52 protein-coding genes and 1 pseudogene (2 of these 53 only partly in view) are annotated in these 57671 nt (G+C 52.2%); 39 read left to right on the forward strand and 14 right to left on the reverse strand.

The window, feature by feature from the left end; genetic code table 11:
• The 5 genes from AB1I67_RS10425 to AB1I67_RS10445 form a co-directional block, all read left to right on the forward strand.
• A protein-coding gene (locus AB1I67_RS10425) for a hypothetical protein (RefSeq protein WP_367029801.1) crosses the window boundary here: on the forward strand, positions 1-286 show its final stretch. The gene continues 599 nt to the left of window position 1, outside the view; the window shows 286 of its 885 coding nt (coding positions 600-885); the start codon falls outside the window, past its left edge; it ends in the stop codon at positions 284-286.
• 295 nt (positions 287-581) lie between these two features.
• Positions 582-2477, forward strand: a complete 1896-nt coding sequence (locus AB1I67_RS10430; RefSeq protein WP_367029802.1) for a glucose PTS transporter subunit IIA — start codon at positions 582-584, stop codon at positions 2475-2477.
• A gap of 40 nt (positions 2478-2517) precedes the next feature.
• Positions 2518-4038 carry a glycoside hydrolase family 32 protein gene (locus tag AB1I67_RS10435; RefSeq protein WP_367029803.1) on the forward strand — a complete coding sequence of 507 codons (1521 nt, stop codon included), beginning with the start codon at positions 2518-2520 and terminating at the stop codon, positions 4036-4038.
• On the forward strand, positions 3998-4963 hold the full coding sequence (locus AB1I67_RS10440; protein WP_367029804.1) for a carbohydrate kinase: 966 nt from the start codon (positions 3998-4000) through the stop codon (positions 4961-4963). The genes AB1I67_RS10435 and AB1I67_RS10440 overlap by 41 nt, the downstream gene beginning before the upstream one ends.
• Positions 4964-5211: 248 nt before the next feature.
• Positions 5212-8046 carry a translation factor GTPase family protein gene (locus AB1I67_RS10445; protein ID WP_367029805.1) on the forward strand — a complete coding sequence of 945 codons (2835 nt, stop codon included), beginning with the start codon at positions 5212-5214 and terminating at the stop codon, positions 8044-8046.
• Here the strand turns inward: AB1I67_RS10445 and AB1I67_RS10450 are convergent.
• Positions 8036-8830 carry a M55 family metallopeptidase gene (locus AB1I67_RS10450; RefSeq protein ID WP_367029806.1) on the reverse strand — a complete coding sequence of 265 codons (795 nt, stop codon included), beginning with the start codon at positions 8828-8830 and terminating at the stop codon, positions 8036-8038. The two genes, AB1I67_RS10445 and AB1I67_RS10450, sit on opposite strands and share 11 nt — an antisense overlap.
• 26 nt (positions 8831-8856) lie before the next feature.
• Complete coding sequence (locus AB1I67_RS10455; protein ID WP_367029807.1) at positions 8857-10269, reverse strand: NAD(P)/FAD-dependent oxidoreductase; 1413 nt, start codon at positions 10267-10269, stop codon at positions 8857-8859.
• Positions 10270-10589: 320 nt separating this feature from the next.
• On the opposite strand from AB1I67_RS10455, the gene AB1I67_RS10460 reads away from it, so the two are divergent.
• Together AB1I67_RS10460 and gpmI are read left to right on the forward strand one after the other, a co-directional pair.
• Positions 10590-11009 carry a type III toxin-antitoxin system ToxN/AbiQ family toxin gene (locus AB1I67_RS10460; protein ID WP_367029808.1) on the forward strand — a complete coding sequence of 140 codons (420 nt, stop codon included), beginning with the start codon at positions 10590-10592 and terminating at the stop codon, positions 11007-11009.
• Positions 11010-11101: 92 nt separating this feature from the next.
• Complete coding sequence (gene gpmI, locus AB1I67_RS10465; RefSeq protein WP_367029809.1) at positions 11102-12643, forward strand: 2,3-bisphosphoglycerate-independent phosphoglycerate mutase; 1542 nt, start codon at positions 11102-11104, stop codon at positions 12641-12643.
• 137 nt (positions 12644-12780) lie between these two features.
• On the opposite strand, the gene AB1I67_RS10470 is transcribed toward gpmI, so the two are convergent.
• Positions 12781-13041: a helix-turn-helix transcriptional regulator gene (locus tag AB1I67_RS10470; protein ID WP_367029810.1), complete on the reverse strand. Its 261-nt coding sequence runs from the start codon at positions 13039-13041 to the stop codon at positions 12781-12783.
• A gap of 104 nt (positions 13042-13145) precedes the next feature.
• Here AB1I67_RS10470 and AB1I67_RS10475 point away from each other — a divergent pair, with 104 nt between their 5' ends.
• Positions 13146-13472: a hypothetical protein gene (locus AB1I67_RS10475; protein WP_367029811.1), complete on the forward strand. Its 327-nt coding sequence runs from the start codon at positions 13146-13148 to the stop codon at positions 13470-13472.
• Positions 13473-13552: 80 nt separating this feature from the next.
• Here AB1I67_RS10475 and AB1I67_RS10480 read toward each other — a convergent pair whose 3' ends face one another.
• Positions 13553-14347, reverse strand: a complete 795-nt coding sequence (locus tag AB1I67_RS10480) for a hypothetical protein (protein WP_367029812.1) — start codon at positions 14345-14347, stop codon at positions 13553-13555.
• 96 nt (positions 14348-14443) lie between these two features.
• Positions 14444-15391 carry a LysR family transcriptional regulator gene (locus AB1I67_RS10485; RefSeq protein WP_367029813.1) on the reverse strand — a complete coding sequence of 316 codons (948 nt, stop codon included), beginning with the start codon at positions 15389-15391 and terminating at the stop codon, positions 14444-14446.
• 209 nt (positions 15392-15600) lie between these two features.
• Between AB1I67_RS10485 and AB1I67_RS10490 the strand changes: the two genes are divergently transcribed.
• The 11 genes from AB1I67_RS10490 to AB1I67_RS10540 all read left to right on the forward strand — a co-directional run bounded on the left by AB1I67_RS10490 (position 15601) and on the right by AB1I67_RS10540 (position 29661).
• Positions 15601-16419 (forward strand): alpha/beta hydrolase, encoded by an 819-nt coding sequence (locus AB1I67_RS10490; RefSeq protein WP_367029814.1) that lies wholly within the window; start codon positions 15601-15603, stop codon positions 16417-16419.
• 15 nt (positions 16420-16434) lie between these two features.
• Positions 16435-17739: a citrate:proton symporter gene (locus AB1I67_RS10495; RefSeq protein ID WP_367029815.1), complete on the forward strand. Its 1305-nt coding sequence runs from the start codon at positions 16435-16437 to the stop codon at positions 17737-17739.
• A 49-nt stretch (positions 17740-17788) separates the two neighbouring features.
• Positions 17789-18547, forward strand: coding sequence for an alpha/beta hydrolase (locus AB1I67_RS10500; protein ID WP_367029816.1), 759 nt, complete (start codon positions 17789-17791; stop codon positions 18545-18547).
• 107 nt (positions 18548-18654) lie between these two features.
• Positions 18655-19377 carry a trehalose operon repressor gene (gene treR, locus AB1I67_RS10505; RefSeq protein WP_367029817.1) on the forward strand — a complete coding sequence of 241 codons (723 nt, stop codon included), beginning with the start codon at positions 18655-18657 and terminating at the stop codon, positions 19375-19377.
• A gap of 161 nt (positions 19378-19538) precedes the next feature.
• The gene (locus AB1I67_RS10510) at positions 19539-20786 is read left to right on the forward strand and encodes a hypothetical protein (protein WP_367029818.1); all 1248 of its coding nucleotides are present in this window, start codon (positions 19539-19541) and stop codon (positions 20784-20786) included.
• Positions 20787-20834: 48 nt separating this feature from the next.
• Positions 20835-22610 (forward strand): ABC transporter ATP-binding protein, encoded by a 1776-nt coding sequence (locus AB1I67_RS10515; protein ID WP_367029819.1) that lies wholly within the window; start codon positions 20835-20837, stop codon positions 22608-22610.
• Positions 22607-23500, forward strand: a complete 894-nt coding sequence (locus AB1I67_RS10520) for a DegV family protein (protein ID WP_367029820.1) — start codon at positions 22607-22609, stop codon at positions 23498-23500. The genes AB1I67_RS10515 and AB1I67_RS10520 overlap by 4 nt, the downstream gene beginning before the upstream one ends.
• Entirely contained in the window at positions 23490-24941 is a 1452-nt protein-coding gene (locus tag AB1I67_RS10525) for a HAMP domain-containing sensor histidine kinase (RefSeq protein WP_367029821.1), read from the forward strand. The genes AB1I67_RS10520 and AB1I67_RS10525 overlap by 11 nt, the downstream gene beginning before the upstream one ends.
• Before the next feature lie 10 nt (positions 24942-24951).
• The gene (locus AB1I67_RS10530) at positions 24952-25893 is read left to right on the forward strand and encodes a GerMN domain-containing protein (protein WP_367029822.1); all 942 of its coding nucleotides are present in this window, start codon (positions 24952-24954) and stop codon (positions 25891-25893) included.
• Positions 25883-28495: a ComEC/Rec2 family competence protein gene (locus tag AB1I67_RS10535; RefSeq protein ID WP_367029823.1), complete on the forward strand. Its 2613-nt coding sequence runs from the start codon at positions 25883-25885 to the stop codon at positions 28493-28495. The genes AB1I67_RS10530 and AB1I67_RS10535 overlap by 11 nt, the downstream gene beginning before the upstream one ends.
• A 170-nt stretch (positions 28496-28665) precedes the next feature.
• Positions 28666-29661: a LysR family transcriptional regulator gene (locus tag AB1I67_RS10540; RefSeq protein ID WP_367029824.1), complete on the forward strand. Its 996-nt coding sequence runs from the start codon at positions 28666-28668 to the stop codon at positions 29659-29661.
• Positions 29662-29705: 44 nt separating this feature from the next.
• Here the strand turns inward: AB1I67_RS10540 and AB1I67_RS10545 are convergent, their stop codons facing one another.
• The 6 genes from AB1I67_RS10545 to AB1I67_RS10570 form a co-directional block, all read right to left on the reverse strand.
• Complete coding sequence (locus AB1I67_RS10545) at positions 29706-30557, reverse strand: NAD(P)-dependent oxidoreductase (protein ID WP_367029825.1); 852 nt, start codon at positions 30555-30557, stop codon at positions 29706-29708.
• Positions 30558-30582: 25 nt separating this feature from the next.
• On the reverse strand, positions 30583-31428 hold the full coding sequence (locus tag AB1I67_RS10550) for an amidohydrolase family protein (protein WP_367029826.1): 846 nt from the start codon (positions 31426-31428) through the stop codon (positions 30583-30585).
• Positions 31415-32329 carry a glycyl-radical enzyme activating protein gene (locus tag AB1I67_RS10555; protein ID WP_367029827.1) on the reverse strand — a complete coding sequence of 305 codons (915 nt, stop codon included), beginning with the start codon at positions 32327-32329 and terminating at the stop codon, positions 31415-31417. The genes AB1I67_RS10550 and AB1I67_RS10555 overlap by 14 nt, the downstream gene beginning before the upstream one ends.
• Before the next feature lie 26 nt (positions 32330-32355).
• Positions 32356-34842: a pyruvate formate lyase family protein gene (locus tag AB1I67_RS10560; protein ID WP_367029828.1), complete on the reverse strand. Its 2487-nt coding sequence runs from the start codon at positions 34840-34842 to the stop codon at positions 32356-32358.
• Positions 34843-34894: 52 nt separating this feature from the next.
• A complete protein-coding gene (locus tag AB1I67_RS10565) occupies positions 34895-36295 on the reverse strand; it encodes an anion permease (protein ID WP_367029829.1) in 1401 nt (466 codons plus the stop codon).
• A gap of 76 nt (positions 36296-36371) precedes the next feature.
• Complete coding sequence (locus tag AB1I67_RS10570; protein ID WP_367029830.1) at positions 36372-37499, reverse strand: iron-containing alcohol dehydrogenase; 1128 nt, start codon at positions 37497-37499, stop codon at positions 36372-36374.
• 329 nt (positions 37500-37828) lie between these two features.
• Between AB1I67_RS10570 and holA the strand changes: the two genes are divergently transcribed.
• Positions 37829-38800, forward strand: coding sequence for a DNA polymerase III subunit delta (gene holA, locus AB1I67_RS10575; RefSeq protein ID WP_367029831.1), 972 nt, complete (start codon positions 37829-37831; stop codon positions 38798-38800).
• Positions 38801-38805: 5 nt separating this feature from the next.
• On the opposite strand, the gene AB1I67_RS10580 is transcribed toward holA, so the two are convergent.
• Complete coding sequence (locus AB1I67_RS10580; RefSeq protein WP_367029832.1) at positions 38806-39078, reverse strand: helix-turn-helix transcriptional regulator; 273 nt, start codon at positions 39076-39078, stop codon at positions 38806-38808.
• A 206-nt stretch (positions 39079-39284) separates the two neighbouring features.
• On the opposite strand from AB1I67_RS10580, the gene AB1I67_RS10585 reads away from it, so the two are divergent.
• Both AB1I67_RS10585 and AB1I67_RS10590 read left to right on the forward strand, forming a co-directional pair.
• A complete protein-coding gene (locus AB1I67_RS10585; protein ID WP_367029833.1) occupies positions 39285-39650 on the forward strand; it encodes a demethoxyubiquinone hydroxylase family protein in 366 nt (121 codons plus the stop codon).
• A gap of 35 nt (positions 39651-39685) precedes the next feature.
• A complete protein-coding gene (locus AB1I67_RS10590; protein WP_367029834.1) occupies positions 39686-40498 on the forward strand; it encodes a family 1 encapsulin nanocompartment shell protein in 813 nt (270 codons plus the stop codon).
• Between the two features lie 89 nt (positions 40499-40587).
• On the opposite strand, the pseudogene rpsT reads toward AB1I67_RS10590, so the two are convergent.
• Positions 40588-40850, reverse strand: a pseudogene (gene rpsT, locus AB1I67_RS10595) (30S ribosomal protein S20).
• Positions 40851-41003: 153 nt separating this feature from the next.
• Here rpsT and AB1I67_RS10600 point away from each other — a divergent pair.
• From AB1I67_RS10600 to thiI, 7 genes are all read left to right on the forward strand, one after another.
• Entirely contained in the window at positions 41004-41252 is a 249-nt protein-coding gene (locus AB1I67_RS10600; protein WP_367029835.1) for a hypothetical protein, read from the forward strand.
• Between the two features lie 111 nt (positions 41253-41363).
• Entirely contained in the window at positions 41364-42452 is a 1089-nt protein-coding gene (gene gpr / locus AB1I67_RS10605; RefSeq protein ID WP_367029836.1) for a GPR endopeptidase, read from the forward strand.
• Between the two features lie 525 nt (positions 42453-42977).
• Positions 42978-43751 (forward strand): TSUP family transporter, encoded by a 774-nt coding sequence (locus AB1I67_RS10610; protein ID WP_367029837.1) that lies wholly within the window; start codon positions 42978-42980, stop codon positions 43749-43751.
• A gap of 92 nt (positions 43752-43843) precedes the next feature.
• Positions 43844-44800, forward strand: coding sequence for a 50S ribosomal protein L11 methyltransferase (prmA, locus tag AB1I67_RS10615; protein WP_367029838.1), 957 nt, complete (start codon positions 43844-43846; stop codon positions 44798-44800).
• A 10-nt stretch (positions 44801-44810) separates the two neighbouring features.
• Positions 44811-45548 (forward strand): 16S rRNA (uracil(1498)-N(3))-methyltransferase, encoded by a 738-nt coding sequence (locus AB1I67_RS10620; RefSeq protein ID WP_367029839.1) that lies wholly within the window; start codon positions 44811-44813, stop codon positions 45546-45548.
• Between the two features lie 39 nt (positions 45549-45587).
• Positions 45588-46742: a cysteine desulfurase family protein gene (locus AB1I67_RS10625; protein ID WP_367029840.1), complete on the forward strand. Its 1155-nt coding sequence runs from the start codon at positions 45588-45590 to the stop codon at positions 46740-46742.
• 100 nt (positions 46743-46842) lie between these two features.
• On the forward strand, positions 46843-48024 hold the full coding sequence (thiI, locus tag AB1I67_RS10630; protein ID WP_367029841.1) for a tRNA uracil 4-sulfurtransferase ThiI: 1182 nt from the start codon (positions 46843-46845) through the stop codon (positions 48022-48024).
• Positions 48025-48099: 75 nt separating this feature from the next.
• Here thiI and AB1I67_RS10635 read toward each other — a convergent pair whose 3' ends face one another.
• Positions 48100-48333, reverse strand: a complete 234-nt coding sequence (locus AB1I67_RS10635; protein WP_367029842.1) for an HPr family phosphocarrier protein — start codon at positions 48331-48333, stop codon at positions 48100-48102.
• A 162-nt stretch (positions 48334-48495) separates the two neighbouring features.
• On the opposite strand from AB1I67_RS10635, the gene mtaB reads away from it, so the two are divergent.
• The 10 genes from mtaB to AB1I67_RS10685 form a co-directional block, all read left to right on the forward strand.
• Positions 48496-49854 carry a tRNA (N(6)-L-threonylcarbamoyladenosine(37)-C(2))-methylthiotransferase MtaB gene (gene mtaB / locus AB1I67_RS10640; protein ID WP_367029843.1) on the forward strand — a complete coding sequence of 453 codons (1359 nt, stop codon included), beginning with the start codon at positions 48496-48498 and terminating at the stop codon, positions 49852-49854.
• 105 nt (positions 49855-49959) lie between these two features.
• Positions 49960-50220, forward strand: coding sequence for an IreB family regulatory phosphoprotein (locus AB1I67_RS10645; RefSeq protein ID WP_367029844.1), 261 nt, complete (start codon positions 49960-49962; stop codon positions 50218-50220).
• Positions 50221-50332: 112 nt separating this feature from the next.
• A complete protein-coding gene (ruvX, locus tag AB1I67_RS10650) occupies positions 50333-50755 on the forward strand; it encodes a Holliday junction resolvase RuvX (protein WP_367029845.1) in 423 nt (140 codons plus the stop codon).
• A 4-nt stretch (positions 50756-50759) separates the two neighbouring features.
• Positions 50760-51035, forward strand: coding sequence for a DUF1292 domain-containing protein (locus tag AB1I67_RS10655; protein ID WP_367029846.1), 276 nt, complete (start codon positions 50760-50762; stop codon positions 51033-51035).
• A 344-nt stretch (positions 51036-51379) separates the two neighbouring features.
• Positions 51380-53017: a ribonuclease J gene (locus AB1I67_RS10660; RefSeq protein ID WP_367032605.1), complete on the forward strand. Its 1638-nt coding sequence runs from the start codon at positions 51380-51382 to the stop codon at positions 53015-53017.
• Positions 53018-53262: 245 nt separating this feature from the next.
• Complete coding sequence (locus tag AB1I67_RS10665; protein WP_367029847.1) at positions 53263-53922, forward strand: hypothetical protein; 660 nt, start codon at positions 53263-53265, stop codon at positions 53920-53922.
• A complete protein-coding gene (locus AB1I67_RS10670) occupies positions 53919-54560 on the forward strand; it encodes an O-methyltransferase (protein ID WP_367029848.1) in 642 nt (213 codons plus the stop codon). The genes AB1I67_RS10665 and AB1I67_RS10670 overlap by 4 nt, the downstream gene beginning before the upstream one ends.
• A gap of 47 nt (positions 54561-54607) precedes the next feature.
• Positions 54608-55837 (forward strand): U32 family peptidase, encoded by a 1230-nt coding sequence (locus AB1I67_RS10675; RefSeq protein WP_367029849.1) that lies wholly within the window; start codon positions 54608-54610, stop codon positions 55835-55837.
• A gap of 566 nt (positions 55838-56403) precedes the next feature.
• The gene (locus AB1I67_RS10680; protein ID WP_367029850.1) at positions 56404-57258 is read left to right on the forward strand and encodes a YdcF family protein; all 855 of its coding nucleotides are present in this window, start codon (positions 56404-56406) and stop codon (positions 57256-57258) included.
• Between the two features lie 81 nt (positions 57259-57339).
• Positions 57340-57671: the 5' portion of an insulinase family protein gene (locus tag AB1I67_RS10685; RefSeq protein WP_367029851.1), read on the forward strand. Its footprint extends 2605 nt past the window's final position; only the first 332 of its 2937 coding nucleotides appear in the window; its start codon is at positions 57340-57342; the stop codon falls past the right edge of the window.

Consider the following 57671-nt stretch of genomic DNA (forward strand, 5'->3'; position numbering starts at 1 on the left):
GCTGGCACAGTATGATGGAAATGTCACGGTGGAGGACTGCCGGAGCATGTCAATGTCGGAGATCAACCATCAGATCGACGCTCACGAGCATGGCTGTGCGGCGAGGGAAGATGAGGTAAACGGCAGCGGGCCGGCCAATATGGACGATACCGGAGCGGATGCCGGGACTGGTCCGGAGGAAACTGCAAAGGGCCGTGGCTGCGCAGTGCATGGGGGCAGGAGCGATGAACCTGAAAATGACAGGGGCGGCACGAGCGGGAACCATCATGGCAGAGGCTGGCACTGATCATAAAATAAACGGAGTGATAACCGGAAAGAAAGCGGAGAGATGTTGATGCAGACATCTTTTCCGCTTTCTGTGTTTTTGTCTAATTTGTATAAAAAAGAAAAGGAAAATTGGATAGAATGGCAATTTACATAGTGAGTAAAAAACGTTATTATTAAACCATAAGATATGAGAACGATCCCATAAAAGAAAATATATATTATATAAATACTATGTAGTATATTGAGTATTTAAATGATATCGTTCTCGCATGAATGCAAACTTATTATAACGAACAATTGAAGGGAGAAGAAGCATGGATTACAAAAAAGCAGCCAGCGAAGTCTACCGTTACATTGGCGGCGGGGACAATCTGATCTCCGCGGCACACTGCGCTACACGTCTGCGGCTGGTCATTGCAGACAATGACAGGTGTGACCGGGATGCGGTGGAGAATATTGAGGGTGTCAGCGGCGTGTTCTTCGCATCGGGGCAGCTCCAGATCATTTTTGGCACCGGGACGGTAAACAAGGTTTATGACGAGTTTATCAAGCTTGCAGGGATCTCGGAAGCTTCCAGGGATGAGGTAAAGCAGGCGGCGGCAGCCAAACAGAATGTATTCAAACGGGCGATCAAGACTCTGGGAGATGTGTTTGTGCCGATCATCCCGGCGATCGTAGCCAGCGGTCTTCTGATGGGGCTTTTGGAGGGGCTTGCCAATGTATTCCCGGCCATGACCCAGTCCGGGACTTACACTATCATCCATCTGTTTTCCAACGCGGCGTTCGTTTTCCTTCCGATCCTGATCGCGGTCAGCGCCGCGAAGGTATTTGGCGGCAATATTTTCCTGGGCGCAGTGATCGGTATGATCATGATCCACACCGATCTTGTCAATGCCTGGAGCGTAGCTTCTTTAGAGTCGATTCCGTCTGCGTCCGTATGGTTTGGATTGTATGATGTGAATCTGGTGGGCTACCAGGGACATGTGATCCCGGTGGTGATCGCTGTCTGGCTGATGTCTTCTCTTGAGAAGAAGCTGCACAAGATCGTCCCGGAGATCATCGATCTGTTCGTCACCCCGCTGGTGACGGTGCTGGTGACCGGTTATCTGACCCTGACGGTCATCGGTCCTGTATTTTCCTTCCTGGAGAACATGGTATTTGACGGCGCCCTGTATCTGGTGAGCCTGCCCTTCGGTATCGGAGCAGCGGTGGCTGGCGCGGTCTATGCGCCCACAGTAGTAGCCGGAGTGCATCACATGTACAATGCGCTGGAGGCCGGTCTTTTAAGCGCTGGAGGCCTGAATGTGTGGATGCCGATCGCGACGGCTGCCAATGTGGGGCAGGGTGCGGCGGCGCTGGCGGTGGCGCTCAGGACAAAGAACCAGAAGACCCGCTCCATGGCTCTTCCGGCTTCCCTGTCGGCCTTCCTGGGGATCACGGAACCGGCTATCTTTGGTGTAAATATCCGGTTTATGAGCGCGTTTGCTGCCGGCTGTATCGGCGGTTTTGCCGGCGGCCTGGTGGCGGGGATCATGAAGGTAGGAGCAACTGCTTACGGTATTACGGGCGTATTTGGATTCCTGATCACGACACAGAACAGCTTTGCTTATCTGATGGTGATCGTGGTATCTGTGGTTGTGGCCTTCAGCCTGTCATGGATCTTCTATAAGGGGGATGGCGACAAAAGGAAGGGCAGCAGTAAAGAGAGCAGTTCTAAGAGGATGGAAGTGGAGGCTGACACTGTGGAGGCGGCTTCCAGGGCAGAGATTTACTGTCCGCTGGAGGGTGAGATCATTCCGGCAGCCCAGGTTAAGGATGAGACCTTTGCCCAGGAGATCATAGGAAAGACTGTGGCGGTCGTACCGGAGCGCGGCAGGATCACAGCGCCTTTTGACGGAGAAGTGAGCATGGTGTTTGAGACCGGGCATGCTGTCGGCTTAAAGGGACCGGCAGATACAGAGCTTCTGATCCATGTAGGCATCAACACGGTGGACTTAAAAGGCAAGTATTTTAAGATCCATACAGAGACCGGGAAGAAGGTAAAGAAGGGTGATCTGCTGCTGGAGTTTGATATCGACGGAATCCGGGACAGCGGCTATGACGCGACTACCATGGTGATCCTGGCCAATACCCCGGCGTACAGCCAGGTGTGGTGCGCATCAGAAGGACATGGGGACAGCGCGGTGAACGTGATGACTGTGGTGAAATAAACTGTTAAAAAACAATCTGGAAACAATCAGGGAGACTGCTATGAAAAAAGACTGTTACCGTATGGGATTTCATCTGATGCCTCCGAAGGGCTGGCTCAACGACCCGAATGGGCTGTGCCAGTTTGGGGGAGAGTACCACGTGTTCTTTCAATATGATCCGGACTGGCCCCAGGATGGGCAGAAGTGCTGGGGGCATTATGCCAGCGCGGATCTGGTGAACTGGAGGTTTGCCGGGACCGCACTTCGGCCGGACCGGGATTTTGACCGGAGCGGCGCATACTCCGGCTCGGCTGTGGTCATAAACAAACCGTCTGCACAGATTCCGGGCGGGCAGCAGAAGCTGCGGCTCTATTATACGGGCAATGTAAAGCTGGAGGGTGACTACGATTATATTGATTCCGGCAGAGAGGCCAATGTGGTCTGCACGGAAAGCACGGACGGGATCCATTTTTCCGAAAAGCAGCTTTTGATGACGGATGCAGACTATCCGTCAGACTATACCTGCCACGTACGGGACCCAAAAGTATTTGTGGAGCATGGTATGTATTACATGGTCCTGGGCGGAAGGAAGCGCGGTACGGCGGCAGAAGCCGCTGCCGGCAGCCAGCCGCTGACACGAAAGGATTTCGGCGCAGTCCTGCTGTATCAATCCGGAGACGGGATACACTGGGAGCTTAAGCGGGAGCTGACGACACCGGAGCCATTCGGTTATATGTGGGAGTGTCCGGATCTGTTTTCCATAGGGGATCTGACCTGCCTTTCCTTCTGCCCTCAGGGGCTTTTGGCGGAGCCATACCGTTTTCAGAATACGGACCAGTCCGGTTATGTGTGGCTGGACGGGGAGACAGTGGACGCAAAAGACTTTACGGAATGGGATATGGGGTTTGAATTCTATGCCCCGCAGACTTTTGAAGATGAAAACGGAAGGCGGCTTCTGATCGGTTGGACCGGACTCCCCGATACGCCATATGACAATCCGACTGTGGAGAATGACTGGCTGCATTGCCTGACGATCCCGAGAGAGCTGACGGTGGAGGCGGGGAAGATCCTTCAGAATCCGGCCTCAGAGCTTCAGGTGCTGAAAGAGGATGGACAGAGCTTTTCCGGGGACGCCGTATCTGTGGAGACAAAAGATTTTTCTTTTTGGCTGCAGATCGAGCAGATGGAGACGGAGCGCTTTCAGATATCGATGGAAGACCATTTATTTTTGAAATATGAAAATAAAGTGTTTACATGGGAGTTCCCGGATGGTAAAACAGAAGCAGAGGACTGGGGCCGGGGACGGCGCGTCCGGAGAATGGAGCTGGAGAAGCTGACGGATATCCGGGTATTGTGCGACCATTCTGTGTTGGAGCTGTTTGTCAATGGGGGTGAACGTGTGATGTGCGGCCGATTCTATCCGGAGGTATCCGGGGAATTGGCCGGAGGGGAGCCTGAAGGCATCAGCAGTGTCCGGATCCAGGGCTGCGGCGCCCGGGCAGTCACACATTTCTGGCATATGAAAGCGATGGAGGTAAGGGATGATGAAACGGTTATTGGCGATTGGAGAGGCACTGATTGATTTTATACCGGAGGAGACAGGGAAAGCGTTAAAGGATGTGTGCGGCTTTCGCCCCGCGGTGGGAGGAGCGCCGGCCAATGTCTGCGGCGCTTATGTGAAGCTGGGCGGGGAAGCGGCTCTGGTGACGCAGCTGGGCGATGACCCGTTTGGCGATAAGATTGTGGAGGAGTTTGTTTCCTGCGGGATTGGGTGCGGCTATATCCGAAGGACAAAGGAGGCCAACACATCTCTGGCGTTTGTTGCATTAAAAGAGGATGGGAACCGGGAGTTTTCCTTCTACCGGAAGCCGGGGGCTGATATGCTGCTCAAGCCGGAGCAGGTGGATGCGGCGTGGTTTGACAATGCCTATGGACTGCATTTTTGTTCCGTGTCCCTGGGGAATTATCCCATGAAGGAGGCTCACAACAAAGCCATCCAGTGCGCGCTGGACAAAGGGCTTTTAGTCAGCTTTGACCCGAATCTGCGCCCGCAGCTGTGGGACGATCTGGACGGGCTGAAACAGGCTGTGCGGGCCTTTGCGCCCCTCTCCCATATCCTGAAGATCTCCGATGAAGAGCTGGAATTCATCACTGGGCTGAGTGATATAAAGCAGGCGCTGCCGAAGCTGTTGATCGGCAACACCCGTCTTGTGATCTACACGAAGGGAGCGGGCGGCGCGGAATGCTATACCGCTTCCGCCAGGGCGGTATCGGAGGGACGGAAGGTACAGGCGGTGGACACTACCGGAGCCGGGGACGGCTTTATCGGAGCGTTTCTTCACTGTCTGGCAGCAGACGGCGTGGGGGCGGGAGACTTAGGCCTTTTGACGCCGGATCAGATGACAAAGTATCTGGAGTTTGCAAACCGGTTCTGTGCAAAGAGCGTGATGAAGCATGGGGCGATCGCCTCTTATCCGACTATGGAGGAGATGAGCGAAGAGACTTAACCGCTCTGGAAACCTGTGCAGATCTGAGGAATAACACGAGGCTGGTTTTAGTGGCCCGAATCAAGCAGATACACGGACCGGCGGAAGATCCCATGCAGATGAATAGCCGGATATAGATCATACGAATAAAGATTTGTCGACGAAGTACCCCTTTCTGTGATATGATAATGACTGTATCATGAACAGAAAGGGGTACTTCTATGGGAGATACGTCCGAAAATTTGGTTATTAGAAAAGAAATTAGATCAATGAAAAAGATATCAAAACAGATCTGCCTGGGCATTTTAGCGCATGTAGACGCAGGAAAAACAACGCTTTCAGAGAGCATCCTGTACTTAACCGGCAGCATCAGGAAGCTGGGAAGGGTGGATAACCGGGATGCATACTTGGACAACTATGAGCTGGAGCGCGCCCGTGGGATCACCATATTCTCCAAACAGGCGGTGTTTGAGCTTCCGGATACCAGAGTGACGCTTTTGGACACGCCGGGACATGTGGATTTTTCTGCGGAGATGGAGCGGACGCTGCAGGTGCTGGACTATGCGGTGCTGGTAGTCAGCGGTGCGGACGGAGTCCAGGGACATACGGAAACCCTGTGGCAGCTTTTGAAACGTTATCAGGTACCGGTATTTTTATTTATCAACAAAATGGATCAGAACGGCACAGACCGCGAGGCGCTGATGGAGGATATCAGAAAGCGTCTGGATGAGAACTGCCTGGATTTTGGCGTGATGCATGGCGGCGGAATTTCTGATACCATGCAGGCAGGGGCAGATATCTCATTGGACTGGTGGGAAAATCTGGCTATGTGCGACGACAGGGCGCTGGAGCTTTATCTGGAAAATGGTTCTGTGGAAGATGCGGATATCCGCAGGATGATCGGGGAACGGAAAGTCTTTCCCTGTTACTTTGGCTCTGCGTTAAAGCTCCAGGGTGTGGAGGAGCTGCTTGAGGGGATCGGCCGTTTTACATGCGGCAGGACCGGGCAGGAGGCTTTTGGCGCAAAGGTATTTAAGATCTCAAGGGATGACCAGGGGAACCGGCTGACCCATATGAAGATCACAGGCGGAAGCCTGAAGGTAAAGGACATGCTCCCCGGAAAAGAGGAGGAAAAGATCAATCAGATCCGCGTGTATTCCGGGGCGAAATATGAGACGGTAAATGAGGCCGGACAGGGCATGGTATGTGCGGTGACAGGACCGGCGACCACCTATCCGGGCCAGGGGATCGGCGCGGAGGCCCAGTCGGAGCAGCCGCTTCTGGAGCCGGTGCTGACCTACCGTCTGGAGCTTCCCGAGGGCTGTGATGTTCATGGGATGCTGAAAAACCTGCGGTTGCTGGAGGAGGAAGAGCCGCAGCTTCACATTGTCTGGGACGAGACCCTGGGAGAGATCCAGGCCCAGGTTATGGGAGAGGTGCAGATTGAGGTTTTAAAGAGCCTGATCCGGGAGCGGTTTGGCGCTGCGGTGGAGTTTGGCACGGGAAATATTGTATACAAAGAAACAATCTTAAAACCCGCAGAGGGAGTGGGGCATTTTGAACCGCTGCGCCATTATGCAGAGGTACACCTTCTCATGGAACCGGCGGAGCCTGGCAGCGGATTGCAGTTTGACGCCCGGTGCAGCGAAGACGTGCTGGACCGGAACTGGCAGCGCCTGATCCTGACCCATCTGGAGGAGAAACGTCACCGCGGCGTGCTGACAGGGGCGGAGATCACGGATATGCGTATAACGCTGATCGCGGGACGGGCGCACTTAAAACACACCGAGGGCGGGGATTTCAGACAGGCCACCTACCGGGCGGTTCGCCAGGGGCTTAGGGAAGCGGGCTGCCGTCTGCTGGAGCCGTTCTATACCTTCCGGCTGGAGGTGCCTGCGGAGAATGTGGGGCGCGCCATGGCGGATCTGGAACGGATGCAGGGCAGATTCGATCCTCCGGAGGCGGACGGGGAACGTATGGTGCTGCGGGGCAGCGCTCCGGTGGCCAGCATGCGGGATTATCAGATGGAGGTCATTTCCTATACGAAAGGGCGGGGGCGGCTTAATTGCTCTTTGAAAGGCTATTATCCATGCCACAATGAGGAGGAGATCGTTTCCGCGGCCGGGTACGACCCGGAGGCGGATCTGGACAACCCCACAGGTTCAGTGTTCTGTTCTCATGGTGCGGGATTCGTGGTGCCGTGGGATGAGGTGAAGGGCCATATGCATGTGGAAAGTCCGCTTGCAGCCGGGTCCTGGAATGGAGAGGATGACGCGGCGCTTACAGGAACTGCCCTTGCGGACGACAGTGGCGGGACTTCCTCCATGCGGTCGGGGAGGACGGAAAACGGCATGTCCGGCGGTCTTCCTTTTGGGGCGGACGAGAAGGAGCTGGAGGCGATCTTTACCCGCACTTATGGAGAACAGAAGCGGCGGCTGCCGGGAGAGAGCGGACCGCGGAAGGTGACGTATCAGTCCGACAGAAAGGGCGGTTCCGGCAGCAGGGGGGCTGCGTCAACAGTACAGGGAGGTTCAAGTCTTGGAACGCCCGGTTATCTGAAGACCCAGACTGTGGGCGCCGATGAATATCTGTTGGTGGATGGCTACAATATCCTGTATGCATGGGATGATCTGCGGGAACTGATGCAGGTGACGGTGGATGGAGCGCGTCACCGCCTGATGGATATTCTCTGCAATTACCAGGCTTACAGAAAATGCATCCTGATCGTGGTCTTTGACGCTTATAAGGTGGTGGGCGGCATCGGCAGCGCCCAGGATTACCACAATATCCATGTGGTCTATACGAAGGAGGCGGAGACCGCGGACCAGTACATTGAAAAATTTGCACATCAGATGGGACGAAAATACCGGGTCACCGTGGCGACTTCTGATGGCCTGGAACAGCTTATCATCCGCGGACAGGGATGTCTTTTAATGTCTGCGAAGGACCTGCGGGAAGATGTGGAACGGGTGGGACGCCAGATCGAGGAAGACAAAGGACGCCTCCCCAAACCCGGAAAGAATTATCTGTTCCGGGATGTGGAGGCGGATATGGCAGAATACCTGGAGAAAATACGTCTGGGCGAACAGGCTTCTATAAAATAAACATCCGTGCCCGCAGCAGGTCGTCCATGGTACTGCTGGTATAAGATACGGTATAGGCATCCAGCTGCACCACACCGGGGTAGTAGGATGCCCGTTTTGCTTTAAAGTGGTCCTTAAAACAGATCTCCATGGTAATGGTCCCGGGTACGTCCAGATGGCATTTGCTGCGGTTCCTCAAGCCCTGCTCTGCGCATTCGCGGATCAGCTTTTGGGCGCGGATGGGGGCGAGATTGATGGTGGCGCTGCCCATCCCTTCTTTTACAGCTGCGGTGGTGATCTCAGGATCAAAGCCTCTGACGTGTTCGCAGAGCATCTTATCTCCGCTTAAGAATACGGACGGGACGCCCAAGTCTGCGGCGGCGTAGGCGTGGATCAGAAATTCAGACGCCAGTACGCCGTTATATTTCACCCAGTTGTTGCCGCGGTTCATAGTGTGGCTCAAAGGACTGCCGTCCAGTCCGGCGGGAGAGTGGTACCCTACGTACATCACCGCGTCAAAGGAGGAATCCAGCCCTCCCAGCATGGAGATCGGCTCGCAGGTCCAGTCGCTTATGATCTTTACTTCCTCCGGAAACAGGGATATGTCCATATTCCGCCCGCTGTCGTGGGCGTCTTTCACATAGATTTCCGTAGCGCCGGCGGCCAGGGCGCCTTCGCAGGCGGCAACCGCTTCCAGCGTCATCTCCCGGGCCAGAGGGGCATGTTCAAAATGCCCCAGGTTGGTAGAGGCCCAGGAGGTAGAACCGGAAATACCTTCAAAATCCACACTGATATATACTTTCATGTCAAATGATCCTTTCTTATATATGTCTATGCCTGCATTTCATGTTTAGCAAGGATGCTGCGCGCTACGCTGATTCCGTTGGCGGACGCCTGCTGAAGCCCGCGGGTGACAGACGCCCCGTCGCCAACCGCCCGGAGGCCGTCTATGCTGGTTTCAAAATCGGAGTTTACGACGACCTTGTTGGAGTAGAATTTTACTTCTACGCCGTAAAGAAGAGTCTCGTCGCTTGCGATGCCGGGCGTGACCTTATCAAGGGCCAGCAGCATTTCCCTGATATCCACCATGATGCGGTGCGGGAACACCAGGGATAAGTCGCCTGGTACGGCGTCTTTCAGCGTGGGGATCAGGTTGTTGCGGCAGAGACGTTCCTCGGTGGTGCGTCGTCCGCGTTCAAAATCCCCGAAGGTCTGGACCATGATCTTGCCGTCGCAGAGCATGTTGGACAGCTGGGCCACGTGCTTGCCGTATTCGATCGGTGTCTTAAACGGTTTTGTAAAGTTTTTGGACACCAGCAGGGCAAAGTTGGTGTTGTTGGTCTTGTAATCTTTGGATTTGTAGGCGTGTCCGTTGACCACCGCCAGCCCGTTCTCATAGTATTCGGTTGCCACCTCCCCGGAAGGGTTGGTACAGAACGTCCGCACCTTGTCGTCGAAGGTGGGAGTGTAGTAGACCAGCTTTGCCTCATAAAGGTTCTCGTTGAGGAATTTCATCACCTCATCGCGGACCTCTACCCGGACTCCGATATCTACGGTGCCCACCTGGGTCTCGATCCCATGATCCTGGCAGATGTGGGAGAACCAGTCGGAGCCCTCCCGCCCGATGGCGGAAACCACCTCCGGCGCACAGTACACCTCGTCCTTGTTCGTGACAACGCCTGTTACGCGTCCGTCATCGATCAGGATATCCCTGACCATGGTGTTAAACTCGATCTGGACCCCGCGCTCCAGAAGATGCTCCTGAAGGCGGGTGTAGATCTTGTAGCCTTCCTCAGTACCCAAGTGGCGGATGGGGCATTCGATGAGCTTTAGGTTGGCGCCGATGGCTTTGCGGCGGATGGCCTCGATCTCCTTCTGCTTGTCGACGCCGTAGACATTCTGATCGGCTCCGAACTGTAAATAGATGTTGTCGGATTCTTTTAAAAGCTCCACTGTCTTATCGTAGCCCAGAATCTCCGGCAGGTTGCCGCCCACATCGGGAGAGAGCGAGAGCTTTCCGTCAGAAAATGCGCCTGCTCCTGCAAAGCCGGTGGTGATGGAGCAGGGCTTGCATCCAACGCAGACCCTGGTAGTGCGCTTGGGACAGTTTCGTTTCTCGATCGGGCGTCCTTTTTCGATCATCAGGATGTTCATTTCAGGGCGCTTATGGATCAACTCATAGGCGCAGAAAATGCCGGATGGGCCGGCACCGATGATGATGACATCATATTCCTTTTTATTCACGTTTATTTTATCCTTTTTGGGCGTTATTTGAACCGGTAACGATCCATGCCCTCTATTATGAAATATTAGCATAAACAGGGCGGGGATGCAAGGAAACTATGAGGCGGGAGAGCGGCAAATTTTATAATAACCGCAGAAAAAAATTTGATTTTTTAGTTTGGATTAGATATAATGAAAACACAGACAGAGATGCCTGTACCATGGTTAGAGCGTCCATATAAAATGTTCGTTTAAAAGCGGTAGATTGTCCAGTTAAAACAATCGGTTAATCATAGTGGGTGGAGCAATCCACCCGCTTTTCATTTTGGAGGCATTATGGATTGGTACATTGTGGACGATATGATTCCCGTGTGGGTTATGTGGATTATGGAGAACGATTGAAGCTTCATGTGGGAATTATTCTTAATATCGGCAGTTTTCGTTATTATGTTCCTATTTCTTCTGCGAAACCCAAACACAAGAAGATGTTAAATAGTCTGGATTTTCAAAAACTTCAAGACAGATCCAACGGATATCTCTATGCAGTACTGAATATCAACAACATGATTCCAGTTCCTGATCAGTGTGTTACCCAGCTAAAATATAATCAGGTAGAATGTTTCCGCTCTTTTTCCAGTGATAAAGAGAAGACGGACTACATTTATCTGCTTCAAAAAGAAAAAGCCATAATTGATGAGATGCAGGATATTGACGATATAAGTTTCCAGTCTTGCAAAACTGTTCGAAATAAAGTACAATAATTTTGAATCGTCAATTTTTAAACAAAATATGACGAGAGACAGTATATCAATGGACCGGGAGACTGGTCGTTAAATAAAAAGGAGATTTCATCATGAGCAAGAAACCAGTTGTATTAATGATTCTCGATGGATATGGACTCAACGACAATTGCGAGGCAAATGCAGTCTGTGAGGGCAGGACTCCGGTTATGGATCAGCTTATGAGCCAGTGCCCGTTTGTAAAAGGACAGGCCAGCGGTCTGGCGGTAGGGCTTCCGGAGGGCCAGATGGGCAACTCTGAGGTCGGACATCTGAACATGGGCGCAGGCCGCATTGTATACCAGGAGCTGACCCGCATCACCAAATCCATAAAAGACGGTGATTTCTTCACGAATCCGGCATTTTTGGAGGCGGTGGAGAACTGCAGGAAGAACGACTCCGCCCTGCATTTGTTTGGTCTGGTTTCCGATGGCGGCGTTCACAGCCATCTCACCCATATCTTTGGGCTTCTGGAGCTGGCTAAGAGGAATGGTCTGGAGAAAGTATATGTTCACTGCTTCCTGGACGGCCGTGACACCCCGCCGACCTCCGGCAAGGAATATGTTGCACAGCTGGAAGCGAAGATGGCGGAGCTGGGAGTAGGCAAGGTGGCAACCGTATCAGGCCGTTATTATGCGATGGACCGTGACAAGAACTGGGACCGCGTAAAGCTTGCCTATGACGCCATGACGAAGAGCGAGGGCACCCGCAGCGACAGCGCCACCGGCGCGATCCAGGCGTCCTATGATGAGGGAAAGACCGATGAGTTTGTGGCTCCGACCGTTATCACCGAAAACGGCGCTCCGGTAGCGGCGATCCAGAACGACGATTCCATTATCTTCTACAATTTCCGCCCGGACCGTGCCAGAGAGATGACCCGCGCATTCTGCGATGACCAGTTCGACGGTTTTGACCGCGGTGACCGTGTGAAGACGACCTATGTGTGCTTTACCGATTACGATGAGACCATCGGCAACAAGCTGGTTGCATTTGTGAAGGAGAGCATTACCAATACCTTCGGGGAATTCCTTGCAGCACACGATATGAAGCAGGCCAGGATCGCTGAGACGGAGAAGTACGCACACGTGACCTTCTTCTTCAACGGCGGCATAGAGGAGCCGAACAAGGGCGAGGACCGTTTCCTGATCCCGTCCCCGAAGGAGGTTCCGACCTATGACTTAAAGCCTGAGATGAGCGCGCCGGCAGTCTGCGACAAGCTGGTTGAGTGCATCAAGTCCGGCGAATACGATGTGATCATCATCAACTTTGCAAATCCGGATATGGTGGGTCATACCGGTGTTGAGGCCGCGGCGATCAAGGCGATCGAGACCGTGGACGCATGTGTTGGGAAGGCTGTGGATGCGATTAAGGAAGTGGACGGCGTGATGTTTATCTGTGCGGACCACGGCAACGCGGAGCAGCTGGTGGATTATCAGACCGGCGAGCCGTTTACTGCTCATACCACCAATCCGGTTCCGTTTATCCTGGTGAATGCAGACCCGTCCGTTAAGCTGAGAGAGGGCGGATGCCTGGCAGATATCGCTCCGACTTTGATCGAGCTGATGGGAATGGAGCAGCCGAAGGAGATGAGTGGGGAGTCTTTGATCGTAAAATAAGACGTTTCCAAAAGTTGATATAACAAGGCCGGGGCCATGTGCCTATCGGACAGCACTAAATATGTGTTGGCTGATGGATACATGACCCCGGCTTTACTATGTCTTTTACTATGTCTGTGACCGGCGCTGTGTGAGGCTTAGTCGAGATGGGACTGGAATTCGTTCTTAAGGCCGTGGAAAAAGGCATTGAAATCTGACTTGAAAATTAACGAAAGTGCAACCAGTTCGCTGACTCGGATATTCATGCGGTTCGTTTCTAATTTTGCATAGGTGCTTTTGGAAATGTCGAGTCCCATGAGGTGCAGTTTTGCGACGACCTCGTCTTGTGTAAGGTGGGTTTCGCGCCGCAGTTGTTGGATGTTTTGCCCAATATCCATATCGGGACGCAGCTTTTGCATAATGGTTACCTCCTGGAGTTTCGTAATAACGAAATATATTGTTGATTTTAAAACGCACAGGTTTTATAATGTTTCGTAATAACGAAATTTACAGGAGAGTATGAATGGAGAAAGCAGATATTGAGAGACGACTTTTTTGTTATATGTGCGGAACCGAATTGGCAGAGAAAATGACTGTGGATAGAGGACTGACATATGAGGAGTTTGATCAGGTTGTTTATATTCTTATGCAGCTTAAATTTTATGGTTTGTTGCTTGATGTATGGAATGAGTATTATGATCACTTTAAGTTAGAAATAGAGAATCTGAATGAATTAATAGATCAATCAGAAGAGGAGCATATAAAATACACATTGTGGCTAAAAGAGTTTTGCGACCATGCACCATCACGGAAAATGAAAAAAATCTTGAAGGAAATATTTGAGTTGTAGTAAAAGAACGGTTCTAACAAAAACAGGCACTGCCGTGTGAAACTGTATCACTTGGCAGTGCCTGTTTCGTATACCCCTGTTCACTCCTCATACACCTTCCCATAAATCTCCTCCGCCAGCGCGTCCACATATGCCTGGTCGGTGATATCGTGATTGGTGATGATCAGATCCTGGATCAGCTCAAATCGTTTCAGGCTCAGTTCTTCCGGGCTTAAGTCGCCGGATTCGCCGAGGATCTGCCGGTCTAACTGCTCTCCGTTGTGATTGGCAGTAAACCAGTCGATGAGCTGTCTGGTCGTCTGCTCCTCATCGGCGATCTGGCCTTTTACTTTTTTGGCAGACCGGGATGAGGTGACGGCTACAAACAGGGAGCCGAGGCCAAGAAGAGTCATCACGCTGCGGCTGATGATGCCGGAAAGTCCGGCCATGGGCAGACGTATGATGTTTGACCAGCACAGCAGGGAGAAGACGAGCAGGGCGCCGCCTACCAGGAAAAATGCGTAGGCAGAGGACTTTAAATCATCATACTGCTGGGATTTCTTCACATACACCTGGATGTGCTCCCTGACTTTGCCGGAATTCTGCTGTCTGAGTGCATCGTTCAGACCAGGGGTGTCGCCGTAGGGGGCTGCCGGGGTCAGTTCTCCGTGTTCTGTGTCAGACAGATACGCCTCCTCATCTGCCCCATCTGTCTCATCCATGAGCGCGGCCTGCATGGCCTCATACTCGGCGCGTTGCTGTGCCAGTCTTTCTTCCCGTTCCTTTGCTTTCATGGCGTCAGCCACTTCCTTTGATTCTACCAGCGGTCCGCCGCAGTCTGAGCAGGTTGTGATCCCCTCTATGAATTCCATATCACATTTTGGACAATAAGGCATCGCTTTTTCCCCCTGAATATTGTTTTTGATTCCGGAAAGATTCCCGGTATTTTTACATTATATGACACATTTGGTATTTCGTCCACCATAAGAAGCCTAAAATTCCAGTCCCGCAGCGACGGTGTTTTGCGGTCCAAATTCCCGGCGCAGGAGATTTAGGAAATCCTGGTCTGCCTTTGTGAGGCGGTAATCCTGCCGGTAGCCAACAACGAATTCTGCGGTGTGCGGCTCGTTGCCGACAGAGAGATAAGCCGGCGGTTTTGTATAATTTCGGAAACAGGCTTCGCTGATGTCAAAACAGAAGGTGAAGCCCAGCCCTCCGCTGGCAAGGGAAAGGCAGGTCTCCAAGTTTCTCAGCTCGGTGATCTCGGGCTGGATACCGGCCTCCCGCAGAAGCTGGCGGCTGATCTGCCCGATGCGCCACTGGAGCGGGTCGTTCAAGAAAAAGATCTCGTGCTCCAGATGCTTTAGGTCCAGCCAGGGATGTTTAAAGCCGCTTTTTATTTCTGCAAGTTCTGTGTAAGGACTGGAACCGGCAAGGCACAGGACAACCTCCTCCGTGTTAATGTGGAAATATTTGAATTCCGGATTGCGCACAGGGAGGGCGTAAATGGCAAGATCCGTAGTACCGTCCCTTAGATTCTGCTCCACATCACTGACGCTCCGCTCTTTGATATCAATATGGTAGCCTGGGTAAAGCTTCTTGAACAGGGGAAGGATACGGGGAAGGACATAGTAGCCGCGAGTGGTTGTGGTGGTGAGGCTGATCCGGCCGTTTTCATGGCTGGCAATCTGGCTGATCGTGCGGTCCAGCCGTGCCTGCAGCGCAAAGATCGCCTGTCCGGTTTCTAAAAATTTTTCGCCGGCGTAGGTGGGATACATCTGCTTGTTGATCCGGGCAAAGAGCGGCGTTTCCAGCTGGGCCTCCAGCTTCTGCAGGAATTTGGTCAGGGAAGGCTGGGAGATATACAGCGCTTCCGCGGCCCGGGAAATGGTCTTGTAATCAGCAATTGCCTGAACATAGGCATAATCTCTAAAGTCCATGGCGTCCTCCTTGTTTTCCTATAACTATGTGGTCAATCCATAAAGCTGCCATAAATTATACTGCAAAAATTACTATATGTATAGTTTGAAAGCATGAAAAATATAGAATTTATATATTTTACATATAGTTGTTAAAATGATAGACTAAAAACAACCAATTGGGAAATGGAAATACAACAAATTACACCAAAAAAGAGGATGGGAAAAGCATGACCAGCGGATATTTGAGGACCAGTGATAAAGCTTATATTTATTATGAAGACCGTGGCCAGGGGGACGATACGATCCTGTTAGTGCCCGGACATATGTGTACAACCAGGTTCTACGCAAAAAATGCAGATGCGCTTGCGCAGAATCACCGGGTTGTCACATTTGACAGCAGAGGATTCGGCAATTCCTCAAAGCCTCTCCATGGGAATGATGTGGAGCGGCATGCAGATGATATCAGGGAGCTGATCGATTTTTTAGATCTGCAGCAGGTTGTGCTCATAGGATGGTCGCTTTCCGGCAGCGTTGTGGTGACCTACGCGGATAAATATAAAGAATACCGGCTGAAAGCGCTGGGTATCCTGGATGCATGTTTGTTCCCGTTTTCACCGGAGCCGTGGAATTCCTACAATTCCAGGGACTACAACATGGACGACTGGAACCGCAAGTACCGTCTGTGGTACGCAGACCCGCAGCAGTACATAGAGAATTTCGTGGACCGCGTAAAGACAGGGCTTACAAAAGAAGAGATCGCCATGGTGAGAGAAGAGATTGGGAAAACCCCGCCGTGGATCGGGTTTGCGCTGCATTCTGACTGGTGCCACAGCGACTGTGCGCGGCTTCTGTCCCATCTGAAGCTGCCGGTGATCATTTTCAGCGGTGAATCCAAAGGTCACAGCGCAACCATGGGAGAGTATTATGAGACGCAGGTTGCAGGTTACTGCGAGCACCATCGTTTCACGGAAGGCGGGCATATGCTGTTTTTCGTGGAATATGAGAGATTCAACAGGCTGTTAGAAGACTTTATCAGGAAGATTTAAAAGGAGGGTATTTGTATGCTTTATGCAATGGTTGGGTATGCGGTGATTGTGATCATGATGTTTATGATCCTCAAGAAAAAAGCGACGCCTGCGTTCTGTTTTTCCATACTGCCGGTGATCGGAGCGGCGGTTTGCGGATTTGGATTTACGGAGATCATGGAGTTTATCAATACGGGAATGGGAAGTGTGTGGAAGACTGCCATACTATTTATCTTTTCCGTCTGTTATTTCAGCGTTATGAATGACGCGGGCCTGTTTGACCCGTTGGTACAGGGCCTTGTGAAAAAGGCGGGAAACAATATCACGATGATCATGCTGGCTACCAGCCTGATCGCGGTCGTGGCACATATGGACGGCGCCTGTGCGTCCACCTATCTGATCACGATCCCGGTCATGCTTCCGATCTTCAAGAAAATGAAGCTGAACCCGCTTATGCTGCTTTTGCTGGTAGGTCTCTCCACCGGCGTCATGAACCTGGTTCCCTGGGGAGGACCGACGATCCGCGCGGCCACAGCCATCGGCATGGACGCGACAGAATTGTGGATCAGCATGATCCCCATGCAGATATTTGGCCTGCTTGCAAGTCTGGGCGCGGCAGTGATCTGTGGACGTGTTGAGACAAAACGCCTGAAAAAAGCGGGGATCGATCTGTCTGCTCTTGACATTTCAGGAGAAACCTCTGTGGCGGAGACAGACAGCGAGTTAAAGCGGCCCAAACTTTTCTGGGTAAATTTAATCCTGACAGTGGGCGTGATCGGGGCACTGATCAAGAGCGGAGTTACCCCCTATCTGATCTTCCTCTTCGGCACGATGATCGCGCTGGCGGTCAACTATCCGGACATGAAGGTCCAGGGACAGCTTCTGAAGAAATATGCTCCCAGCTGCATCGATCTGACCGTTACCCTGATGGCAGCCGGCGTATTTTTGGGAATCTTCGCAAACAGCGGGATCATTACCAGCATGGCGCAGGTATTGATCAGCATCCTGCCGGGCTTCATGACCAAATACCTGTATATCATCATGGGTATCCTTGGCGGGCCGCTGGGCATCATCATGGGACCAGACCCGTACTACTATGCGGTGATGCCTCTTGTGATCGAGACTGTTGCACCGTACGGGATCACGGCGGCCCAGGTGGCACATGCAATGCTGATCGGCGAAAATGTAGTATTGTCCGTAAGCCCGTGTGTTCCGGCTAACTATCTTGCATTCGGCATGAGCGGGATCGAGCTGAACGAGCATCTGAAGTTCTCCTTTAAGTGGGAGTGGCTTGTCAGCATCCTGATGTTGGTATTTGCTGTGATATACGGCATTGTATAAAACATTGCTGCGGTGTGATTTGCGGCAGAAAGGGTAGTGTGCAGCTGATATGTTAAGGATATATAGAGAACAGGGACAGCAATTGCCGGAAAAGCAGATGCCCGCAGTGCTGTGTATTGCAGGAAATCTGTGCAGTCCTGAGGTATTTGACCGGATCACTGTCCCGGAAGGGGTGCAGAAGCTGTATCTGGATTATCTGCAGAGCCCGGGGCCATGGGACATGGACAGCCTGGGGCAGCAGCTTCTGGACACAGTCCGGGAGCTGGAGCTGGGGCCGGTGGTGCTGGCGGGATACTCGGCGGGCGGCGTGCTTGCCATCTCCGCAGCCTGTAAAGGACCAGATCAGATCGCAGGGCTTCTGCTGTCCAACACAGGGCCCTGCAGCCAGGGGCATGGCAATCCGGGCTTTGCGGATGAATTGCGGGAACATTTCGATGATGAGGGGTATATCCGCGGCTTCCTTGCAAGCTGTTTTTACAGAAGTGCGGATGCAGAGCTGATGGACCGGCTTTGGGATTATACAAGGGCCGCAGACCGTGACGCCGCTTATGAGGTGTCAAAAACCCTGCGTGAGGTGGATTACCGGGAACCTTTAAAGCAGTTTAAAAACCCCGTCATGATCGTCCACGGAATCCTGGACACCCGCAGAGGGAAAGACAGCGTGCTGATGATGCAGGAGTCTTTGCAGCAGGCAGAGGCTGCATATCTCCAGACCGGCCACACGCCCATGGCGGAGGACCCGGCGGGATATCAGGAAGCATTGGATCATCTGCTTGGGCAGATTCCCGGTTTTTCAGATCATATATAAAGTGCGTTGATTTAAATAAAATATAAAATGTTGTAAAATTCTCCTTGTAAAATCAGCCAGATCAGGTATAATAGTTGTATAAACAAGTTGAAAATGAGGCTCGAACTATGGCAATGAGAAAATACGACAAGATTTATCAGGATCTGAAACAGAAAATAGAGGATGAGGTTTACGGATTTCAGGAGCTGCTTCCCTCAGAGCACATGCTGATCGAGGATTATGATTGTTCCAGAAACACGATCCGGAGGGCCATCAGCCAGCTGGGAACAGAAGGGTATGTCCAGAGCATCCATGGAAAGGGCGTTGTCGTCATCTACCAGAAGGAGAACCAGGCGGAGTTTGTGCTGGGAGGGATCGAGAGCTTAAAGGAGGCTGCCGCCAGAAACCATATGGAGTTCAAGACAAAAGTGATCTGTTTTGCTGAACTTACTGTGGATGAAAAGATGAATAAAAAGATCATGTTTCCGGTAGGGACGGAGATCTACTATATCCAGCGTGTCCGATACGTGGAGGGGGAGGCTCTGATCATCGACCACAACTATATGCGGCGGGATGTGGCGGTGGGGCTGACTCCCGAGATTGCACAGCAGTCTATTTATGAATATCTGGAGCAGGAACTGGGCGTGACGATCACGACCACCAAACGAAAGATGACGGTGGAGCGGATCACCCAGCTGGATGAGACGTATCTGAACATGAAGGGGTACAACTGCGTGGCAGTGGTCAGCAGCCATACCTTTAATGCGGCGGGAGTGATGTTTGAGTATACCCAGTCCCGCCACCGGCCGGACTGCTTTGCGTTTTATGACCAGGCGCAGCGGGTGCGCTAGTTTTGGGAAAAGAGATTATCATCAAAAGAGATCAGGCTGTCGGCCTGGTCTTTTTTTGCGCCCGGAATCCCTTACAATATGATAATCTTCCCAAATACCACTTCCCTTTCTCTAAGAAATAAGCTAAAATAGAGCAAGGTATATTTCAGGAAGGAAAAACTATGGGTATTACAATTTCGTTTTCCATGCGCCCTCGGAAGAACTGGATCGCCGGACAGGGCTGGAGCGCAGAGAAACTTCAGAAGTTCGCGGCGCAGCTTGCCGGTGAGCTGGGGTACCAGTATGAAGCTGCCGGTGAATATGCCATCTATCAGTTCTGCCCGGAGGGCTTCCTCTGGATGGGCTATAAGGCGGGGAGGATCCTGGGCGAATGCCAGACCAACATTGCGGGACCTGGTTTCCACGCGGCGGTGATCCATTTCCTTGAGCTGTTTGCTGCGCGCGGGGAGTTGGGGCTTTATGTGGAGGATGCCACCGGATACTATGAAGAACGGGATTTTTTGAAGATGCGGAGGAACTACTTTTACCAGTGGTTCACCGACCTTATGGGACAGGTGCTGGAGAAGAAGGATGATACGGGAGAGCAGCTGGTGTGCTGGCCTGCCGACTATTATCTGCCGGAGGAGCACAAGGACATGATAACGACCCATATCCGGCGGTTTGCCATCTCGGAGATTGCGGGGATGATGCGCTCGGGTATGAGCATGGCATTTGCAAAGGACTTCTTTATCTGGAATGAGGAGGAAAAGGACGCTTATTATTACCGCAACAGCGCGCTGGTGATGCTGAATCAGGAGTGCTATTTCATGCCGTCGTACCGGAGCCGGGAGGACGAGGATATCAATCACAGGATCATCAGCCTTTTAGAAAAGGCGCTTTCCATGAAGCCGGACATTCCGTTCCCCAAGAAGGAGTATCTGGAGCTGTGCGTCCTCGCCGGGCAGGAACCGGTGGACGTAAGTGGCGTGACCGAATATGCCAAAGAGATTGAGATCGGGTGCAGAAAAGGCCTGCTCTTCCGCACGATCGGGTGCATGCGGTTCGCGGTCCCGGGGAATTACCTCTATGACCCCAATTCCAGAGGCAATTCAGAGCGCTATTACAGCGGGATGCAGAAGGACGGCCGTGAATTCTATATCTGCGCCGTGAACACACCGGAGGATGCGACGTTTAAAGACGCGCCGTTTCAAAAGGATACGGTGCAGGAGGTGCAGGAGTTTGAGTCGGGTGATACGAAGGGGAAGATCGCCATCTACCGTCCGGTGGAACGGGACGGAAAGACCGTCCGCTCCGTGGCTGCCCAGGTGATCTACAAGAACCAGATGACCATTGTCAGCATCAATTATGAGAATCCCCAGGACCAGGAATGGGCGGTGGATCTGATCAAAAAAGTGCGGACGGTTGGTTGACGTCCGTAAAGACAAGAGAAAACACAGCAAAAGAGGAGTTTTTGAACTATGAAAACATCGGAGTTGATGAAGCGGTTTGCTCCATATTATAAAAGATACTGGAAGACTATGGTATTTGATCTGTTCTGCGCGTCGCTGACCACCATCTGCGAACTGCTGCTGCCCATGATCCTGAGGTATATCACCAATCAGGGGATCCAGGATTTGACGTCGATCACCGTGGGTATGATCCTGCGGATCGGCGGGGTGTATTTCCTGCTGCGGATTGTGGATGGGCTGGCGGCGTTTTATATGGCGTACACCGGACATGTGATGGGCGCCAGGATCGAGACGGATATGAGGCAGGATGCGTTTGAGCACCTGCAGAAGCTGTCTGACAGCTATTTTAACAACACGAAGGTCGGGCAGATCATGGCCCGGATCACCAGTGACCTGTTTGACGTGACGGAGTTTGCCCATCACTGCCCGGAGGAGTTTTTTATCGCGGGCATCAAGACGCTGATCTCCTTTATGGTGCTGGCAGGCATCAACCTGCCGCTGACCGTGCTGATCTTTGTGTTCATCCCCATTATGGTTGTGTCCTGCACCTATTTCAATCTGAGGGTGAAGCAGGCATTTAAAAAGCAGCGTTACCAGATCGGCGAGCTGAACGCCAAGATCGAGGATAACCTGCTGGGCAACCGGGTTGTGCGGGCATTTGCCAATCAGGATATTGAGATTGAGAAATTCCGTGAGGACAATCAGGCATTTCTGGATATCAAACGGGAAACCTACAAATATATGGCGGCGTTCCAGGACACCATACGCATGTTTGACGGACTGATGTATACGGTGGTGATCCTGGCCGGCGGCATTTTTATGGTAAAGGGTATTATTGATCCGGGCGATCTGGTGGCGTACACGATGTATGTGACAACGCTTCTCGCCACGATCCGCAGGATCATTGAATTTGCAGAGCAGTTCCAGCGTGGTATGACCGGGATCGAGCGGTTTGTGGAGATCATGGATTCTACGGTGGAGATCCTGGATGAGCCGGGAGCGGAGCCGATGGACAAGGTGCGGGGCGGCATCCAGTTTGAGAAAGTCAGCTTCGAGTATCCGGACGACCACAATCCGGTGCTGGATGAGATCAGCCTGGATATCCGTCCCGGGGAAAAGATCGCGCTGGTCGGCCCGTCCGGCGGAGGAAAGACCACACTGTGCAATCTGATCCCGCGGTTCTATGACACGACCCGGGGAAAGATCCTGATCGACGGCAGGGAGTTAAAAGGGATCACGCTCCAGAGCCTGCGTTCCAATATCGGTATCGTGCAGCAGGACGTTTATCTGTTCTCCGGCACGGTCTATGACAATATCGCTTATGGAAGGCCTGAGGCTTCCCGCGAGGAAGTGATGGAGGCGGCAAGGATGGCGGGCGCCCATGAATTCATATCGGAGATGAAGGACGGATATGACACTTATGTGGGAGAGCGCGGCGTAAAGCTGTCCGGCGGGCAGAAGCAGCGCATCAGCATTGCGCGGGTATTTTTAAAGAATCCTCCGATCCTGATCCTGGATGAGGCGACCTCGGCCCTGGACAATGAGAGCGAGCATATCGTTTCCCAGTCCCTGGAGCGTCTGGCTGAGGGCAGGACCACGGTGACGATCGCGCACCGGCTGACTACCATACAGAACGCGGACAGGATCCTGGTGCTGTCGGATGGCCGGATTGCAGAGGAAGGCAGCCACAAAAAGCTGTTGGAGGAAAAAGGGATCTATTATCAACTATATATGTCAGTGCAGGATAAGCCGGAGGGCGGACTGCCGGAAGGAGTAACCATATGAGAGTAGCGGTAGTGACGGACAGCAATAGCGGGATCACCCAGGCGGAGGCAATAGAGCTGGGGCTGAATGTGATTCCCATGCCATTTATGATAGACGGACAGACTTATGAGGAGGGAGTGAGCCTGACCCATGAGGAGTTCTATGAAAGGCAGGCGGAGGATGCGGATATCTCCACTTCCCAGCCGTCCCCGGAAACGGTCATGAAGCTGTGGGATGATCTTTTAAAGGAGTATGACCAGATCGTGCATATCCCCATGTCCAGCGCTTTGAGCGGCTCCTGCCAGACTGCGCTGATGCTGGCTGAGGACTATGAGGGAAAGGTATTTGTAGTGAATAACCAGCGGATCTCCGTGACCCAGCGCCAGTCCGCGTTAGACGCCATGGAGCTGGCGGCGGCAGGCTTTACGGGAGAGCAGATCCGGGAAGTGCTGGAGCGGACGAAACTGGATTCCAGCATCTATGTCACGGTGGACACACTGAAATATTTAAAGAAGGGCGGGCGTATCACACCGGCAGCGGCGGCTCTGGGAACCTTGCTCAAGATCAAACCGGTGCTCCAGATCCAGGGTGAGAAGCTGGATTCCTTTTCCAAAGCCAGGACCATGAAGCAGGCGAAGAGCACCATGCTCTCCGCTGTGATCCATGATCTGGAGACCCGGTTTCATGACCCGGATGCAGAGTACACCTGGCTGGAGGTTGCCCATAGCTGCAATCAGGAGGCGGCGGAGGAGTTCGCCCGGGAGATCGCGGAGCAGTTCCCTAAGAATATTGGGATCCACGTTGCTCCTCTGTCTTTGAGCATTGCCTGCCATATCGGGCCGGGTGCGCTGGCTATGGCCTGTACAAAGAGGCTGGATGTAAAAGCGGAGCAGAAGGCTTATGAAGCATGAGACAAACGGCTTAAGGTTCCCGTGGAAGCAGAAATTCACCATCAGCTTAAAGGTGCCGATTGTGGTTCTTTTAGTGGTGTTCGGCCTGATCCCCATGATCCTCAGCACCCAGACCATACTCACCTCCATGAAGCAGAATCAGATTGACGCCAGGATGATCGAGGTCCAGAACCAGTGCCAGATCTTAAGCAGCAAGATGACCCGTACCGGGTATCTGGACGGGGAGGAAAAGGGGGATCTGTCCAGTGAGATCGAGACCATGGCGGATGTCTATAACGGGCGGATCGTGGTGGTCAACCGGGACTTCAGGGTGGTCCAGGATACCTTCCACATTGCGGAGAACCGGATCCATATTGCGGAGGAGGTCATCCGCTGTTTTCAGGGAGAGAACAGCAGCAGATATAATAAAGACAAGCATTTCTTCGCTCAGGCGATACCGATCTACGACAGGACGGAAGCGAAAGGCATCGACGGCGTGCTGATCATCACTGCGTCGACAGAGACCATTCTGGGTCTTGCGGATACGGTGGGAGATAAGGCGCTGTTGTTTGAGATCATCGTGTTTCTGATCCTGGTGATCGCGGCCTTTCTGGCGGCGGTTTTGATTGTGCGTCCTTTTAAAGAATTCCAGACCAAGTTAAACCATGTGGCTCAGGGCGCGCTGGATACAGATATCAGTGCGGATACATACCGGGAGACCCGTTCTATCTCCCGGGCGGTCTCCCAGACCATGTCCAAGCTAAAAGAGGTAGACCAGTCCCGCCAGGAATTTGTATCGAACGTGTCCCATGAGCTGAAGACTCCGATCACTTCCATCCGGGTGCTGGCGGATTCCCTGATGGGTATGGGAGAGGTGCCGGTGGAGCTGTACCGGGAGTTTATGGAGGACATTTCGGATGAGATCGACCGGGAGAGCAAGATCATTGATGATCTTTTATCCCTGGTCAAGATGGATAAGTCTGAGGCAGAGCTCAACATCGCCCAGGTGAATGTGAACAGTCTGGTGGAGCAGGTATTAAAACGTCTGCGGCCCATTGCCAACAAGCGGAAGGTGGAGCTGATCTTCGAGAGTATCCGGGAGGTGGCGGCTGATGTGGATGAGATGAAGCTGTCCCTGGCCGTAACGAACCTTGTAGAGAATGCCATCAAGTACAATATGGAGGAGGGCTGGGTCCGGGTAACCCTGGATGCAGACCACAAATTCTTCTATCTAAAGGTGGCGGATTCCGGCATCGGGATTCCGGAGGAGCTGCAGGACCGCATTTTTGATCGGTTCTTCCGGGTAGATAAGGCGCGTTCACGGGAGACCGGAGGCAGCGGCCTGGGGCTTGCGATCACGAGAAATGTGGTGCTGATGCACAAGGGAGCCATTAAACTGAGCAGCAGGGAAGGCGAGGGCAGCACGTTTACCCTCAGGATCCCGTTGAACTATATTGCATAGCAGGAGGCATATGATGAGACGATTATGGAAATGGTCGGTCCTTCTTGCGGCGCTTCTGCTGGCTATGGGGCTGGCCGGGTGCGGGAAGAAAGAGATCCCTCCCCAGGAAGGGGAGAAGATATATCAGGTATACTATTTAAATCCTGCCATGACGAAGCTGGTGGCGCGGGAGTACCGGACAAAAACGACGGATCAGGAGCTTTTGATCCAGGAATTGATGGACAGTATCATGAATGTCCCTGCGGACTTAGATGTGCAGGGGGCGTTGTCTGAAAAGGTGGTGTATCAGGGCTGCCGGCCGGAGGATATGGTGCTGTACCTGTTTTTTGACAACAACTATACCAGCATGAAGCCGTATCGGGAGATCCTGTGCAGAGCGGCCCTGACCAGGACGCTGACCCAGGTGGATGGGATTGATTATATCAATATCTACTCGGGGGACCAGCCGCTTTTAGATACCAGCGGGATGCCGGTGGGAATGCTGTCGGCGACAGATTTTGTGGACAGCCTTTCGGATGTAAACGCTTATGAGCGGACAGAGCTGACTCTGTATTTTACTGATGAGACGGGGGAGAAGCTCTTTCCTGAAAAACGTGAAGTCATCCACAATGTAAACACTTCCGTGGAGAAGGTTATTTTAGAGGAGCTTATCAGCGGTCCGGAGCGCCCGGAATTAAGTCCGACCCTGGATCCTGGGACCAGGCTTTTAAACGTATCAGTCAATGAAAATGTGTGCTATTTAAATTTTGACACATCCTTTATCAACAATCCGCTGGAGGTGCGGGATTATATCCCTATTTACTCTATTGTGAATTCCTTATCGGAGCTGTCCTCGGTCAACCGGGTACAGTTCACAGTGAATGGGGTGCAGGATGTGAAGTTCCGGGATTCGATCTCTTTAAACACTCTGTTTGAGCGGAATCTGGATCATATAGGAGGGAATGACAATTAAAAGACCACTGCTGTTACTGACAGGAGGATTCGTACTTGGAGAGGTATTGATCCTGCAGAAAAGCGTGGTGATGGAACTGTTGACGGCGGCAGCGCTGGCGGCGGTCTGCTGTGTTCTGGTCAGGTCCGCTGCGGCGGCATGGACGGGAAGACGGCAGGTATTTCTATTGCAACAGAATCGTTTACAGCGGAAACGCTGGAAGGGCAGGAGCTTGTGGTTGTGGCTTCTGCCCCTTTTTATATGCGCCGGTGCGCTGAGGGCGCAGTATGTGAGGGGACAATGTGAAAAAGAGATCCTTATGGATCTGGGCGATAAGACGGTGGAAATCTGCGGGAAAGTGTCAGAGGCGTCTGAAAAGGGGGAGTGGGTCGTCCTGACCCTGGAGAATGGAGAGGTGAGGACTGTTCCTGGCGGGGAGCCAAACGGGATGCTGGACCGCATTTTAGTGTACGTGGAGGCGGCGGACGTGGAGGAAAGCTCTTATCCCTGTATCGGAAGCCAGGTCAGGGTGCGGGGGGAATGCTCGGAGTTTGAGCCATCCCACAACCCGGGGGAGTTTGATTACCGGATGTATTACCGCTCCTTGAAGCTGAATTACCGGATGTTTGCATTCACATTTGAGCTTATGGACGGGGATTTTGGAGGGCTTTGGGACAGATACCGGGATGGGCTGCGCAGGTTCTCACTGTGGGCGTCCAAACGTTTGGAGATTCTTGTGGGTGAGGAGGATGCCGGGGTATTCCGGGCGGTGCTTTTGGGAGACAAGTCCGGTCTTTCAGAAAATATCCGGGACATGTATCAGAAAAATGGGATCGCCCATCTGCTGGCGGTCAGCGGCCTGCACCTGTCTTTGGTCAGTATGGCTGCTTACGGGCTGTGCCGCAGGCTGGGGGCCAGGTATGGAACGGCGGGCATAGCGGGCGGCTTCGTGCTATTGAGCTTTGCGCTTATGACAGGGGCATCCCCTTCGGTTGTGCGGGCGCTGATCATGGCGCTCTGCGGCTTTCTGGCGGCATATCTGGGCAGGACCTATGATCTGATGTCCGCGCTCGCTCTGTCTGCTCTGTGGCTTCTTTGGGACAGTCCCTATCTGCTGTTTCAGGCGGGGGTGCAGCTTTCCTTTGGTGCGGTCACCGGCATCGGCTGGCTGGCGGTCTGTCTGCAGAAAATATGCAGGAGCGGGAAGAGGACGGAGCAGGCGTTTTTACTCAGCGTCAGTATGCAGCTTGCGACATTGCCCCTGATCCTGTTCCATTTCTTCCAGTATCCGCTGTACGGTATCTTTTTGAATCTTCTGGTAGTCCCTCTGATGGGGATCGTGCTGGCTTCCGGCGCGGCAGGGATCGCGCTGGGGATTCTGAGCCTGTCAGCTGGCAGATTTGCAGCTGGGAGCGGGTGTGTGGTGCTGGGCTGGTATGAATGGTGCTGCAGCATATTTGAGAGGTTTCCGGGGAGCAGTGTGGTGTTGGGAAGGCCGGAGCTTTGGCAGATTGGGGCGTATTATGGGATATTGGCGTCTGCGGTGTGGATGGCAGGGAGAAGCAGTGCTGTGTTCGGCGGAGAGGCGGGGAACCGTGTTAAGTGCGGCGCTGAGATAGGAATCGGAGACGGTGGAGGAAGTGGAGAAAGTGCGGGCAGTGCAGAGAGCGGATGCGAGGCAGGGGGTGGAGCTGCCACAGGGGCTTTTTGTGTCGTGGTTTTACTTGTCGTGGTGCTGCTCCCGCTTCCAGTACGTGGTCTGGAAGTGACATTTCTGGATGTTTCACAGGGGGACGGTATCTGCCTGCGGACCGGCTGGTCGGCAAAGACTTTGGGAGACGGTCAGGCGCTTCCCGGACTGGCAGGGATGCGGCCGGCGGTGATTATGGTGGACGGCGGCAGCACGGACGAGAAAAATCTTGGAGAAGCCAGGCTGGAGCCGTTTTTAAAGAGCCGTGGAATCCGGACGGTGGATTACTGGATGGTGAGCCATGGAGATCAGGATCATATAAGCGGACTGGTATGGATGATGGAGGAATCCGGTGATATTGCGGTCCGGAATCTGGTCCTGCCTGCCGCTGGATATGGAGATAAAGTATATGACCGGCTCGCAGCGCTGGCAGAGAGACGGGGCGCTGCGGTGTCGTGGATGGAGCAGGATGACAGCTTTTCACTCGGACAGCTTAAAGTCACCTGCATTTATCCGGAGGAAACGAAGGAAGCTCCGCTGCCGGGATCGGTTGACCGGAATGAGCATTCTCTTGTGCTGCGTACGGATTATGGCGGCTTTCACATGCTTTTGACCGGCGATATGAGCGGGGACGGAGAAAAAAGGCTGATGCAGAAGTTAAAGGCCGGGACAGTGGGGGATATCCAGGTGTTGAAGGTTGCCCATCATGGTTCGAGATTTTCCAGTACGGAAGAGTGGCTGGCAGAGATACGGCCGGTATGGGCGGAGGTTTCCTATGGGGAAGACAACCGGTATGGTCATCCGCATAGAGAGACTATGGAACGGTTTGAAGAGCAGGATATTACGGTGTTCCAAACGGCGGAAAGCGGTGCTGTGATCCTGCGGACAGACGGGGAGGAGATAGCTTGGCAAGTCTGGATTCCGAAACGCTGACCGGTGTGAAAAAGAACCGAAAAGAAACCGGAAGAGAAGACGAAAAAAAGAGAAATAAGAAATCCGCATATAAACTTGCGAACCTTATGGTAGAATGGTATAATTTTTTAGTACCAAAACAGGCATCAAAACACTTCATAGAAAAAGAAAGGCAAAGGAACAGACCTGACATGAGACTGGAATATTTAGAGTATTTTGCCAGAGTAGCCCAATATAAGTCCATAAACAAGGCCGCTAAGGAGTTGTTTATCACCCAGCCGGCCCTGACCTCGGCGCTTCAGTCTCTGGAGGAGGAACTGGGCTTCAAGCTGTTTTCCAGGTCCTATCACGGTGTTTTATTGACCCCTAACGGCCAGAAAGTGCTTGAGGATGCGAAAAAGATCCTGTCCATATGCGGAAAATGGAAGGAACTGGCTAGTGCTCCGAACGGTATGTTCGGTCAGGTACATATCGTGGCCAACCCCGCGGCTTACAGTGGGATGGTCATGCCGATCGTCCTGGATTTACAGACCGCATACCCGGAGATCGATATATTTCCCTATGAGGCCAAAAATCAGAACATCCCGGACTATTTGCTCAACAACACGGCCTCTATTGGAATTTTGTCCGTGCTGGCGGAAGAGGAAAAAGGGCTTTTAAAGCTGGCGAAAAGAAACAACTGGCAGTGTGAGAAGCTGTATGAGGATCACTGCTGTGTATTTATCAGCACCCAAAATCCTTTGGCGCAGCGGGATTATCTGCTGTTAAAGGACTTATCCTCCCTGGTCTTAGCCATGTATCCGGAGCAGGATGACACCATAGCGTCCCCGGTGTTCAGCAAATACTTTGCCAAGGAGCAGTATTTCAGGCTCAGCAATCTGGGACTGATCATGCAGATGATCACAGAGGACCGGGCCGCCGGAGTATTCCCGAACCTGATGATGTCCAATTATAAATGTGTCATGGACGAGGCGGTAAAGGCAATGCCGGTCTGCGATTTTGTCCAGCCCCTGACCTACTATGTCATCTGTCACAAGCAGGAGCTTTTATCAGAAGCCTGTGAGAAAACCATGGAGCTGGTTAAGGAATACTGCCGATCGATCACCAGCCAGCTGAAAGAGAATAAAAATGCCGTATGTGCCTGCCAAAACGTCTCTTTAAAGACGAATAACGGAAAAGAAGCATAAAAAACGCCCGTGGTTTCTTCCTGTATGAAACCACGGGCATGATTTTATGCTTCTACCTTTGCGATGGCGGCGCAGTCCTCTTCATCATAAGGAGCAGCGTTTTTATACAATTCATAAGCACGTCTGGAGAGCGGAAGGGGCAGATCTCCCGCCATGTCCAGGGCAATGGCCATATCCTTGCGGAGCAGCTTTAAAGCAAAGGTGGGTTCAAAATCTTCCTTTACCATCTTCATGAAATTCCTGGTAAACTGGGTGGAGCCTCCGGCCCCGTCGCTCATGACCTCCATAAACAGGTCGTAATCTAAGTCTCTGGTTTTGGAGAGACGGCAGATCTCCCCTACGGCGGCAAGGGTGACAGCGCCCAACAGATTGCCGGCTGCCTTTACCCATTTCCCGTTGCCCACCGGGCCCAGATTATAGATCTTTTTTCCCATGGCCTCTAATACCGGGCGCACTGCTTCAAACGCTTCCGGATCTCCCGTACCCATGATGGTCAGGGTGCCACTTACCGCGCCGATCTTTGCCCCTGTCACCGGAGCGTCAATGACCTTTACGCCTTTCTCTTCATACGCCTTCTGAACTTCAATGACCGTTTCGGGAGCGCAGGACGTCATTTCAATGATGATGGAACGATCGGGGATGGCGTTTCGGATTTCCGGGTTTAAGTAGATCTCCTTTACCGCCGCGTCAGCCGGAACGATGCTGATGATCACATCCGCATCCCTCACCATGTCTGCCTGGGTATCCACAAGGACGGCCCCCAGTTTCTGCAGCTCCTCAGGCGCCTCTCTAAGCCCCTGGAAGACGGATACCTTTACATTGTAGCCTGCCTTTAACAGATTTTTAGCCATTGGAAGGCCCATATTTCCCAGTCCAAAAAATGCAATATTTTTCATAACAGTTCCTTTCTCTGATCTTAGATCAGGCTTCTCCCAACACCTTCAGCCCGTTTTTCCACATCACATGCTCTCTGGCGTCCTCTGTAAAGGGCAGCTCCTCATAGAGCTTCATGGCTGTCTTATAATGGACAAAGGGGTGGGCGCTGGCAAAGAGGATTTTATCCCTTAAAATGGTATTGGCGGCCTCGATGTAATAGTTCCCCATGGGATGGGTCTCGCATTCGGAGATGTCTACATAGACATTTGAGTTGCGGAAGGCCACTCCGATCATTTCATTGACCCATGGATACCCGCCGTGGCTCATGATGATGCGAAGCTCCGGGAAATCCCTGGCAACCATGTCCACATAGATGGGGTTGGAGGAATCTGCGGTTACACGGGGGGATTTGGGGCTTAAGCCAGAGGTGATCACAACCGGGACCTGAAGCTCACAGCACTTTGCATAAATGGGATAATATCTTGGGTCGTTGGCTGGTATCTGAGCGTACAAGGGGTCGATGGCGGCGCCCCGAAAGCCCTGGTTTTCCACTAAGTCACGCAGCATATATACGGCCTCCATGCCTTTGTGGGGGTCAACTCCGGCAAAACCTGTAAAAAGGTCCGGATATTTCTGGATAAAGGGAAGGATCTCCTGGTGGTTCGGTTTGAAGTCATAAGTGGTCTCGGCATCCCGGCCCACAATGACTGCTTTTATGATCCCCTCCTGTCTGATCTCCTCTGCGATCTCATCAAGACTGCGGGCTGAGTTTACGAAGGCGTCAAAATCCAAACCGGCTTCCGTCAGTCCCTTTCTGAAGATGGGGCTTTTAGCCAACCCCTCCATGGTTTCTCTTGTATGGGGGCGGAAACGAAAATCAACTGTTTTCATTGTGAATTCCTCCTGTATCATATGATACCAGACGTTTCAATTCCTCGAAATGCTGGTCGTCCATGTCCTTTTGGGACATTTCATAGGTCCGGCCTATGGTCTCGTATTTTGAGACGCCGAACCGGTGGTATTTTAACAGCTCATAGCTGGCGTTGGGAAAACAGCTGACCAGCTCCTTTATGGGAAGCAGGTCAGAGGCCGTGTCGTTGACGCCTGGAATCACCGGAGTCCTGGCCTGCACCGGCTTATCCGGGAATTCCATACAGAGCCGTCTGAAGTTTTCCAGTATGACCTGATTGTCCACGCCGGTGTATTTGAGATGCCTGGTTTCATCCCACAGCTTTAGATCATACAGGACATAGTCTGTCAGGCTGAAGATCTCTTTTGCGGTTTCCCATGCTGCATAGCCCGTGGTTTCGATGGCGGTGTGGATATGGCGCTTTTTTGCTTCCAGTAAAAGTGCCTTTGTAAATTCCGGCTGCATCAGGGGTTCGCCCCCGCTTACAGTCAGTCCGCCGCCGGAGCGGCTGTAAAAGGCAGCGTCCTTTTCTACCTCGTCCAACAGTTCCTTTACATCCCACATCTTCCCATAGGTGGTCAGAGCCTGGGACGGACAGGCAGCGGCGCATTTTTGGCACTGGCTGCACCGGCTGTGATTGATCACAACCGGGCCGGAACCAGGGTAGAACACCGCCTGTTTTTCACAGACCTTTTGACAGAGCAGGCACTCTGCACCGATGCAGCTGTCGGGCTTGTATCCCAGCTGGGGCAGACGGTCCTGGGATTCCGGGTTGGAGCACCAGGTGCAGTGAAGCGGACATCCCTTTAAAAACACAATGGTTCTGATACCAGGGCCATCGTGGACAGAATATCGCTGCAGGTTAAATACGCAGCCGTTCATAGAGCGTCTCCTTTCCGGGTTTTGCCTTAAACCGAGGTGTGCTGGGTGCGTTCAATGATGTCATCCTGCAGGTCGGAGGACAGGTCTGTGAAATAAGCGCTGTAGCCTGCCACTCTTACAATGAGGTTTCTATATTTCTCCGGCTCCTTTTTGGCAGCTACCAGAGTTTCACGGTTGACTACGTTGAACTGCACGAACCACAGCTTTAAATCGCACCAGGCCCGTATTAGATCGGTGAGCTTCTGGGTGCCCTCGTCGCCAACCAGGCAGGAAGGGGTAAACTTTAGGTTGATCAGGCGGGAACCTCTTTCCCGGTAGGTGCTGTTCTTGGAAAAGTAGTTGGATAAAAGTACAGCCGTGGGACCGTTTAAGTCGCTGCCGTGGGAGGCGGAAGCGCCGTCTGACAACGGAAAACCGGCTACCCGTCCGTTTGGCGTGGCGCCCACCACTTTTCCGAAGGGAACATGGGAGGTCACAGGCACCATACGGGGATCCATATGGATTCCCAGCTCTTTGCTGTGATCCCTGGTATACTGCATATAAACCCGGTCAATGTCCCTGGCGATCTCATCCACATAAGGATCGTTGTTTCCGTATTTGGGGGCGTGGATCAACTGCTGGCGGATCACCTCTCTGCCTTCAAAGTTGGCCTTTAACGCGTCGATCAGTTCCTCCATCGTTATGAGCCGGTCCTCATAAACCAGCTTTTTGATTGCGGCCAGAGAATCAGCGGCGGTGCCGTAAGCGATAATATCTAAAAATCCGATATCCACTCCGCCGGGAATTTCCCTGCTGTGAAGATCCCGGCAGCTTTCCATGCATAAATTATGTAAAACAGAGTTTAAGGGACATGCAAAATGCCGGGGCCTCAAGTTGATAATGTTGTATTCCTGGATAAAGGCGTTTTTTAATAAATAAGTCAGCTGCTTTTCATAGGCATCCCAAAACTCTTCGTAGGATCTGAAGTTCCTGGGATCTCCTGTTTCCAGGCCCATAAGCTCATCCTCTGTTTTGTAGGTCCTGCCATTGTAGAGGACCATTTCCAGCACAGAAGCCAGGTTGATATAAGGGTGGGCGCCTGTAAAGGTGTCCCGGTTCGGCATACGGACCTCGGCGCAGCCGGAGGCTGCATAATCATAAGCATCCTCGAGGGGAGCGCCCTGTGCCACAAGATTTAAGATGATCTCTTCATCATTAAACAGCTTGGGATATCCGGACCCCTCCTTGATCGTAAGAGAAACCTCCTTTACAAACCGCTCCGGCGAGCAGGCGTGGATCCTGGCTGCCAGATCCGGATAGTTCAGAGGGAATTCCCGTTTGGAGCGGAGGAACAGGTAGGTCAGCTCATTGGTGGCGTCCCTGCCGTCCCTTGTCTGGCCGCCGATGGTCACGGCTTCCCAGTGGGCATAGCCCTCCTGGAACGCGCCTCCGGTGGGGCTGAAGCAAAGATCGGTGAACTGCGCCATCATGACCCACAGGCATTCCAGGGTTTCCATGGCTGATTCTTCAGTCAGGATGCCGGCTTCTAAATCCGCTTTGTAGTAAGGGTATAAATACTGGTCCATGCGGCCGTTGGAGACAATGGCTCCGGTTTTCTGCTCCAGCCGGGAGAACATCTGCACAAACCACTGGGCCTGGACAGCTTCTTTAAAATTCCTGGCAGGATATTCCGGTACATGGCGGCAGCGCTCAGCAATCTCCAAAAGCTCTGCTTTTCTTACAGGATCCTTTTCGGTTTCTGCCATTTTTTCTGCCAGATCCGCATGGCGGTTGGCCCAGATCACGATGGCGTCGCACACCAGGACCATGGCCTCCAGAAATGGCTTTTTCTCCATGGTGTCCAGGACATTGAGAGGGTCTAAGCCTTCCAGCTTTTCCAGGGCTTCCTTCTTCAGTGAAGAAAAGCCCCGGCGGATGGCCTTTTCATAATCGGGCACCCATTGGATGGAGGAGCGGTAGGAGGCGGTCTCGTCCAGGATATGACGGGACTCCACAGGGTTTTTCGGGTTATAGGTCAGGTCCCGGGTGGCTTTTGGCAGGGCCTTATATAAATCATCCCAAAAAGCCTTGTCCCTCCAGTAAGGGCAGATCTCCTCCACAATGACGCGCATCTCCTCATCGCTTAGATCAAATCCGGATTCCACACGGTTTGCTAAGTCATGGATCACCACATCCATCATGTTCCCGTCCAGTTCCGGATAGATGAGTCCATAACGTCCGGGTTTTCCGCCCCGTCCCACGATCAGGGTGTCCTCATCGATGTAAACCGTGATATTCATGGCAATGTGTTTCAGCGCCTTTGCCCAGCGCAGCGTCATAAGCTGGCCTTCGGTTTCCTTCATGGATTCTGTGAAATATTTTCCGCGTTCAATGTCAATCTGGGGTTTTGTTCCGGCAAAACGGTCCAGTATCCGGTAGACCCTCTCTCTCCCGGCGCGGTTATCGGTGCTTCCCGCCTGCTCCTTTAAAATATGCTGCTCGTGAGGCGAATAAATAGTACAACAATCTGACATGATCAAAACTCCTTTCTGTTGTTATAGCGTTGTTTTTGTTTCTTTTGTTTTATCAGCCCATGAGACCCAGCATGGACCAGTAGGGGCAGGCGATCAAAAGGATCCAGACGGCGGTCAGGAGAAGCTTTACCCCAAATACCTTTAAAAAGCATTCCATCTTTGTGTTGCCGAAGGCAAAAGCGGCGGCAATGATCACGGCCTCATAGGGCAGAAGCACGCTGTAGCAGCCGCGGCTGAAGGCATACAGCATGGGAAGTGGACTCATGCCCATATCCAGCGCGATCTGGGACAGAGGAACCGAGAACGCGGCCATCAGGGCCATGGGCGTCATGACAAAGTTGAAAACAGCAACAAAGAAGAAGGTAAAAAGTACAAAGAAAGTGTTGCTGCGTCCCACTAAGAGAGGCATAGCCGCATCTGAGATCATCTGGGCCACTCCAACCTGGGCCGCCACGCCGCCGATACTCATACAGCCTACCACGAACATGATCATGGGGAAGTTCACACCCTTGATATCTTCTTTTTCACCCACCTGTAAGCCCGGCATAAAGAGCGCCAGAGGAGCAAAGAGAAAGCCCCACATCATATCCAGCTTGTGCCACTGAGCGGTAAATAAGTAGAGCACAAATACGATCAGTACGGCAATGACCCGTTTTTCCTGTTTTGTTAATTGCCCCAGCTCTTTTTGACGTTCCATAAAATAAGCTTTTCCGTTGATCGCCGTCTCCGGTTTACAGAGCTTGGTGATCATAAAGCCCATAAGAAACGGAAATGGAACGAATACCAGACAGTGTTTAAAATAAGTAAAGTAATCCATAGTCATGGGGGTTGCGGCACTTGCAATGCCGATGAGCACACCCAGGTCCGGAGGACAGAACACAAAGGTCCACGCCTCAATAAAACCAACGATGGCTGCCAGCATGATGCCCGAGGAAGCCCGGCTCTTTCCCAGGTTTAAGGCCTCGCAGATCCCATACGCCAGAACACAGACCGCCATGCTGGTGAAAACGCCGGGAACCACGATGTTGATAATAATCCCAAGGATGATCAGGCCGTAGATGATGCCGTTGTAAGTTCCCCCTGTTTTGATCATGCAGAAGCAGGCGATCCGTTCGATGATCCTGGTCCTGTTCTGAATGATGTTGATCAGCAGCAGGCAGCCGTAAACCATCCAGGGGATATTCTGGGTAAAGGGCTTGAACACCACGTCCATGGTGGACAGTCCTGACAGAATGTAAAAGCTCATCATCAGCAGCGAACCGATGGCATAATCAAAAGGCTCCAAAACAAACGTGAGGATTCCGAACACCGTGATGACGAAGAACAATTTGATCGGATGGGTGAATACTTCCCCTGTGGGAAGCAGGTAGATCAAAATAGGCACTCCGATTATGGCAAGCCATTTGATCCATGTTTTTGTATCAGTTTTGCTGAAACCAGTATTTGTACTCATGATGTAACCCTCCTTAGTGTAAAAATCCGTAAAGCAGCTCCTTTTCTTATAAGCCCTATAATAAAGAGATATAAGCCTACAGACGGTTTAATATATCACGAACCCCTTCTTCTGTGACGGGGCGTGGATTGGTAAGGCAGCTTGGTTCGTCCAGGATGGCGGGAACCAGGGTGTCGAAGTCTTTTTCTGTGACGCCGCAGTCAGAAAGCTTCGGAATATGGATCGAAGCAGCCAGGTCTTTTAAAGCATCTACCACATCTTTTGCAGTTAAATCAGTATTGGAAAGTCCCATGGCTCTTCCCATATCCACCACTCTGTGGGGAATTACCGCCGCGTTGTATTCCACCGCATAAGGCAGGGCAATGGCATTGCCGTCTCCATGGGCAACCCCGAAATAAGCTCCTAAGGGATGGGCGATGGCGTGGGCAATACCCAGGATCGCGCTGTTAAAGGCAAAGCCGGCCAGGGTGCTCCCAAGCATCAGATCAGACCGCGCTCCGGCATTTCCAGGTTCCCTGACACAGACTGGAAGGCTTTTGTAGATCAGCTCGATGGCTTTCAAGGCATTCATATCCGTGGCAGGAGAGGCCAGGGTTGACATATAGGCTTCCATGGCGTGGGTGAGGGCGTCCATTCCGGTTGCCGCAGTTATTTTGGACGGCAGGCCCAGGGTTAGATCCGGATCAGCGATAGCCAGGCTGGCGCCTACATTCTGTCCGGCAATGACCATTTTTCTCTTCTGGACAGGGTCTGTGACTACGGATACAGAGGTGACCTCGCTTCCGGTTCCGGAGGTGGTGGGAATGGCGATCAGGGGTAGCCCCGGCTTTAGCACCCTGTCAGGCCCTTCATAATCCGTGATGCTGCCCTCATTGCTCATCAGGATATTCACAGCCTTGGCGGTATCCATGGAGCTTCCGCCTCCTACGGCTACAATGCACCCGCAGCCGCTGGCTTTCGCTCTTTCAGCCGCAGTCTCTACGACCGCCACAGTGGGATTGGGAAGCACTTCATTGAAAATCTCATAGGCAATACCTGCTGCGGTAAGCTCTGTCTCTGTTTTTGCTACGATTCCGGCCTTCTCCACACCTTGATCGCATACGATGAATACTTTACCGACATTAAATTTTGTGACTGCTTTTCCAAGCTCCTTTAAAGAACCGGCCCCGAAAATCAGTTCACACGGAATAGAATAGTGAAACATGATAAACCCCCTTCTGATGACTTTGTTTAATATTTAACGTTCCAGCCTGAGTATAGGCAATGGGAGGATAGAAGTCAATGTGGTGTTTTTTGAGGGAAAGGGCAGGGATATCAGAAAGTTCTATAAGAAAAAAAGATCGGCATGAATCATTTCCCAGTTGAATCTACTGCTCAAATTTAAAAATGCAGTCCTCCATGTTATAAGTATTTTCTATGGGGTTCCACAGCGGCATTGACAGCAGTGAAGTAAAAACAGTGGTTTTTTCACCGAAAATCCTGTATAATATGAAATTAATTAAGTACTAAAATGAGAATGACAGAGGATTGACCATGCAGACATTAAACCAGGATATCAAGGACCGCACTTTTAAGCCCATGTATTTGTTGTACGGGGAGGAAGCTTTTTTGCGGAACAGCTACAAGAATAAGCTGAGGGAAGCCATCATCGGCGATGACACGATGAACTTTGCTTATTTTGAAGGAAAGGGACTGGACGTGGACGAGCTGATCCGCCTGGCGGATACCATGCCGTTTTTTGCGGAACGCCGCCTGATCATTGTGGAGGACAGCGGTTTTTTTAAAACGGCGTCTGAGCCTCTGGTCCGTTATCTGCCTGACATGCCGGATACTACCTGCCTGCTGTTTGTGGAGTCGGAGGTGGATAAGCGCAGTAAGCTTTTTAAGAAAGTAAAGGAACTTGGTTATGCCGCGGAGATGACCCGCCAGAACGCGGCGCAGCTGTCCCGCTGGGCCGGTGGGATACTGGCAAAAGAAGGGCGGAAGATCACTTCCCGGACGATGGAGCTTTTCCTCAGCATGACAGGGGACGATATGGAGAATATCCGGATGGAACTGGAAAAGCTGATCAGCTACACCATGGGCAGGGATGTGATCACGGATGAGGATGTGAGGGCGATCTGCACGGTCCAGGTGACCAACCGGATCTTTGACATGGTTTCTGCTATCGTGACGCGCCAGACGAGAAAGGCAATGGACCTGTATGAAGATCTGCTTGCTCTAAAAGAGCCTCCCATGAGGATACTGTTTCTGATCGCCCGCCAGTTCAACCAGCTTTTACAGGTCAAGGAGCTGATGGGAAAAGGACTGGATAAGGGGACGATCGCCTCGAAGCTGAAAATGCAGCCGTTTGTTGTAGGAAAGGTGATGCCGCAGGCGAGACAGTTCTCCCGCGAGGAGATATTATCCTATGTAAATACCTGTGTGGAAGCGGAAGAAGCCGTGAAAAGCGGAAAGCTCCAGGACCGTCTTGCGGTGGAGCTTTTGATCACGAAAGAGTATTAAGATGATTATTCCTCGATCTTTTTATCAGGAGGATTGAGCGCTACTGACGGGTCGATTCCCAGTCCGGGCGATGGCTCTGAATCCAGTTTGAATTCTATGACGTCTTCGATACGACAGTTTAAGATCGTGCACAGCACATCGATCGTATGGGTGGAAACGTAAGAATTGTTCTTCAAACGGTTGAGCTGTCCGGCGCTGAAACCATAGTATTTAATTAAGCGGTATTGTGTGATGCCCTTGCGCTCCATGGTCTCCCATAGCCGGTCAAATGTTACCATAATTTTCACCTCTAAGTCTGTTAACCTGAATCTATTAAAACAATATTGTCCATTAATGTATATTATCCATAAATGGTCATCAGATACAGAAAGCGTGTAATTTTGTAAGAATAAAATGATAATAATTACTATTTTTATTTATTGACAAATACATGGTGGGATGGTAGAATTGTATTAACAAAAAAAGTAGAAAAGGAGAATACAATATGCCAAGTTTTGCTAATCCCTTTCAGGGAAACGTAGACCGTAAACTTTCCAATGCAGAGCTTTTGCAGGCGCTCCGCCTGGACATTGCAGGAGAACTGGAAGCCATTTTTCTTTATGATGCGCACTATCTTGCAACGGATGATCCGGTTGCCAAGAGCGTGCTGGCGGATATCCGGGATGAGGAGAAGGTACATATGGGAGAGCTGATCACCCTGATGCGCTATCTGGACCCGAAGGAGGCGGAGCTGTTCTTAGAAGGAGAAGGTGAAGTCAACGAGATGCTGGAGACTCTGGGGATCGTGAAGAAAGACGAGCCGTCACCGGCGCCGGCTTCCGGCCCTACAGTGGGAAGCCTTATAGAGTAGAGTGGCTGTATAGAACAGCAGAAAGGAGATATGATATGGATTATTTAGCACGGGAAGGCGCACCGATCTCTGCTGACATGTGGGAGAAGATTGATGCCGCCGTGATTGACAATGCGAAGAAACACCTGGTATGCCGCAGGTTCTTAAGCCTGTACGGACCCCTTGGCGCAGGAACCTATGCAGTAGCAGTGGACAGTGCAGACAAGGATGAGGAGTTCCAGAACGGGCTTGGACGGATCACCGGACGCCGTATGGCGGAGCTGCCGCAGCTTTATCAGGATTTTGCACTTTTGTGGAGGGATATTGAGGATTCTGAAAAGCAGGGATATCCCCTTGATTTATCCGCAGCAGCAGCGGCTGCACAGCGCAGCGCCAAGCAGGAGGACGACCTGATCCTGTTTGGCAGCAAGGAGCTGGGCGCGGAAGGGCTGTTCAATGCGTCCGGCGCGTTCAAGATCAAACGCAGCGACTGGAGCGAGGGAGAGGGTGCCTATAAGGATGTGGCACATGGCATTTCCTACCTTTCCAGCAACAGTATGCTGGGACGCTATGCACTGGTCTTAAGTCCGGAGCTGTACCTGGAACTGGAACGCCTTCAGCCGAATGTGGGCCTGCTTGAGTTGGACCGCATCGCGAAGCTGGTGGGCGGCAGAGTATACCCGGCAGGTTCTTACGGTGCAGGCAAAGCCGCCCTGGTATGCGCGGAGCCTCAGTACATGGATCTGGCTGTAGGTGCAGATCTGTCGGTCGGTTATCTGGAGCAGAAGGACTTTAACCATTATTTCCGGATCATGGAGACGGCGGCTTTGAGGATCAAGCAGCCGAAGGCGATCGTGGTGTTTGAATAATATTATGGCATGACAAAAAGCTCCGGTTCCCCACACCTGGGAACCGGAGCTTTTATCGCTTTATTTAAGTGTTATTCCAGCCTTATGATTTATGCCATTCCGTTTACTGCTTTGGACAGACGGGATACTTTTCTGGAAGAAGTATTCTTGTGATACACTCCCTTGGTCGTAGCCTTGTCAATCTCGGAAATAGCGGCAACTAAGCTAGCCTGGGCAGCAGCCTTGTCCCTGCAGCTACAGCAGCCTCTACTTTCTTGCAAGCAGTCTTCACTTTGGATCTGATTGCTTTGTTTCTAGCAGCTTTGGTCTCATTTACTAAAATTCTTTTTTTAGCAGATTTAATATTTGCCAATCTGGGCACCTCCAATTATAAATTTTATTCATAGTCTTTGGTTTGCATCAAAGTCTGGACACGGACAGTTTAATGTAAACATACTTTTGTATTCTACCCAATCCGGCATAAAATGTCAATACATATTTTGGTGTTTTTTGCGGAAAACTTTAGGTGAGGTGTTATCGTTCAGCGCGGGGGACGGTGGTGGACAGGGAGAATGCGGAGGAAGGAATGGCTGCGGGGGCGCTCTCGCTTCGTGGAGCGCATAGCGGTACTAAAGCGCCTGAAGGACGGCGCTTAAGTGCCGATGGGCTCCAAGACCCCCGCAGCCATTCCTTCCTCCGCATTCTCCCCGGCAACTTTGCTGGGCTGAACGATAACGGCTGGCGGGAGCTGGTGGTGCGGAGGCGTGAGGCGTAGCATTGTCGGATGCTGGTGGCGCGGTAACGTTTGATTGGTTTGGGCAGGTGTGAGGGATATGGATTAACACCAAATAAACAGATGGAGCGGGAAAGGATAGCGTGAGGAATTATGAGAAATGTGAATGAAAAAGGAAACGGGAAAGAGACAGTAGTGGCGCAGGGAGGGTCGGAAAACCGGGTGCGGGATTATGTGATTGAGAAGGAGAAACCGAATTTTGAGGTTAGGACTGATCTGGCGCTGGAGGAGAGGGAGAGCTTTCCGGGGGATGGGGGGGAGATCTCGGGAGTGTCGCTCCGGGAATGGCATGAGGAGGAATCCTGCGTGAAACTGACGGAGGTTAAAATCCTCGATGAACGGGGAGCGAAGGCTATGGGAAAACCTATGGGGACTTATCTGACCCTGGAGGCGGACCAGCTGGCGGAGAAGGACGAAGGGTATCATGAAGAAGTATCGGGGGAGCTGGCGAAACAGATCGTGAAGCTGATCCGGCAGTTGTCCCGCAGCGCATGCCGCGAGGAGGGGCCGGTCAGTGCGAATCCGAAAGATTTAAAGATCCTGGCGGTGGGATTGGGGAATCTTTATGTGACGCCGGACGCTCTGGGACCGAAGGTTGTCGGCAATCTTCAGGTGACGCGCCATCTGGACGGACAGTATGGCGACGGATTCCTGAAAGGGCGGAAACTTCCAACACTCAGTGCGATCGTACCGGGTGTGATGGCCCAGACCGGTATGGAGACTGCGGAGATCCTACAGGGGATCATCAGTGAGACAAAGCCGGATATGCTGATCGTCATTGATGCTCTGGCGGCGCGGAGCATCAGAAGGCTGGGAACCACGATCCAGCTGACAGATACCGGTATCCACCCTGGTTCCGGTGTGGGTAACCACCGTCACAGTCTGACCATGGACAGCCTGGGCATCCCGGTGTTGGCGATCGGCGTCCCTACGGTAGTAGGAGCCGCCGCCATCGTTCACGACACGGTCAATACCATGATCCAGACCCTGGCAAGCAGCATGTCCACCAAAGGAATGGGCGACTTCATCCAGGACATGTCCCCGGATGAACAGTACGACTTAATCCGTGAACTGCTGGAGCCGGAGTTCGGAAGCCTCTATGTGACGCCCCCGAATATAGACGAACTGATTGAACAGCTCAGCTACACGATCTCCGAAGGAATCCACATTGCGCTGTTTTGATTTTCAGTCCCAGTACATCGGGAAACCATCAAGACTTAAGCCACAGCACTCTGCAGCACCCCTTCCCCTTTAGGCCCCTTAATTCCTTAACTCAGCCTGTTTACTCAAGGACTGCTGCAAGAGGGCCGATACGATCCAGCCCAGCCCCGGGAGCGCCGCCCCACTTTCCGGTCTCAGGCCCCCATACGACTATGCAGGGTATTAGAGAATGTTAGCGCGCAGGATTTTTCGTTCTGAGGGAAAGAGCCGCTTGTCTGAGCGAAGCGAGTTGCGGTCTTTCCCGAAGGCATTTAGAAAAATTCTGCGCACTTACAGTCTCTTATGCCCGAATCTGGAGTCTGGGGGCCTGAGACCGGAAAGTGGGGCGGCGCTCCCGGGGCTGGGCGAACCCTGGGCGAACCCTGGGCGAACCCTGAACGGCATACAATAAGTGGAAAAACCTTCTGAAACAGTTGTAAACCCCATGGTTCTGTGTTATGATATCATGTGGTTTTGTGTCGAAATAACAGGAATGGAAAATACAAAATGCTGCAATATCTGATAGTATGCCCGCTGGTATTCCTGGCGGGCTTCGTGGATGCGATCGCCGGAGGAGGGGGACTGATCTCCCTTCCGGCCTATATTATTGCCGGGGTTCCGGCACATTTTGCCCTGGGTACGAACAAACTGGCTTCCTCCATGGGGACGACGATTTCCACTGGACGTTATCTGAAAAATGGTTATATAAAAGGAAAGCAGATGATCCGGATCGCGGTTTTAAGCTGTATCGCTTCCCTGGCCGGATCTTCCATCGGCTCCAGCCTTTCTTTGCTGGTCAGTGAGAAGGTACTGGAGGGGCTGATGATCGTGGTCCTGCCGGTTGTGGCATATTATGTGATGCGCAACAAGAACCTGGGCAGTGTGGCGGTGAAGGAGCCGCTGCCGGATAAGGCCATGCTTGTGGTTGCTGTGCTGGCGGCGTTTTTCGTGGGCGGTTATGATGGATTTTACGGACCGGGGACCGGGACATTTTTGATTCTGATCCTGACCGGAGCTGCGTGCATGGATGTGCGCAGGGCGTCTGCCCTGACGAAGGTGATCAACCTGTCGTCCAATGTGGCGGCGCTGGTCACGTTTCTTGTAAATGGAACGGTGCTTTACGGATTGGGGCTGGTTGCAGGGGTGTTCTGTATTGCGGGACATTATATTGGGTCTGGCCTGGTCGTGCATAATGGACAGAAGATCGTGCGCCCGGTGATCCTGGTGGTGCTGGCGATCCTGTTTATCAAGATCATTGCCAATATTGCTGCGGGAGTCTGACCTGGTGTGAATGCGCAGCGCAGAGAGAGGTAATTAGTTACATAGATGTAGATACATAGATGCAGATACATAGTTAAAGGAGAGGATTTCGTATGAAGTGGACTAAATTTACGCTAAAGACAACAACGGAGGCCGTAGACTTGATCAGCAGCATGCTGGACGAGTTTGGGATTGAGGGGATCGAGATTGAGGATAATATCCCTCTGTCTGATGCAGATACCAAGGGGATGTTCATCGATATCCTGCCGGAGCTGCCGCCGGATGACGGCACGGCGTTAGTCAGCTTTTATCTGGAGGATTTGACCAATCTGGAGCGCATTTTGCGTGATATTGAGGAAGGGCTGGATGACTTAAGCCAGTTTGTGGATGTGGGAGAGCGCACCATAGCCATTTCCGAGACGGAGGATAAGGACTGGATCAACAACTGGAAGCAGTATTTCAAACCGTTCACGGTGGATGATATCCTGATCAAACCCACCTGGGAGGATGTGCCGGAAGGACATGAGGACAAGCTGCTGATCCAGATCGATCCGGGCACGGCTTTTGGCACCGGGCAGCATGAGACTACCCAGCTCTGCATCCGTCAGCTCCGCAAATATGTGAATGACCAGTCGGTTATCCTGGACGTGGGGACTGGCAGCGGGATTCTGGGGATCGCGGCGCTGAAGCTGGGGGCGAAGCAGGTCTTCGGCACGGATCTGGATGAAAATGCGATCGTGGCAGTAAGGGAGAATCTGGAGGCCAATGATATTTCACCTGACCGTTTTCAGGTTGTACAGGGCAATATCATCGATGATAAAGAGATTCAGGACCAGGCCGGCTATGAGTGTTACGATATCGTTGCAGCCAATATCCTGGCGCCGGTCATTATCATGCTGCAGGGGGAGATCGCAAAGCATTTAAAGCATGGCGGTATTTTTATCACCTCCGGGATCATCAACATGAAGGAGCAGGATGTGAGAGAGGCCATGGAGTTCAACGAGGAACTGGAGATCATTGAGACCACATACCAGGGCGAGTGGGTATCCATCACCGCCCGGAGAAAATAAGGAGCGGCAAGTGTACCATTTTTTTGTGACGCCGGCGCAGATCGCGGACGGCTATGCGGTGATAACCGGACAGGATGTAAACCACATCCGCAATGTCCTCCGGATGAAGCCGGGGGAAGAGATCGCGGTGCGGGACGGGATTTCCAGAAATTATATCTGTGAACTGGAAACGATCGGTGCGGAGGAGATCCGTGCACGGATCCTGGCGGCAGAGGAGGATTCCAGTGAGCTTCCTGCAAAGCTTGTGCTGTTCCAGGGACTGCCAAAGAGCGATAAGATGGAGCTGATTATCCAGAAAGCGGTGGAGCTTGGCGCATATCAGATCGTTCCGGTGGCAACGCGGCGCGCGGTGGTGAAGCTGGACAAGAAAAAAGAGGATGCCAAAGTCAAACGCTGGAATGCCATCGCCGAGAGCGCGGCAAAGCAGTGCGGGCGTATGCGGATCCCGGAGGTTACCGGGGTGATGAGCCTGAAGGAAGCGTTTGCCTGTGCAGCCGGATTTGACAGGAATATCATCCCTTACGAGTTAGCGGAGGGAATGGCAGAGACGAGAGCCATTCTGGATCAGATACGTCCCGGGATGCAGGTGGGGATCTTTATCGGTCCGGAGGGCGGATTTGATGTGGCGGAGATCGAGGAGGCCATGGAGGCAGGTGTTTGTCCCATCACTCTGGGCAGGCGGATCCTGCGGACGGAGACGGCGGGCATGACGGTGCTGTCCATCCTTATGTTTCAATTGGAGGCGTAAGGGGCAGGCGGACCGCCGGTTTAAGAAAGAGGAGAGAGCATGGAAGCATATTTTGATAATTCCGCCAGCACAAAGGTGCTGGACAGCGTTAAGGACATTGTAGTGAAGACTATGACGGAGGATTACGGCAATGCGGCGGCCAAACACCGGAAGGGCGTGGAAGCGGAGCGCTATATCAGGGAGGCCCGGTCCGTGATCGCCGGGACCCTTAAGGCGGCGGAGAAGGAGATATTGTTCACCTCCGGCGGCTCCGAGTCCAACAACATGGCCCTCATCGGCACGGCGCTCGCGAACCAGAGGGCAGGGAAGCATATTATCAGCACAGCCGTGGAACATCCGTCTGTGTACAATCCGCTGACTTATCTGGAGGAACTGGGATTTGAGATCACCTTTCTTCCTGTGGACCGGGACGGACATATCAGCCTGAAGGAGCTTGAAGATTCCATACGTCCGGATACGATCCTGGTGTCGGTTATGTATGTGAACAATGAAGTGGGGGCGGTGGAGCCGATCGAGGAGATATCCAGGATCATCAGGACTAAGAACCCCAACACCCTGTTTCATGTGGATGCCATCCAGGCCTACGGCAAGTTTGTCATCCGACCGAAGAAACAGGGTATCGACCTTCTTTCGGTCAGCGGACATAAGATCCATGCGCCGAAGGGCGTAGGGTTTCTCTACATCCGCGCTGGAGTGAAGATAAAGCCTTTGATCTACGGCGGCGGCCAGCAAAATGGTATGCGTTCCGGGACAGAGAATGTTCCCGGGGTCGCTGGTCTTGGCGTGGCTGCAAAGGAGGCGTACACGGATCACGAGGAGAAGATCCGCCGTATGACAGAGCTTAAGGATTACATGACGGACCGTCTGGGCGAACTGGAAGGCACCGTAGTCAACAGCAAAAAGGGAGCGGAGAGCGCGCCGCAGATCGTCAGCGTCAGCTTCGAGGGCGTCCGCAGCGAGGTGCTTTTGCATGCTCTGGAGGACAAAGGAATCTATGTCTCCTCCGGCTCTGCCTGTTCCTCCCATCATCCGGGGATCAGCGGGACCTTAAAGGGCATCGGCCTGCCTCAGAAGCTGCTGGATGCGACCATAAGGATCAGCTTCGGCGCGTTCAGTACGAAGGAGGAAGTGGACTACTGCATCGACGTGCTGAAGGAAGTGCTTCCAGTGTTGCGCAGGTACCAAAGGAGCTGAGCGGCTGCGGATTCGGGTGAATATGCCGCAGATACAGGCGGACGTGTTGTGAATGCAGACGAATACGCCGTGGATAAGGAAGATCGAGAGAGGATAAGCTATGATATTTCAGTCATTTTTAATAAAATACGCCGAGATCGGCACGAAGGGCAAGAACCGCTATCTGTTTGAGGACGCTTTGATCAAGCAGATCAAAAACGCCTTAAAGAAGGTGGATGGTTCCTTTATCGCCTCCAAGGAGACGGGGCGCATCTATGTGCAGGCGCTCACAGATTATGATTACGACGAGGTTATCGAGGCCTTGCAGCGGGTGTTCGGGATTGCCTGGATCTGCCCGATGCTGCAGATTGAGGAAAAAGATTTTGATCATTTAAAAAAGGTCGTTGTGGATTACATCGACCAGGCATACCCGGATAAGCATTTCACCTTCAAGGTGGACAGCCGCAGAGCGGATAAGAACTATCCGGTCCGCTCCGAGCAGATGAACTGTGACCTGGGAGAGGCAATCTTAAATGCATATCCGGAGACGAAGGTAAACGTGCATAAGCCGGATGTACTGCTGCGGGTGGAGGTCCGCAAGGTGGTCAACATCTATTCCCTGATGATCCCTGGACCGGGCGGCATGCCGGTGGGGACCAACGGGAAGGCCATGCTGCTGTTATCCGGCGGAATTGACAGCCCTGTGGCTGGTTACATGATCGCCAAGCGGGGCGTTAAGATTGACGCGGTGTATTTCCATGCGCCGCCCTATACCAGCGACCGGGCGAAGCAGAAAGTCGTCGATCTGGCGAAGCTGGTGGCAAGGTATTCCGGCCCGATTCCGCTGCATATCGTCAATTTTACGGATATCCAGCTCTATATTTACGAAAAATGCCCTCATGAGGAGCTGACCATCATTATGCGGCGGTATATGATGAAGATTGCGGAAGAGATCGCGAAGAATAATGAGGCGATGGCGCTGATCACCGGCGAGAGCATCGGCCAGGTGGCGTCCCAGACGGTCCAGTCCTTAGCGGCGACCAATGAAGTCTGTACGATGCCGGTATTCCGCCCGCTGATCGGGTTTGACAAGCAGGAGATCGTGGACATATCCGAGAAGATCGGGACCTTTGAGACCTCGATCCAGCCTTACGAGGACTGCTGCACGATCTTTGTGGCGAAGCACCCTGTCACGAAGCCGAACATCAATGTGATCCATAAGTCGGAGATGAATCTGAGGGAACAGATTGACGAGATGGTGAAGACAGCCATTGACACAGCCGAAATGGTATGGTGTGACTGAGAAGGCACTTCCCTGTGAATTAAAAAAAGGATGCTTCTTTGCCGGAAGCATCCTTTGAAACCTGATATGAAACTATTATTTGATGATGTACGGGGACAGCGTCTCCAGGATCTCGTCAATGCTGGCCTCGGCATGGATGTTCAAGTCGATCGGCTTGGACAGATCCAGGCTGAAGATACCCATGATGGACTTTGCATCGATCACGTATCTGCCGGACACCAGGTCAAAATCAATATCAAATTTAGTCAAATCGTTTACAAAAGATTTCACTTTATCAATGGAATTTAAACAAATGCGAACTGTTTTCATGTAAGAAACCTCCTTAATGGCTGCTTGTAATTTTATGTGGGCGCCGGAGTCCATACTCCCCCCGCCTTATAACAATACTACCTAGATATGGCTGAAAAGTCAATAGGGAGTTTACATGAAATGGATGTAAAAAAATTGTAATATTATGCAAGGAGATAGAATATGAGGACAGCAGCGTTACATAATCTGGGCTGCAAGGTGAATTCCTATGAAACTGAGGCGATGCAGCAGCTTTTAGAGGAGGCGGGCTATGTTATCGTGCCGTTTTCACAGAAGGCGGATGTCTATATCATAAATACCTGTTCCGTGACCAACATGGCGGATAAGAAGTCCCGCCAGATGCTGCACCGGGCCAAAAAACAGAATCCGGACGCTGTGGTGGTGGCTGCGGGCTGCTATGTGCAGGCGGCAGCGGAGGAATTGAAAAAAGACCTGTCTGTGGATGTGATCATTGGGAACAATAAGAAACAGGACCTGGTACCGATCCTGGAATCATATTTTCAGGAATTGGATGGAAGAGGGGCAGGCGGAGGCTCTGCGGTAGACGGAAGACCGGCGGAAGACCGGGATCACGTGATTGACATCAGCAAAACCCATGAATATGAAAGCTTAAGTATCCGGAAGATATCCGATCATACCCGGGCTTTTTTGAAGGTGCAGGACGGATGCAACCAGTTCTGCAGCTACTGCATCATCCCCTATACCCGCGGGAGGGTGCGCAGCCGCAGGCCGGAGGATGTGGAGGCGGAGGTCAGGACGCTGGTGGCGGGAGGCTACCAGGAGGTCGTGCTGACCGGCATTCATCTAAGCTCTTACGGCGTGGATTTCCCTGTGGATCAGGCGGAGGATCTGCTGGGGCTGATCAAAAGGCTTCATGCTGTGGAGGGGCTGAAACGCATCCGCCTCGGTTCTTTAGAGCCGCGGATCATAACCGCGGAATTTGCCGGGGAGCTGGCGGCCATGGAAAAGATCTGCCCTCATTTCCATCTGTCCCTGCAGAGCGGATGTGATGCGACTTTAAAACGGATGAACCGTCATTACGATACCAGGGATTATGAAGAGCGCTGCAAGATCCTGCGGCGGGCGTTTGACAATCCGGCGATCACCACGGATGTGATCGTGGGATTCCCGGGGGAGACGGAGGAAGAGTTTGAGCAGACCAGGGAATTTCTGGAGCGGATCCGGTTCTATGAGATGCATATTTTTAAGTATTCCAGGCGTGCGGGAACCAGGGCTGACAGTATGCCGGACCAGGTACCGGAGAGTGTCAAATCCATCCGGAGTGACGTTCTGCTGGAGCTTGAGAAGCAAATGTCGGAAGATTACCGCAGAAGCCTTGTAGGTAAGGATAAAACGGTGCTTCTGGAAGAAAAAATAACTCTGGACGGGACCGATTATATGATCGGCCACACGAAAGAATATGTAAAAGCAGTGGTGCCATACAGGGATGGTCTTAAGAATACCATAGCAGAGGGGACTCTTGCGGGAATGGCGACAGATGAGATCCTTTATTTGTCGTGAATTTTATGAAAATATAAATTATAGAATATCTTAAGAAAGATTTTCCTTGCCGAAATGGACAAAGTAGTATAGAATAGAGAAGAATAGTTAAAGGACGTGAGGAACATGGGCGAAATTCATAACACACAGTTTTTTCAGGCAGTACAGGAGAATAAGATGGATGTTAGCCAGGTTTTAGAGCAGGTTTATGTGGCTCTGACTGAGAAGGGATATAATCCGGTGAATCAGATTGTGGGATATATTATGTCGGGGGATCCGACCTACATTACCAGCCACAAGAGCGCCAGGAGTTTGATCATGAAAGTAGAGCGTGACGAGATCCTGGAGGAGCTGATGTCCGTGTATATTGATGCGAAGCTTAAGTGACGGGCGTATTGTGCCTGTATCTGTGTATAAGGAACCAAAGAAGACTGCCAGCCGTTCCGTACTGAAAGGCTGGCAGTCTTTTCGGGCATCCTTCTGATCTGGAGAGACGGTTATGAGAATTTTAGGACTTGATTACGGCTCAAAGACCGTAGGTGTGGCAGTCTGTGACCCCCTCGGGATTACTGCCCAGGGAGTGGAGACCATCACCCGCAGGGATGAGGACAAGCTGCGGAAAACACTTGCGAGGATTGAAGCGCTGATTGCAGAATATCAGATTGAAACCATTGTTTTGGGTTATCCTAAGAATATGGATGACTCTATTGGCGAACGTGCAAAAAAGACTGAAGAATTTCGCGATATGCTGGTGCGCAGGACGGGCCTGCCGGTGGTTTTGTGGGATGAGCGTCTGACAACTATAGAAGCAAATGAGATTTTAATAGAAAGTGGAGTGCGGCGTGAGGACCGGAAAAAAGTCATCGACAAGATTGCGGCGACTTTGATCCTGCAGTCCTACTTAGGCTCCATACAGGAGTAGAAACGTGGAACAGGAAGAAAAGATCACATTACAGACCGATACGGGCGAAGCGGTGGATTTTTATGTGCTGGAGGAGACCCGGATCAATGGAATGAATTACCTGCTGGTGACGGATTCCGAGGAGGATGAAGACGGAGAGTGCTACATCCTGAAGGACGTATCGAAGGCAGAGGACAGCGAGGCAGTCTATGAGTTCGTGGAGAATGATGACGAGATGGACTACTTATACCGCATTTTTTCGGAGCTTCTTGAGGATATGGAAGTAGAGATCCGGAAGTAGAATAATTTGGAGGAAAAACATTGAAAACAGAGAAACAGAATCAGAATGACAATGGGAACGTGAAAACAGCAGAGAAGGCTTTAGAAGCCGAGAAAACCAACGGCAGATCCGGCGGACGCAGCTCCAGGCCGGCGGCGAAGAATGGGGCCAGGCAGGGCAGCAGGACAGCCGCAGCTGCAAAAACTGAGAAGAGTGACAAGGCTGACAGAGGCGACAAAAACGATCGAACCGATAAGACGGACAGAACTGACAAGACAGACAGAAATGATAAAGCTGGAAATGTAAAGGCTGACAGAAATGTAAAAGCTGATAAAAATACAAAGAGCGACAAGCCCAGGGTAAAGATCATCCCTCTGGGCGGATTAGAGCAGATCGGCATGAATATCACCGCATTTGAGTATGAAGATACGATCGTGGTGGTGGACTGCGGTCTGGCGTTCCCGACGGATGATATGCTGGGCATCGACTTAGTCATCCCGGACGTAACCTATCTGGAGAAGAATATTGATAAGGTGAAGGGCTTTGTGATCACCCATGGACATGAGGATCATATCGGCGCCCTGCCTTATATTTTGCAGAAGATCAATGTTCCGGTGTACGGCACCAAGCTGACCATCGGACTGATCGAGAATAAATTAAAAGAGCATAACCTGATGAAGAGCACCAAGCGGAAAGTGGTAAAGCATGGCCAGTCCATTAACTTAGGCTGCTTCCGTGTGGAATTCATCAAGACCAACCACAGTATCGCGGATGCGGCTGCACTTGCCATCTTTACCCCGGCGGGCGTGATCGTCCATACCGGCGACTTTAAGGTGGATTATACCCCGGTATTTGGGGATGCATTTGATCTGCAGAGGTTTGCGGAGCTGGGCAAGAAAGGTGTGCTGGCGCTGCTCAGCGACAGTACCAATGCGATCCGTCCCGGCTTTACGGCTTCGGAGCGGACCGTGGGCAAGACCTTTGACGCGATCTTTGCAGAGCACAAGATGAACCGTATTATTGTTGCGACCTTTGCGTCTAATGTGGACCGGGTGCAGCAGATCATCTCTTCCGCTGAGAAGTACGGGCGGAAGGTTGTGGTGGAAGGCCGCAGCATGGTCAATGTTATCGGAACAGCCACGGAACTGGGCTATATCAATATCCCGGACGGGACCCTGATCGAGATCGACCAGCTCAAGAATTATCCGGACGAGCAGACGGTACTGATCACCACAGGAAGCCAGGGCGAGTCCATGGCGGCGTTATCCCGTATGGCTTCCGGGATGCACCGCAAGGTATCTATCAAGCCGAACGACGTCGTTATTTTATCCTCCACCCCGATCCCGGGCAACGAGAAGGCAGTTTCCAAGGTTGTCAACGAGCTGTCCATGAGAGGCGTGGAAGTGATCACACAGGATACCCATGTATCCGGACATGCATGCCAGGAAGAGCTGAAGCTGATCTACTCCCTGCTGCATCCGCATTTTGCACTGCCGGTGCACGGCGAATACCGTCATCTGGTAGCCAACCGCAACATCGCTACGGCCATGGGCGTTCCGAAGGAGAATACGCTGATCATGTCCTCCGGCTGTGTGGTGGAGCTTGGCGAGGACACCTGCCGGGTGGTAGACCATGTACAGGCGGGCGGCATCCTGGTGGACGGCCTGGGCGTAGGCGACGTGGGCAATATTGTACTGCGTGACCGCCAGAACCTGGCGCAGAACGGTATCATCATCGTAGTTTTGACCCTGGAGAAATACTCCAACCAGCTGCTTGCAGGCCCGGATATCGTATCCCGCGGATTTGTCTATGTGAGGGAGTCCGAGGATCTGATGGACGATGCCAAGAACGTAGTGGACGATGCAGTTGCCGACTGTCTTGAGAAGCATGTGACAGACTGGGGCAAGATCAAGAATATTATCCGCGACAGCTTGAGCGACTTTATGTGGAAGCGGATGAAGCGGAATCCGATGATCCTGCCGATCATTATGGAAGTGGACTAACGCGAAAGATAGAAATAGACCGGAAAACCTGTGTGATGTCACGGTTTTCCGGTCTTTCTTTCACAATCTGGAGCCGGCGGGGCGCAGGCACGTTGAGAAAATGCCCTTTCTTTTTTGCCATGTTTGTGTTATTATACGATTACCTAAAGTGAGATAAAATAAAGATCAGAATTCAGTCGTGCAGCGGATGATTTGGAACAGGAAGGTACACGACAGCCAGAACCAGAAGGGCAGGGGAAGCAGCAATGAGCCAGATTACAAAAGACATCAACAAAATAACGGGGACCATCATCGGGATTTCGGGAAAGCTGATCCTGTATGCACTGGTGATCCTGCTGCTGGCGGAGGGCATTACCAGAGGGTATGCTTTCGGACATGAGATTTTCTATGCGACTGCCATGGAGGAAGCGCCGGGCAGAGATAAGGTGCTGACTGTTCCAAAGGGACAAAAGGAGTCGGAGACGATCCATACCTTAAAGGATCTGGGGCTGATCGACAACGAGCTTGCGATCCAGATCCAGATGAAGTTTTATGAATATGAGATTTACCCGGGAACATACACCCTGAATACTTCCATGACTTCCAAGGAGATCTTACAGGCTCTCAACGTGGAGCCGGAGGACGGTGAAAAGAATGCAGACGGTTCCTCAAAGTCGGCATCGCAGACTGGCGCGGACTCCGGAGGCAATGCAGGAGCCGGTGCGAATGGAGCGGCTGGCGGCAATGCGGACGGTGGTGGAAATGCAGGTGCCGGTGAGAATGCAGACGTTTTAGGCAATGCAGGCGCCGGAGTGGACGGGGCTGCCGGCAATGCAGGCGCCCAGTCACAGGACGAATGGCCGTCAGACGGCGGAGAAGAGCCGGAGGTAGAGATCGAGATACCGGAAGGCGGTACGCAGGAATGATGGACCAGGACAGGATTACCGGTTATATCCACTCTCTGGACCAGGGACACGGCGAGCTCTGTGACCGGATCGCCAGGGAGGCGAGAACTTCTTATGTGCCGATCATCCGGCGGGAGACGGCCTCGTTTTTACAGACGATGGTGGCAAGCGCTGCGCCATCCAGGATACTGGAGGTTGGAACTGCGGTAGGATACTCGGCGCTTTTGATGGCGCAGGTGATGCCGGAGGGGTGTCATATCACAACGATTGAGAAATACAAGCCGCGGATACCTCTTGCAAGAGATCATTTCAGGCAGGCGGGGATGGAAGAGCGCATTACCCTGATCGAGGGGGATGCAGGTGAGGTTCTGGAGCAGCTTTCCGGAACCTTTGGCTTTATCTTTATGGATGCGGCGAAGGGACAGTATATCCACTGGCTGCCCCGTGTTCTTGAGCTGCTTAAGCCGGGCGGAGTTTTGCTTACGGACAATGTGCTACAGGACGGGGACATCGTGGAATCACGGTTTGCTGTGGAGCGCAGGAACCGGACCATACACGGACGGATGCGGGAGTATCTGTATGTCCTGACCCACACAGAGGCGTTACAGACCAGCATTGTTCCCATTGGGGACGGCGTGGCGCTCAGCGTCAGGAAATGACAGGCGGAGTGGCGCTCAGCGCCAGGAATAACAGAAGGAAAATAGCTATGAGAAAAACAGAATTACTGATACCGGCGGGCAGCTTGGAAGTATTGAAGACCGCCGTGATATACGGGGCCGACGCGGTGTATTTGGGCGGCGAAGCCTTCGGACTTCGCGCAAAAGCGAAGAATTTTACCAATGAGGAGATCAAAGAGGGGATCGCATTCGCTCACGGGCGGGGCGTGAAAGTCTATATCACTGCCAATATCCTGGCTCACAATGAGGATCTGCCGGGTGTGGAGGCGTATTTTGAGGAACTCAAAGAGATCGCTCCGGATGCTCTGATCATCTCTGACCCCGGCGTCTTTGCCATTGCAAGGAGAGTGCTTCCGGATATGGAGATCCATATCAGCACCCAGGCCAACAATACCAATTATGGTACCTACCTTTTCTGGTATGGCCTCGGGGCAAAGCGGGTGGTTTCCGCGCGGGAGCTGTCGCTTAAGGAGATCAGGGAGATACGTGAGAAGATCCCGGAGGATATGGAGATTGAAAGTTTCATCCACGGGGCCATGTGCATCTCTTATTCAGGCAGATGCCTGCTGAGCAACTTCATGGTGGGAAGGGACGCCAACCAGGGCGCCTGTACCCATCCCTGCCGATGGAAATATTCCATCGTGGAGGAGACAAGGCCCGGCGAGTATATGCCTGTATATGAGAATGAGCGGGGCACCTATATTTTTAACTCCAAGGATCTTTGCATGATCGAGTATATCCCGGAGATGATGGATGCTGGGATCGACAGCTTTAAAATAGAAGGTCGCATGAAGACGGCGCTTTACGTGGCGACTGTGGCTCGGACCTATCGGAAGGCCATAGACGATTACCAGAAGGATCCCGCGCTTTACCGGGCCAACCTGGACTGGTACCGGGAGGAGATCGCAAAATGCACTTACCGGGAATTCACCACCGGCTTTTATTTTGGAAAGCCCAATGAGGAAAGCCAGATTTATGACAATAACACCTATGTAAAGAATTATACTTATCTGGGAACGGTGGAGGAAGTGCGTGCAGACGGCTGCTGCCGGATCGAGCAGAAGAATAAATTTTCCGTTGGAGAGCAGATTGAAGTGATGAAGCCGGACGGCCGCAATATAGAGGTGACCGTGCGCGCCATCACCGATGAGGACGGCACACCGCAGGAGAGCGCGCCCCATCCGAAGCAGGTCCTGTATGTGGACCTGGGGACGGAGCTGGAGGTGTATGATATTCTGCGGCGGAGGGAAGAAGCGTAAGACAAATGAAGATTAAGGTCACCCCTGGCATAGACGGGTTTATCCTCAATATTGTTCTGATGTTTTTTTTGATGCTTTTCGGTATTCAGGTTTCCGGATCGAGAGGTGACTCGTTTTATGGCATTTTGGCAGGTATCTGTGGAGTATGGGCAGCTATAAAGGCTGTTGAATATAGAAACAGAAGGCTGACTGCCTATGATCGTGGTATTGTTTTCCGCAATATGTGGGGAAACGTGACAAGGGTGAGGTATGAGGAAATCACTGCGGTCAAGATCTGCAGCAACGGCAGACTGGGAGGCACCAGGGCGGAATTTTATCTGGAGGATCAGTATGTTGGATTCTGCTGCTCAGGAGACAAAAACTATGGACAGTTAATGGAACACCTGTTTTGCATTATACCGGATAGGATCATGTGGTAAAATGGGAAAAATAATAAATAGTATTTTTGATTTCATGTCAGAGGCTGTCGCAGAGGCAGTCTCTTTTCCTGCTTAAATTACCGCACCCGCTTGTGGCAAAACCAAAATTGTAGTATTATAAGAAGATGAAACGAAGGAGGTACAGATATGCTGGCGTGGATTCTTGCCGCCGGGGCAGTGCTCTGCCTGGCTTATTATGCGATTATCGTAACCTACGCAGGATTTGGGACTGCGTTTTCTGCGGTGTGGCTGTTTCTGGGGATCTTTTTGGGAGTGGCGGCAGCAGGCGTGCGGTATTATCAGAGATATCCCGAGCGGATCCCGCTGTGGATCCCAGTCTCACTTGTGACGCTCTGTGCTTCGGGGGTGATTGTGCTTTTAGTGGTGCAGATCCTCATATTTGGGCGGATTCCGTCTTCTGCAGAGCCGGATCTGGACTATGTGATTGTGCTGGGGGCGCAGGTGAAGCCTGAGGGACTCAGTAAGACCTTGAAGCTGCGCCTTGATAAAGCTGCGGAATATGCCAGACAGAACCCGGACACGCTTCTGGTACTGTCGGGAGCAAAAGGCGCCAATGAACCGGTTACGGAAGCGTCTGCCATGAGGGAATATCTTCTGGAGCAGGGCATAGAGGATGAACAGATGCTTTTGGAGGAGCGCTCCTACAGCACAGTGGAAAATATCGCTTATAGTAAGATCCTGATCGAAGAAGACCGGGAGCAGCGGCATGCGGCGGAGCTGAAAAGGACGGAGAGTGAACGGAGAGTGCCGGGAGCAGCGATCATGTCGGAGAAACTGGCGGCGCAAATGGCGGAGAAACCAGCGCGCATCGGCATTCTCACCAGCAATTTCCATTTGAGCCGCGCAAGGCTGATCGCGCGCAAGCAGGGGCTGACGGATGTCAGAGGGATCGCTTCCGAGTCGGATAAGGTGCTGTTTGTACATTTTTGCTTAAGGGACAGCCTGGCGATATTAAAAGACCGATTGATGGGTAACCTGTAAGTAAGCCTGTATGTGACCGATGCCGGAAACCATGGCGGCAAAGGTACGATGACAGAAAGCATATAGAAAAGGAGATATGATATGATCGATCAACTGGAAAAGATAGAGGGACTGAATGCCTATCGGGTGGTGGAACACAAGACCATCCAGGAGATGCAGTCGGAAGGAATCGTTCTGGAGCACAAAAAGACGAAGGCAAGACTCTTCCTTCTGTCCAATGATGATGAAAACAAGGTGTTCTGTATAGGATTTCGGACCCCTCCGTCCGACGACACGGGGCTGCCGCATATTCTGGAGCACAGCGTACTTTGCGGTTCTGACAAGTTTCCGCTTAAGGATCCGTTTGTGGAGCTGGTGAAGGGTTCCCTCAATACGTTTTTAAATGCCATGACCTATCCAGATAAGACCGTGTA

It is taken from the genome of Clostridium sp. AN503 (assembly GCF_040719375.1).
GTDB lineage: Bacteria > Bacillota > Clostridia > Lachnospirales > Lachnospiraceae > Brotaphodocola.

Coding starts and splice junctions, on each gene's coding strand:
- AB1I67_RS10430 (WP_367029802.1), top strand. CDS start 582: ATGGATTACAAAAAAGCAGCCAGCGAAGTCTACCGTTACATTGGCGGC.
- AB1I67_RS10435 (WP_367029803.1), top strand. CDS start 2,518: ATGAAAAAAGACTGTTACCGTATGGGATTTCATCTGATGCCTCCGAAG.
- AB1I67_RS10440 (WP_367029804.1), top strand. CDS start 3,998: ATGATGAAACGGTTATTGGCGATTGGAGAGGCACTGATTGATTTTATA.
- AB1I67_RS10445 (WP_367029805.1), top strand. CDS start 5,212: ATGAAAAAGATATCAAAACAGATCTGCCTGGGCATTTTAGCGCATGTA.
- AB1I67_RS10450 (WP_367029806.1), bottom strand. CDS start 8,830: ATGAAAGTATATATCAGTGTGGATTTTGAAGGTATTTCCGGTTCTACC.
- gpmI (WP_367029809.1), top strand. CDS start 11,102: ATGAGCAAGAAACCAGTTGTATTAATGATTCTCGATGGATATGGACTC.
- AB1I67_RS10470 (WP_367029810.1), bottom strand. CDS start 13,041: ATGCAAAAGCTGCGTCCCGATATGGATATTGGGCAAAACATCCAACAA.
- AB1I67_RS10475 (WP_367029811.1), top strand. CDS start 13,146: ATGGAGAAAGCAGATATTGAGAGACGACTTTTTTGTTATATGTGCGGA.
- AB1I67_RS10480 (WP_367029812.1), bottom strand. CDS start 14,347: ATGCCTTATTGTCCAAAATGTGATATGGAATTCATAGAGGGGATCACA.
- AB1I67_RS10485 (WP_367029813.1), bottom strand. CDS start 15,391: ATGGACTTTAGAGATTATGCCTATGTTCAGGCAATTGCTGATTACAAG.
- AB1I67_RS10490 (WP_367029814.1), top strand. CDS start 15,601: ATGACCAGCGGATATTTGAGGACCAGTGATAAAGCTTATATTTATTAT.
- AB1I67_RS10495 (WP_367029815.1), top strand. CDS start 16,435: ATGCTTTATGCAATGGTTGGGTATGCGGTGATTGTGATCATGATGTTT.
- AB1I67_RS10500 (WP_367029816.1), top strand. CDS start 17,789: ATGTTAAGGATATATAGAGAACAGGGACAGCAATTGCCGGAAAAGCAG.
- treR (WP_367029817.1), top strand. CDS start 18,655: ATGGCAATGAGAAAATACGACAAGATTTATCAGGATCTGAAACAGAAA.
- AB1I67_RS10510 (WP_367029818.1), top strand. CDS start 19,539: ATGGGTATTACAATTTCGTTTTCCATGCGCCCTCGGAAGAACTGGATC.
- AB1I67_RS10515 (WP_367029819.1), top strand. CDS start 20,835: ATGAAAACATCGGAGTTGATGAAGCGGTTTGCTCCATATTATAAAAGA.
- AB1I67_RS10520 (WP_367029820.1), top strand. CDS start 22,607: ATGAGAGTAGCGGTAGTGACGGACAGCAATAGCGGGATCACCCAGGCG.
- AB1I67_RS10525 (WP_367029821.1), top strand. CDS start 23,490: ATGAAGCATGAGACAAACGGCTTAAGGTTCCCGTGGAAGCAGAAATTC.
- AB1I67_RS10530 (WP_367029822.1), top strand. CDS start 24,952: ATGATGAGACGATTATGGAAATGGTCGGTCCTTCTTGCGGCGCTTCTG.
- AB1I67_RS10535 (WP_367029823.1), top strand. CDS start 25,883: ATGACAATTAAAAGACCACTGCTGTTACTGACAGGAGGATTCGTACTT.
- AB1I67_RS10540 (WP_367029824.1), top strand. CDS start 28,666: ATGAGACTGGAATATTTAGAGTATTTTGCCAGAGTAGCCCAATATAAG.
- AB1I67_RS10545 (WP_367029825.1), bottom strand. CDS start 30,557: ATGAAAAATATTGCATTTTTTGGACTGGGAAATATGGGCCTTCCAATG.
- AB1I67_RS10550 (WP_367029826.1), bottom strand. CDS start 31,428: ATGAAAACAGTTGATTTTCGTTTCCGCCCCCATACAAGAGAAACCATG.
- AB1I67_RS10555 (WP_367029827.1), bottom strand. CDS start 32,329: ATGAACGGCTGCGTATTTAACCTGCAGCGATATTCTGTCCACGATGGC.
- AB1I67_RS10560 (WP_367029828.1), bottom strand. CDS start 34,842: ATGTCAGATTGTTGTACTATTTATTCGCCTCACGAGCAGCATATTTTA.
- AB1I67_RS10565 (WP_367029829.1), bottom strand. CDS start 36,295: ATGAGTACAAATACTGGTTTCAGCAAAACTGATACAAAAACATGGATC.
- AB1I67_RS10570 (WP_367029830.1), bottom strand. CDS start 37,499: ATGTTTCACTATTCTATTCCGTGTGAACTGATTTTCGGGGCCGGTTCT.
- holA (WP_367029831.1), top strand. CDS start 37,829: ATGCAGACATTAAACCAGGATATCAAGGACCGCACTTTTAAGCCCATG.
- AB1I67_RS10580 (WP_367029832.1), bottom strand. CDS start 39,078: ATGGTAACATTTGACCGGCTATGGGAGACCATGGAGCGCAAGGGCATC.
- AB1I67_RS10585 (WP_367029833.1), top strand. CDS start 39,285: ATGCCAAGTTTTGCTAATCCCTTTCAGGGAAACGTAGACCGTAAACTT.
- AB1I67_RS10590 (WP_367029834.1), top strand. CDS start 39,686: ATGGATTATTTAGCACGGGAAGGCGCACCGATCTCTGCTGACATGTGG.
- gpr (WP_367029836.1), top strand. CDS start 41,364: ATGAGAAATGTGAATGAAAAAGGAAACGGGAAAGAGACAGTAGTGGCG.
- AB1I67_RS10610 (WP_367029837.1), top strand. CDS start 42,978: ATGCTGCAATATCTGATAGTATGCCCGCTGGTATTCCTGGCGGGCTTC.
- prmA (WP_367029838.1), top strand. CDS start 43,844: ATGAAGTGGACTAAATTTACGCTAAAGACAACAACGGAGGCCGTAGAC.
- AB1I67_RS10625 (WP_367029840.1), top strand. CDS start 45,588: ATGGAAGCATATTTTGATAATTCCGCCAGCACAAAGGTGCTGGACAGC.
- thiI (WP_367029841.1), top strand. CDS start 46,843: ATGATATTTCAGTCATTTTTAATAAAATACGCCGAGATCGGCACGAAG.
- AB1I67_RS10635 (WP_367029842.1), bottom strand. CDS start 48,333: ATGAAAACAGTTCGCATTTGTTTAAATTCCATTGATAAAGTGAAATCT.
- mtaB (WP_367029843.1), top strand. CDS start 48,496: ATGAGGACAGCAGCGTTACATAATCTGGGCTGCAAGGTGAATTCCTAT.
- AB1I67_RS10645 (WP_367029844.1), top strand. CDS start 49,960: ATGGGCGAAATTCATAACACACAGTTTTTTCAGGCAGTACAGGAGAAT.
- ruvX (WP_367029845.1), top strand. CDS start 50,333: ATGAGAATTTTAGGACTTGATTACGGCTCAAAGACCGTAGGTGTGGCA.
- AB1I67_RS10665 (WP_367029847.1), top strand. CDS start 53,263: ATGAGCCAGATTACAAAAGACATCAACAAAATAACGGGGACCATCATC.
- AB1I67_RS10670 (WP_367029848.1), top strand. CDS start 53,919: ATGATGGACCAGGACAGGATTACCGGTTATATCCACTCTCTGGACCAG.
- AB1I67_RS10675 (WP_367029849.1), top strand. CDS start 54,608: ATGAGAAAAACAGAATTACTGATACCGGCGGGCAGCTTGGAAGTATTG.
- AB1I67_RS10680 (WP_367029850.1), top strand. CDS start 56,404: ATGCTGGCGTGGATTCTTGCCGCCGGGGCAGTGCTCTGCCTGGCTTAT.